The sequence below is a fragment of the Pseudoroseomonas sp. WGS1072 genome, assembly GCF_049340465.1.
Taxonomy (GTDB): domain Bacteria; phylum Pseudomonadota; class Alphaproteobacteria; order Acetobacterales; family Acetobacteraceae; genus Pseudoroseomonas.
In genome coordinates this window covers 112298-169133 of record NZ_JBMPSU010000002.1, presented here as the reverse complement: position 1 = coordinate 169133, position 56836 = coordinate 112298, and the positions used below count along the sequence as shown (strand labels likewise).

General features: G+C 70.4%; 49 protein-coding genes (2 of these 49 cut by a window edge). 19 read left to right on the top strand and 30 right to left on the bottom strand.

Going from position 1 to position 56836, the window contains the following annotated elements; all coding sequences use genetic code 11:
* Positions 1-556, top strand: the end of a protein-coding gene (zwf, locus tag ACF3NH_RS18925) for a glucose-6-phosphate dehydrogenase (protein WP_198366853.1). It extends 917 nt beyond the left edge of the window; 556 of the gene's 1473 nt are visible here — the last part of the coding sequence; the start codon falls outside the window, past its left edge; it ends in the stop codon at positions 554-556.
* Positions 557-559: 3 nt separating this feature from the next.
* Here the strand turns inward: zwf and ACF3NH_RS18920 are convergent, their stop codons facing one another.
* The 3 genes from ACF3NH_RS18920 to ACF3NH_RS18910 form a co-directional block, all read right to left on the bottom strand.
* Positions 560-1675, bottom strand: a complete 1116-nt coding sequence (locus ACF3NH_RS18920; protein ID WP_422925071.1) for a helix-turn-helix transcriptional regulator — start codon at positions 1673-1675, stop codon at positions 560-562.
* Between the two features lie 100 nt (positions 1676-1775).
* A complete protein-coding gene (locus ACF3NH_RS18915) occupies positions 1776-2621 on the bottom strand; it encodes a beta/alpha barrel domain-containing protein (protein WP_198366851.1) in 846 nt (281 codons plus the stop codon).
* Positions 2622-2849: 228 nt separating this feature from the next.
* On the bottom strand, positions 2850-3788 hold the full coding sequence (locus tag ACF3NH_RS18910; protein ID WP_198366850.1) for an NAD(P)H-dependent flavin oxidoreductase: 939 nt from the start codon (positions 3786-3788) through the stop codon (positions 2850-2852).
* A gap of 231 nt (positions 3789-4019) precedes the next feature.
* On the opposite strand from ACF3NH_RS18910, the gene cysE reads away from it, so the two are divergent.
* Positions 4020-4877, top strand: a complete 858-nt coding sequence (cysE, locus tag ACF3NH_RS18905) for a serine O-acetyltransferase (protein WP_198366849.1) — start codon at positions 4020-4022, stop codon at positions 4875-4877.
* A gap of 29 nt (positions 4878-4906) precedes the next feature.
* Here the strand turns inward: cysE and cysK are convergent, their stop codons facing one another.
* The 8 genes from cysK to ACF3NH_RS18865 all read right to left on the bottom strand — a co-directional run bounded on the left by cysK (position 4907) and on the right by ACF3NH_RS18865 (position 12436).
* Positions 4907-5821 carry a cysteine synthase A gene (gene cysK, locus ACF3NH_RS18900; protein ID WP_198366848.1) on the bottom strand — a complete coding sequence of 305 codons (915 nt, stop codon included), beginning with the start codon at positions 5819-5821 and terminating at the stop codon, positions 4907-4909.
* Between the two features lie 94 nt (positions 5822-5915).
* On the bottom strand, positions 5916-6839 hold the full coding sequence (locus tag ACF3NH_RS18895; RefSeq protein WP_198366847.1) for an allantoinase PuuE: 924 nt from the start codon (positions 6837-6839) through the stop codon (positions 5916-5918).
* 6 nt (positions 6840-6845) lie between these two features.
* Positions 6846-7319: an ureidoglycolate lyase gene (locus ACF3NH_RS18890; protein WP_198366846.1), complete on the bottom strand. Its 474-nt coding sequence runs from the start codon at positions 7317-7319 to the stop codon at positions 6846-6848.
* Positions 7316-8134, bottom strand: coding sequence for an ABC transporter permease (locus ACF3NH_RS18885; RefSeq protein WP_422925067.1), 819 nt, complete (start codon positions 8132-8134; stop codon positions 7316-7318). Before ACF3NH_RS18885 ends, ACF3NH_RS18890 begins: the two co-directional genes overlap by 4 nt.
* Complete coding sequence (locus ACF3NH_RS18880) at positions 8127-8957, bottom strand: ABC transporter permease (RefSeq protein WP_198366844.1); 831 nt, start codon at positions 8955-8957, stop codon at positions 8127-8129. The genes ACF3NH_RS18885 and ACF3NH_RS18880 overlap by 8 nt, the downstream gene beginning before the upstream one ends.
* Positions 8954-9982 carry an extracellular solute-binding protein gene (locus ACF3NH_RS18875; RefSeq protein WP_198366843.1) on the bottom strand — a complete coding sequence of 343 codons (1029 nt, stop codon included), beginning with the start codon at positions 9980-9982 and terminating at the stop codon, positions 8954-8956. The genes ACF3NH_RS18880 and ACF3NH_RS18875 overlap by 4 nt, the downstream gene beginning before the upstream one ends.
* Positions 9979-11091, bottom strand: a complete 1113-nt coding sequence (locus ACF3NH_RS18870; protein WP_422925064.1) for an ABC transporter ATP-binding protein — start codon at positions 11089-11091, stop codon at positions 9979-9981. The genes ACF3NH_RS18875 and ACF3NH_RS18870 overlap by 4 nt, the downstream gene beginning before the upstream one ends.
* 76 nt (positions 11092-11167) lie before the next feature.
* On the bottom strand, positions 11168-12436 hold the full coding sequence (locus tag ACF3NH_RS18865; RefSeq protein WP_422925062.1) for a hydantoinase/carbamoylase family amidase: 1269 nt from the start codon (positions 12434-12436) through the stop codon (positions 11168-11170).
* A gap of 60 nt (positions 12437-12496) precedes the next feature.
* On the opposite strand from ACF3NH_RS18865, the gene ACF3NH_RS18860 reads away from it, so the two are divergent.
* The gene (locus ACF3NH_RS18860) at positions 12497-13390 is read left to right on the top strand and encodes a polysaccharide deacetylase family protein (protein WP_422925060.1); all 894 of its coding nucleotides are present in this window, start codon (positions 12497-12499) and stop codon (positions 13388-13390) included.
* A gap of 164 nt (positions 13391-13554) precedes the next feature.
* Positions 13555-14742, top strand: a complete 1188-nt coding sequence (locus ACF3NH_RS18855) for a fatty acid desaturase (RefSeq protein ID WP_422925058.1) — start codon at positions 13555-13557, stop codon at positions 14740-14742.
* Between the two features lie 34 nt (positions 14743-14776).
* Here the strand turns inward: ACF3NH_RS18855 and ACF3NH_RS18850 are convergent, their stop codons facing one another.
* The 6 genes from ACF3NH_RS18850 to ACF3NH_RS18825 form a co-directional block, all read right to left on the bottom strand.
* Complete coding sequence (locus ACF3NH_RS18850; protein ID WP_198366839.1) at positions 14777-16138, bottom strand: sensor histidine kinase; 1362 nt, start codon at positions 16136-16138, stop codon at positions 14777-14779.
* Positions 16139-16143: 5 nt separating this feature from the next.
* Entirely contained in the window at positions 16144-17337 is a 1194-nt protein-coding gene (locus ACF3NH_RS18845; RefSeq protein WP_198366838.1) for an FIST signal transduction protein, read from the bottom strand.
* 177 nt (positions 17338-17514) lie between these two features.
* Positions 17515-18498, bottom strand: a complete 984-nt coding sequence (locus tag ACF3NH_RS18840; protein ID WP_198366837.1) for an ABC transporter permease — start codon at positions 18496-18498, stop codon at positions 17515-17517.
* Entirely contained in the window at positions 18495-20033 is a 1539-nt protein-coding gene (locus ACF3NH_RS18835) for a sugar ABC transporter ATP-binding protein (protein ID WP_422925054.1), read from the bottom strand. Before ACF3NH_RS18835 ends, ACF3NH_RS18840 begins: the two co-directional genes overlap by 4 nt.
* A 6-nt stretch (positions 20034-20039) precedes the next feature.
* Entirely contained in the window at positions 20040-20996 is a 957-nt protein-coding gene (locus ACF3NH_RS18830; RefSeq protein ID WP_422925052.1) for a sugar-binding protein, read from the bottom strand.
* 141 nt (positions 20997-21137) lie between these two features.
* Positions 21138-21908, bottom strand: coding sequence for an SDR family NAD(P)-dependent oxidoreductase (locus ACF3NH_RS18825; protein ID WP_422925050.1), 771 nt, complete (start codon positions 21906-21908; stop codon positions 21138-21140).
* Between the two features lie 154 nt (positions 21909-22062).
* On the opposite strand from ACF3NH_RS18825, the gene ACF3NH_RS18820 reads away from it, so the two are divergent.
* The 9 genes from ACF3NH_RS18820 (at position 22063) to ACF3NH_RS18780 (ending at position 32233) form a co-directional block, all read left to right on the top strand.
* Positions 22063-22977 (top strand): ABC transporter permease subunit, encoded by a 915-nt coding sequence (locus ACF3NH_RS18820; protein ID WP_422925048.1) that lies wholly within the window; start codon positions 22063-22065, stop codon positions 22975-22977.
* The gene (gene livM / locus ACF3NH_RS18815; protein WP_422925046.1) at positions 22974-24281 is read left to right on the top strand and encodes a high-affinity branched-chain amino acid ABC transporter permease LivM; all 1308 of its coding nucleotides are present in this window, start codon (positions 22974-22976) and stop codon (positions 24279-24281) included. The genes ACF3NH_RS18820 and livM overlap by 4 nt, the downstream gene beginning before the upstream one ends.
* Entirely contained in the window at positions 24281-25144 is an 864-nt protein-coding gene (locus ACF3NH_RS18810) for an ABC transporter ATP-binding protein (protein WP_459077148.1), read from the top strand. The genes livM and ACF3NH_RS18810 overlap by 1 nt, the downstream gene beginning before the upstream one ends.
* Positions 25141-25854 (top strand): ABC transporter ATP-binding protein, encoded by a 714-nt coding sequence (locus tag ACF3NH_RS18805; protein WP_457485704.1) that lies wholly within the window; start codon positions 25141-25143, stop codon positions 25852-25854. Before ACF3NH_RS18810 ends, ACF3NH_RS18805 begins: the two co-directional genes overlap by 4 nt.
* 128 nt (positions 25855-25982) lie before the next feature.
* Positions 25983-27107 carry a branched-chain amino acid ABC transporter substrate-binding protein gene (locus tag ACF3NH_RS18800; RefSeq protein WP_198366830.1) on the top strand — a complete coding sequence of 375 codons (1125 nt, stop codon included), beginning with the start codon at positions 25983-25985 and terminating at the stop codon, positions 27105-27107.
* Positions 27108-27248: 141 nt separating this feature from the next.
* Positions 27249-28109, top strand: a complete 861-nt coding sequence (gene ypfJ / locus ACF3NH_RS18795; protein WP_198366829.1) for a KPN_02809 family neutral zinc metallopeptidase — start codon at positions 27249-27251, stop codon at positions 28107-28109.
* Positions 28109-29155, top strand: a complete 1047-nt coding sequence (pdxA, locus tag ACF3NH_RS18790; protein WP_198366828.1) for a 4-hydroxythreonine-4-phosphate dehydrogenase PdxA — start codon at positions 28109-28111, stop codon at positions 29153-29155. Before ypfJ ends, pdxA begins: the two co-directional genes overlap by 1 nt.
* Positions 29152-29883 carry a pyridoxine 5'-phosphate synthase gene (locus ACF3NH_RS18785; protein ID WP_422925043.1) on the top strand — a complete coding sequence of 244 codons (732 nt, stop codon included), beginning with the start codon at positions 29152-29154 and terminating at the stop codon, positions 29881-29883. Before pdxA ends, ACF3NH_RS18785 begins: the two co-directional genes overlap by 4 nt.
* A 283-nt stretch (positions 29884-30166) precedes the next feature.
* Positions 30167-32233, top strand: a complete 2067-nt coding sequence (locus ACF3NH_RS18780; protein WP_422925041.1) for a sensor histidine kinase — start codon at positions 30167-30169, stop codon at positions 32231-32233.
* Between the two features lie 24 nt (positions 32234-32257).
* On the opposite strand, the gene ACF3NH_RS18775 is transcribed toward ACF3NH_RS18780, so the two are convergent.
* The 7 genes from ACF3NH_RS18775 to ACF3NH_RS18745 form a co-directional block, all read right to left on the bottom strand.
* Positions 32258-33211, bottom strand: coding sequence for a glycosyltransferase (locus ACF3NH_RS18775; protein ID WP_422925039.1), 954 nt, complete (start codon positions 33209-33211; stop codon positions 32258-32260).
* The gene (locus ACF3NH_RS18770; protein ID WP_422925037.1) at positions 33204-35057 is read right to left on the bottom strand and encodes a glycosyltransferase; all 1854 of its coding nucleotides are present in this window, start codon (positions 35055-35057) and stop codon (positions 33204-33206) included. Before ACF3NH_RS18770 ends, ACF3NH_RS18775 begins: the two co-directional genes overlap by 8 nt.
* A 129-nt stretch (positions 35058-35186) precedes the next feature.
* Complete coding sequence (locus ACF3NH_RS18765) at positions 35187-36260, bottom strand: ABC transporter ATP-binding protein (RefSeq protein ID WP_198366824.1); 1074 nt, start codon at positions 36258-36260, stop codon at positions 35187-35189.
* Positions 36261-36264: 4 nt separating this feature from the next.
* Complete coding sequence (locus ACF3NH_RS18760; RefSeq protein WP_422925034.1) at positions 36265-38013, bottom strand: ABC transporter permease; 1749 nt, start codon at positions 38011-38013, stop codon at positions 36265-36267.
* A gap of 45 nt (positions 38014-38058) precedes the next feature.
* Positions 38059-39111, bottom strand: coding sequence for an ABC transporter substrate-binding protein (locus tag ACF3NH_RS18755; RefSeq protein ID WP_198366822.1), 1053 nt, complete (start codon positions 39109-39111; stop codon positions 38059-38061).
* Between the two features lie 61 nt (positions 39112-39172).
* A complete protein-coding gene (locus tag ACF3NH_RS18750; RefSeq protein ID WP_422925032.1) occupies positions 39173-40231 on the bottom strand; it encodes an ABC transporter substrate-binding protein in 1059 nt (352 codons plus the stop codon).
* A gap of 64 nt (positions 40232-40295) precedes the next feature.
* Entirely contained in the window at positions 40296-41105 is an 810-nt protein-coding gene (locus tag ACF3NH_RS18745) for an enoyl-CoA hydratase (protein WP_422925030.1), read from the bottom strand.
* A gap of 203 nt (positions 41106-41308) precedes the next feature.
* Here ACF3NH_RS18745 and ACF3NH_RS18740 point away from each other — a divergent pair, with 203 nt between their 5' ends.
* Positions 41309-42142 (top strand): sugar phosphate isomerase/epimerase family protein, encoded by an 834-nt coding sequence (locus ACF3NH_RS18740; RefSeq protein WP_198366819.1) that lies wholly within the window; start codon positions 41309-41311, stop codon positions 42140-42142.
* 212 nt (positions 42143-42354) lie between these two features.
* The gene (locus ACF3NH_RS18735; RefSeq protein WP_422925027.1) at positions 42355-44556 is read left to right on the top strand and encodes an amylo-alpha-1,6-glucosidase; all 2202 of its coding nucleotides are present in this window, start codon (positions 42355-42357) and stop codon (positions 44554-44556) included.
* A 7-nt stretch (positions 44557-44563) separates the two neighbouring features.
* On the opposite strand, the gene ACF3NH_RS18730 is transcribed toward ACF3NH_RS18735, so the two are convergent.
* Together ACF3NH_RS18730 and ACF3NH_RS18725 are read right to left on the bottom strand one after the other, a co-directional pair.
* Complete coding sequence (locus ACF3NH_RS18730) at positions 44564-45502, bottom strand: 1-phosphofructokinase family hexose kinase (RefSeq protein ID WP_422925025.1); 939 nt, start codon at positions 45500-45502, stop codon at positions 44564-44566.
* 79 nt (positions 45503-45581) lie between these two features.
* A complete protein-coding gene (locus tag ACF3NH_RS18725; protein ID WP_422925023.1) occupies positions 45582-46088 on the bottom strand; it encodes a cupin domain-containing protein in 507 nt (168 codons plus the stop codon).
* Positions 46089-46263: 175 nt separating this feature from the next.
* On the opposite strand from ACF3NH_RS18725, the gene pehA reads away from it, so the two are divergent.
* Together pehA and ACF3NH_RS18715 are read left to right on the top strand one after the other, a co-directional pair.
* On the top strand, positions 46264-47799 hold the full coding sequence (pehA, locus tag ACF3NH_RS18720) for a phosphoric/sulfuric ester hydrolase PehA (RefSeq protein WP_422925021.1): 1536 nt from the start codon (positions 46264-46266) through the stop codon (positions 47797-47799).
* A gap of 424 nt (positions 47800-48223) precedes the next feature.
* Positions 48224-50656 carry a recombinase gene (locus tag ACF3NH_RS18715; protein WP_422925019.1) on the top strand — a complete coding sequence of 811 codons (2433 nt, stop codon included), beginning with the start codon at positions 48224-48226 and terminating at the stop codon, positions 50654-50656.
* 22 nt (positions 50657-50678) lie between these two features.
* Here ACF3NH_RS18715 and ACF3NH_RS18710 read toward each other — a convergent pair whose 3' ends face one another.
* Entirely contained in the window at positions 50679-51116 is a 438-nt protein-coding gene (locus tag ACF3NH_RS18710) for a hypothetical protein (protein WP_422925017.1), read from the bottom strand.
* Positions 51113-51835 (bottom strand): DUF2786 domain-containing protein, encoded by a 723-nt coding sequence (locus ACF3NH_RS18705; RefSeq protein WP_422925015.1) that lies wholly within the window; start codon positions 51833-51835, stop codon positions 51113-51115. The genes ACF3NH_RS18710 and ACF3NH_RS18705 overlap by 4 nt, the downstream gene beginning before the upstream one ends.
* Before the next feature lie 93 nt (positions 51836-51928).
* On the opposite strand from ACF3NH_RS18705, the gene ACF3NH_RS18700 reads away from it, so the two are divergent.
* Together ACF3NH_RS18700 and ACF3NH_RS18695 are read left to right on the top strand one after the other, a co-directional pair.
* Complete coding sequence (locus tag ACF3NH_RS18700) at positions 51929-53206, top strand: AAA family ATPase (protein WP_422925013.1); 1278 nt, start codon at positions 51929-51931, stop codon at positions 53204-53206.
* A complete protein-coding gene (locus tag ACF3NH_RS18695; RefSeq protein ID WP_422925011.1) occupies positions 53203-54303 on the top strand; it encodes a ParB/RepB/Spo0J family partition protein in 1101 nt (366 codons plus the stop codon). The genes ACF3NH_RS18700 and ACF3NH_RS18695 overlap by 4 nt, the downstream gene beginning before the upstream one ends.
* A 37-nt stretch (positions 54304-54340) precedes the next feature.
* On the opposite strand, the gene ACF3NH_RS18690 is transcribed toward ACF3NH_RS18695, so the two are convergent.
* Both ACF3NH_RS18690 and ACF3NH_RS18685 read right to left on the bottom strand, forming a co-directional pair.
* Complete coding sequence (locus tag ACF3NH_RS18690) at positions 54341-55411, bottom strand: replication protein RepA (protein ID WP_198366809.1); 1071 nt, start codon at positions 55409-55411, stop codon at positions 54341-54343.
* A gap of 413 nt (positions 55412-55824) precedes the next feature.
* Positions 55825-56836, bottom strand: partial view of an error-prone DNA polymerase gene (locus tag ACF3NH_RS18685; protein WP_422925009.1) — the 3' portion only. It continues 2210 nt past the right edge of the window; only the last 1012 of its 3222 coding nucleotides appear in the window; its start codon lies off the right edge, out of view — the gene reads right to left on this strand; it ends in the stop codon at positions 55825-55827.

Below are 56836 nucleotides of genomic sequence, written 5' to 3'. Positions count from 1 at the left end.
GGATCTGGGCGAGCCGACCAGCACGACGGAAAGCTTCGTCGCCATGAAGCTGCAGATCAACAACTGGCGCTGGGCCGGCGTGCCCTTCTACCTGCGCACCGGCAAGCGCCTGCCGTGCAAGGTCTCCGAGATCGTCGTGCAGTTCCGCACGCCGCCGTTCACGCTGTTCCCGGCGGAGGCCAGCATCACCGAGCCCAACCGCCTGCTGATCCGCCTGCAGCCGGCGGAGGGGATGCGGCTCGAGATGATGACCAAGGAGCCGGGGCCGGGCGGGCTGCATCTCCGCCCCACCGGGCTCGACATCTCCTTCGAGAAGACCTTCGGCCAGAGTTTCCCGGACGCCTATGAGCGGCTGCTGATGGATGTGGTGCGCGGCAATGCCACGCTGTTCATGCGCCGCGACGAGGTGGAGACGGCCTGGACCTGGGTCGAGCCGCTGCTGCGCGCCTGGGCCTCGACACCACAGCCGCCCCGCCCCTATCCGGCCGGCAGCTGGGGTCCGACCGCCGCCATCGCCCTGATCGAGCGCGATGGCCGCACCTGGTATCAGGAATAGGGCTCAGCTCAGCACGGGCAGCAGCGCGGCCTGCATCCGCGCCACGCAGGCGGCCTGATGGCGGGTCTCCGTCTTCTGGAAGATCCGCGCCTGATGCGTCCGCACGGTGGTGATGCGAAGACCCTGCATGGCGGCGATCTCGGCCGCCGTCAGGCCGGCGAGCATGCCCGACGCCACCCGGACCTCGGCCGGCGTCAGGCCGAACAGGGCCGGCAGTTGCGCCCCCAGCTCCTGCCGCGTCATCACCTCCTTGGCGACGACCAGCGCGCGGGGCGCCTGCCGCCCCTCGGCCGAGAGCGGGCTGACCTGGAGGCTGAGCGGCACGGCCGACCGGCCCGCGACGGTGGCCAGGAAGCCGCCCCGCCGCTCCAGCTCGGTGCCGAGGCAGGCCTGCTGCACATACTTGCGCAGCCGCGCCACCACCGCCCCGTTGCCAAGCCCGAGGGCGGCGATGCCGTGGTGCCGCGCCGCGCCGATGCGGGCCAGCAGCATCTCCCCCGCCCGGTTGGCGCGCAGCACCTGGCCATCGGCGCCAACCTCGTAGATGGCGATGTCCAGCAGATCGAGCCCGTCCACGATGCCTTCCCGCGGGAGGCGAAGCCCGCCGAACCGGTCGCGCTGCCCCAGGCCGGCGCGGATGAACGGCATCAGCTTCCGCATCAGCCGGTAGTCCTCGGCATCGAAGGCCGGGCGGGTGCGGCCCCGCTCGACATGGATCGCCCAGCCATCGCCCGGCCCGTCGATGCGGCAGCCGATCGAGGCATACATGTCCTGTGGCCGCATCCACTCGTTCCAGAACGCGCTGCCGTGCAGACCCGCGGGTCCGAGCAGCTTCTGGTCGCAGTAGATGGAGCCGGGGGCCAATGGCCTCGCCGCCTGCCAGACGAGATTGCCGCGCCAGTAGTGCTCGGCATAGCTGCGCAGATAGCCCTCGGTGTGACCGACGCCGAAGACGTCCTGCGCCTCCGGAGGGTGGCCGAGGCGGCCCAGGCACGCGGTGGTGCCGCCGAAGAGCTGGCGCAGTTCATGAAGCGCGGTGCCCAGCCTGCTCTCGTCGCAGGCCGCTTCCTGCCATAACCCGGCCACATCCAGCACGGCGTCCAGCGTCACCCGCTTCATGCCCGTGCCCCCTGTCGCAGCGACCCCGGAAGGTTCATTCCGGATTACATGAGAAAGGCGGAGGACAACGCAAGGCTTATGGTGCGCCGTCGCGGAGGCGTCAGAGGCGCTCCATCCTCGCCGTGATCTCCAGCGGCGGGGCGCTGTAGGGCGAGGCGGTGATCAGCAGGTCGGCGTCGGCGCGCGCATAGTCGGCGGCATTCCCCTCGGTCACGCCCCCCGCCGCGGCAATGACCGGGCGCCGGGGGTGATCGGCGAGGGCGCGTGTCACCTCCGCCAGCTGGGCCGGGCTCAGCCCGCCACATTGCACGATGTCGACGCCGGCATGGGCCAGCAGCACCGCCTCGTCCACCGTCCCGGCCTCCACGGCGATGCTGCGCTCCGGCTGCGCCGCGCGCAGGCGCGCCACCCAGCGATAGGCGGGCTCGCGGCCCAGGAAGGCGCGGTGCGGGGCGCCGACCAGGATGCTGTCCGACAGGCCGAGGCGGTGCGGCACGCAGCCGCCGGCGGCGATGGCGCGGAGCATCACGTCCCTGGCGCCGGGCAGATGCTCCCGCGGGCAGGCGACCGCGATGCCCGGCTTCTCCCGGCGCGCGACGGCGCGAATGCGGGCGGCCTGCGTGGCGATGCCGGAGGTGGTCGCCATCAGCGCCTGCGCCACCCTGGTGGCCTGATGCAGCGCGGCGGCCGGTCCGGTCGCGGTCAGGATCGGGCCGCCCTGATCCAGCAGGGCGCCGGAGGCGGCGACACGGTGCACGGCGCTGCAGCCCGCCAGCAGGAAGAGCCGTTCCGCCTCCTCCGAGCAGCACAGCGTCATGGTCCGGCCGGCGCAGAGCTGCACCTGCCCCACCGCGTCCCCGATGCCGAGGCCCAGGGTGGTGATGTCACCGTAGGGAGCCTCCTCCCGCAGCATCTCCTCCAGGCGAGCGGCGCGAAGCGGCAGCATCACCGGCAGCAGCCCCCCTGGCCGAGCTGCGCGGATCGGAAGGCGGAATGCGTCATGGACAGGTTTCCTCGGTGGCCGGCAGGGGCCGCCAGGCGCGAGGGCCAGGGCAGGAAGGCGGGCGCCGGCGGCGGGAACACTCTCCTGCCTGTGAGGCCCGCCCGCAAGGCGACCCCGCCGCATGGCAGGGCGGCCGGCGGTGCAGGAATTGCCCTGCCCCGCCGGCCCGGATCAGCCCTCGGCCTCGCGGGAGAGCGCGCGCAGGGCCTCGCGATATTCCTGCCCCAGCCGGCCGCAGAGCTCGGCCACGGTCGGCACGTCCTCGATGCTGCCGACGCCGTGCCCGGCCGACCAGATGTTCTTCCAGGGTCGGTGCTCGGCATCGGTGTGCTTCTCCGGCCGCGGCGGCAGGTTCTCCGGATCGAGCCCGGCGGCGACCAGGCTCTGGCGCAGGAAATTGGCGTTCACGCCGCTGATCGCCGGGGTGTAGATGACGTCCCGGGCCTTGGCCTCCAGCAGCATGGCCTTGTAGTCCGGCGGGCCCATGCTCTCCTGCGTGGCGATGAAGCGGGTGCCGAGATAGGCCAGGTCCGCCCCCATCAGCCGCGCGGCGGCGACATGCGCGCCCGTGCTCATGGCGCCCGAGAGCAACAGGGTTCCCTGGAAGATCTGCCGCAGCTCGGCCAGGAAGGCGAAGGGGCTGAGCTGGCCGGCATGGCCGCCGGCCCCGGCGCTGACGGCGATCAGCCCATCCACCCCGGCCTCCGCCGCCTTGGCGGCGTGGCGCAGGTTGACGACATCGTGGAAGACCAGCCCGCCATAGGCATGGACCGCATCCACCAGCTCCTTCACCGCACCGAGCGAGGTGATGACCAGGGGCACGCGGTGCTCCACCGTCCGCGCCAGATCGGCATCCAGCCGGGTGTTGGAACGGTTGACAATCAGGTTCACGCCGAAGGGCGCGGCGCCGGGCTGGCCCTCCAGCCGCCCGGCGATCTCGTCCAGCCAGTCGCCATAGGCCTCGCTGCTGCGCTGGTTCAGCGAGGGAAAGGTGCCCAGCACCCCGGCGCGGCAGGTCTCGACCACCAGATCCGGCCCGGAGACCAGGAACATCGGCGCGGCGACGATGGGGAGCGCGAGGCGGCCCTCGAGGGCGGGGGGCAATGGCATTCTCGTCATCTCCTCAGTGTTTGGCCTGGTGGTTTGACCCAGCTCGGCGCGGGGCCGGCCTTGTCCCGCCAACCTATCGGAGCGGGGCCGTGGCGGCCAAGCCCCCCGCCCCGCGACGGGCCCGCAGGGGACGGGCGGGGGATCGCGGGGCTGAAGATTTCGTGTCGCCCCTCCCGCCGCCCGCCGACCCACCGCATATCCGGTGGCCGAAGGCTCCGATGGAGAGATCCCTTGTCGCGATCCGCGCCGCATCACCTGTCCCTGGTCTCGACGCAGGCGGAGCTGACCGACGCGCTGTGGCACCAGCTGCGCCGCGAGGCAGAAGCCGCCCAGACCGCCTCGCCGACCCTGGCGCCGCTCTTCCTGGAATCGATCCTGAACCAGCCCGACTTCCCCACCGCGGCGTTCCACCGCATCGCCGCCCGGTTGCGCAACGACACCATCTCGCATTCCATCATCTTCCAGGCCTTCCAGCAGGCCAGCCGGGCCGATGCCGCGCTGGTGCTGGGGCTGAAGGCGGATATCGCCGCCGTCTTCGAGCGCGACCCGGCCTGCGAGCGGCTGATCGAGCCCTTCCTGTACTTCAAGGGATTTCACGCCATCCAGCTGCACCGGCTGAACCACTGGCTCTGGAAGCAGGGGGAGCGGGATCTTGCCCTCTACCTGCAAAGCCGCGCCTCGGAGGTGTTCCAGGCCGATATCCACCCGGCCGCCCGGATCGGCCGGGGCATCCTGCTCGACCACGCGACCGGGCTCGTGATCGGCGAGACGGCGGAGATCGGCGACGATGTCTCGCTGCTGCAGGGCGTGACGCTGGGCGGCACCGGCAAGGAGGCGGGGGACCGGCATCCCAAGATCCGGCGCGGCGTCATCATCGGCGCGGGGGCGAAGATCCTGGGCAATATCGAGGTCGGCGAGGATGCCCGCATCGCCGCCGGCTCGGTGGTGCTGGCGCCCGTGCCGCCGCGCACCACCGTGGCGGGCGTGCCGGCCCGGCCGGTCCGGATGGACCAGGGCGCCGCCTCGCCGCGCAGCGCCGACGAGATCCTGGCCGAGATGGCCTATACGGCCTTCGACTACACGATCTGAGAAGCCCCGCCGTCCCGCCCCGGCGGGCCTCAGCCCGGCAGGAAGTCCGGAACCGAGAGATAGCGCTCCCCGGTGTCATAGTTGAAGCCCAGCACCTTCGCGCCCTGCCCCAGCTCCGGCAGCTTGGCGGCGATGGCGGCCAGCGTCGCTCCGGAGGAGATGCCGACCAGCAGGCCCTCCTGCAGCGCCGAGCGGCGGGCATAGTCCTTGGCCGCATCGGCCGCGACCTTGATGACGCCATCCAGCAGGTCGGTGTGCAGGTTGGCCGGCACGAAGCCGGCACCGATGCCCTGGATCGGGTGCGGCGCGGGCGATCCGCCGGAGATCACGGGCGAGGCCTCGGGCTCCACGGCGAAGACCTTCAGCGCGGGCCAGGCCTGCTTCAGCACCTGGGCGCAACCGGTGAGGTGGCCGCCGGTGCCGACGCCGGTGATCAGCGCGTCCAGCCCCTCGGGGAAGTCACTCAGGATCTCGCGCGCGGTGGTCCGGACATGCACGTCGATATTGGCCGGATTTTCGAACTGCTGCGGCATCCAGGCGCCGGGCGTCTCGGCCACCAGCTCCTTGGCCCGCTCGATGGCGCCCTTCATGCCCTTCTCGCGCGGCGTCAGGTCGAAGGTGGCGCCATAGGCCTGCATCAGCCGGCGGCGCTCGATGGACATGGATTCCGGCATGACCAGAACCAGCCTGTAGCCCTTCACCGCCGCGACCATGGCCAGCCCGATGCCGGTATTGCCCGAGGTCGGCTCGATGATCGTGCCACCCGGCTTCAGCCGGCCCTCCGCCTCCGCCGCCTCGACCATCGACAGGGCGATGCGGTCCTTGATCGAGCCGCCGGGATTGGCGCGCTCGGACTTCACCCAGACCTCGGCGTCGGGGAAGAGGCGGCCCAGGCGGATGTGCGGCGTCTGGCCGATGGTCTCGAGAACGGAGGTGGCGCGCATCGGTGTCTCCCGGCTTGTGTTGCCGCTGACTTGGGGTGTCCGGCGCGCGGATGCTATGGGGGGAGCCGCCCCGCCGCCAAGCGGGGCCGTCACCCTATTCGTTCAGCCCGCGGCCGGGATAGGGATGCTGCCTCACCCAGTGCCGGGCGATGTCGATGCGCCGGGTGATCCAGACATCCTGATGCCTCTGGATATGGTCCAGCAGCCGCGCCAGGCCGGCCGCCCGGGCCGGATGGCCGATCAGCCGCATGTGCAGCCCGACCGACATCATCTTCGGCGTCCGCGCGCCCTCGGCGTAGAGCGTGTCGAAGGCGTCCCGCACGAAGCTGAACCACTGCTCCGAGGTCCCGACGGCGCCGGCGTACTTGCCGTCATTGTTGGTCAGCGAATAGGGCACGACCAGATGGCCCTTGCCCTCCACCGTGACCCACCAGGGCAGTTCGTCGGCATAGCTGTCGCTGTCGTAGAGGAAGCCGCCCTCCTCGACCACCAGGCGGCGCGTGTTCTCGCTGGGTCCGTAGCGGCAGTACCAGCCATCGGGGCGGTGCCCCACCGTCCGCTCCAGCGAGGCGACGGCGCGGCGGATGTGCTCGCGCTCCTCGGCCTCGGAGAGTTCGTAGTGCTTCACCCAGCGCCAGCCGTGGCAGCAGACATCGAAGCCGCTCTCTCGGATGGCCGCCGCCGCCTCGGGGTTGCGCTCCAGGGCCAGGGCGCAGCCGAAGACCGTCATCGGCAGGCCACGCTCCTGGAACAGCCGCATCAGCCGCCAGAAGCCGACCCGGCTGCCATACTCGAACATGCCTTCGGCAGCGAGGTCGCGACCCTTCGGGATATGCGCGATGCCAGGGGCCTCGGTCAGGCCGTGCTCGGAATAGCCCTCGCCATCCTGCACCGAGGGCTCGGAGCCCTCCTCGTAGTTCATGACGAAATTGACCGCGACGCGCGCGCCGCCAGGCCACCGCGGGTCCGGCGGGTTGGCGCCATAGCCGATGAAGTCGCGCTTCACCTGATAGGTCATCGGAGGTCAGTCCAGGTCCAGGGTGAAGGGTTCGACGGGGACGAATTCCTCATCCCCCGGCCCGCCATCGCGCCACATGAAGACGGCGAAGCGGGCCGGCGCGCCGAACACCGTCATGCCGTGATGCCAGACATTGATGCCATAGGTGACGGCCTGGCCCGGGCCGGGTAGGAAGGCGCGCGCCCTGGCCATGTCCGGTCCGCCATCCGCGCCATGCGGCGCCACCAGCACCAGCCAGGCGGCGGCGCCGAGCGGAACGAAGCTCTGCGACGAGAACTCGTGCCGCTCCATCGCCTCGACGCGCAGCCGCCGCGCGGGCTCGGGCTCCTTGCAGGACAGCGACAGGCTGGGCCAGGCGCCGGCCCGGCCATTGGCCAGCGCCGCCTCGTAGTAGAGGCGGCCGGCGGCCTCCGGCACCGTCAGCACCTCGCCGAAGGGCGCGAAGGCCTCGGCGGTCAGGGGTTCGGGCTTCAGCGTCATCCGGCCATCCTGCGGACCAGGCCCACGGCACGGTCCATCACCACGAGAAGAAGGAAGGCAACAGCCACCAGCACGCCGGAGGCCGCCGCGACGCGCACGTCGAGCGAGGTCTCCATCATGCCCCACATGCGGATCGGCAGCATGTCCGTCTCAGCCGAGGAGAGGAAGAGGGAGACCGGCACATTGTCGAGCGAGGAGACGAAGGCGAGGAAGGCCCCGGCGGCCACGCCCGGCATGATCAGGGGCAGCACGACGCGCCGGAAGGTGCGCCAGGGCGAGGCGCCGAGGATGGCGCTGCTCTCCAGCAGGGCGGGATCGAGCCCCGCCGCGCTGGCGCCGATGGTGCGCAGCGCGAAGGGCGTCGCGATCATCGCATGGCCGGCGACCAGCAGCCCGAAGGACGGCGGCTGCCGCAGCCAGGAGAAGAACATCAGCGTCGCCAGGCCATAGGCGATGCCGGGCAGCACCAGCGGCGCCATGAAGCCGCCTTCCGCCATGCGCGCCCAGGCGGCGCGGGAGCGGGAGATGGCCAGCGCCGCGCCGGTCGCCAGGGCGGTGGAGAGCGCGGCCGTGCAGGCGGCGACGGCCAGGGAATTGCCGGCGGCGACATGGATCTGCGCCGAGCGCGCGGGGTCGAAGAGGTCGGCGTACCAGCGCAGGGTCAGGCCCGGCGGCGGAAAGCGCAAGGCCTGCGAGGTGGTGAAGGAGGTGAGCAGCACGATCAGCACCGGCCCGATGAGGATCAGCAGCCCGATCGCGGCCAGGGCCAGGATCAGCAGGGCCAGCGGCTTGTCGCGGGCGGCGAATCTAGACATGCGCGGCCTTCCTTCCCACTGCCGAGAGCGCCGCCGCGACGGCCAGCACCGAGGCCATCAGCGTCAGCGCCAGGGCCGCCGCGAGGGGCCAGTTGAACACCACCATGGCCTGCTGCCAGACCAGCGACGGGAGATAGGCCAGCCGGCCGCCGCCGATCACCGACTGCGAGATGAAGGCGGTGGAGGCACTGGCGAAGACCAGCGTGGCACCGGCCAGCAGGCCGGGCAGCGCCATCGGCAGCACGACACGGCGCAGCGTGCGGAACAGCGAGGCGCCGAGCGAGGCCGAGGCGTCGAGCAGCGCCGGGTCGATGCGTCCGAGCGAGGCGATCAGCGGCAGCAGCATCAGCGGCATCTCGATCTGCGTCAGCGCCAGGATCAGCCCGGGTTCGGTCTGCAGCAGCGGGATGGGCGCGCTGGTCAGGCCCGTGGAAAGCAGCGTGCTGTTGATGACGCCCTCCCGCCCCAGGATGACGATCCACGCGAAGGTCCGCACCACCACCGAGGTCAGCAGCGGCAGCACGGCGGCGAGCAGGATGATCCGCTTGAGGGCCGGCCCCGCCACCATGTGCAGCAGCGCCAGGGGCACCGCGAAGAGCAGGGTGGCGAGCACGGTGAGGGCGCCGAGGCGCAGCGTGTTCAGAACCGCCTGGCGGTGGAAGGAATCGCCCAGCACGTCGCGCCAGGCCGCGAGGCTGGCAGTGTCGAGATTCTCGTCCGTCGCGAGGGAGGTCGCCGCCAGCAGCAGCAGCGGCGAGAGGAAGAACAGCAGCTGCGCCAGGGCGAGCGGCAGCGCGAGCCGCCACGCGCCCCGCTCGCTCACTTGGCCATCTCGCGGTTGAAGCGGTCGATCCAGCGCGGCCGCTGCGGGTTGATCTTGGTCCAGTCATGCGTGACGAAGGTCCTGAGGTCGTCGATCGACTTCATCGGCACGTCGGCGCCCGGCTTCACCTCGGTATTGACCGGCACGAAGAAGTACGGCGCCTGCGACAGCGCCGACTGCACCGGCGTGCTGATCATCGTGTCGATGTACTGGTAGGCGGCGTCGATGTTCTTGCTGCCCCTGGCGATGTGCATCGTGGTGCCGAAGGCGGCGGCGCCGCTCTCCGGCACCGCGAACTCGATGTCCACGCCACGCGACTTCAGCAGCGTCACCGTATAGGTGTTGGTGTACATCAGGCCGATCTGTCCCTGCTGGAACAGGCCCGGCATGGCGGCCGGCTGCGCCACGGCGGCGACATCGGGCAGGATCTTGCGCAGCGCCTCGAAGAGCGGTTCCATGTTCTCCTCGGAGCCGCCGACGGACTTGGCCATCTCGATCAGCGAGATGGTGCCGAAGGTGGTGCCGAAGCCGGTCAGGCCGAGCTGCTTCGCGTATTCGGGCCTGAACAGGTCCGCCCAGCCCTTCGGCTTCTCCATCTTCTTCGGATTGTAGGCGATGCCGACGACCTGCGCCGCGACCCCGGCGCCCACCGCGTCCGCGTAGCCGGCGGGCAGCTTGCCGCGGTTGCTCAGGCGGCTCGGATCGAAAGGCTCGAAGAGCTTCAGGTCCATGCCGCTGACGCGTGGGCCGGGATCGAGCACGAAGACATCGAAGGGCGCGACCCCGCGCGCCGCGCGCGCCTTGGCGATCTGGTCGACGGCGAAGAGCGGCTCGAAGGCCACGTCGACGCCGTGGTTCTGCTTCAGCGCCGGCGCCAGCACGGCCCGCAATGCCTCGTCCCAGCCGCCCGGATAGACCGCGGCGGTCATGCTGCCGGCGGCCCGCGCCGGCCCGGCCGGCAGGGCGGCGGCGCCCAGCAGCCCGAGGGTGGCGCTCAGGGCGTGGCGGCGGCTCATTTCGATCATGTCGCGTCTCCAACGGGGAAAAGGGCCGGACGGGCGCCGGGCGAGAGGCCGATGCGCACCGGTCCGGGCGAGGGCGGCGCGCCGTGTCGCGCCTGGTGCAGCTTGAGTTCGGTGTTGCCGGCCTCGACGTCGTGCACGAGGGCCGGGCCCAGCGGGAGTGAAAGGCGCAACCGCGCCGGCCAGCTCCCGGCTGTCTCCGGCGCGTCCGGATGCAGCATGAGATGCTCGGGCCGCGCGCTGAGCAGCACCCGTTCGCCCAGGGCGAAGCCGCGCGGGCTGGGCACCGTGACCGTGGCGCCGACATCGAGGCGGATGCGGTAATCCTCGCCCTGCCGCGCCTCGACCTTGCCATGCAGCCGGTTGCTGGTGCCGACGAAGCCGGCGACGAAGGGCGTGGCGGGAGTGTCGTAGACCTCCGCGGGCGCCGCCACCTGCTCCACCTGGCCGCGGTTCATCACCGCCATGCGGTCGGCCATGCTCATCGCCTCGTCCTGGTCGTGCGTGACCAGCACGGCGGTGACGCCGAAGCGGCGCTGGATGCGCTTGATCTCGAGCTGCAGGTCCAGCCGCAGGGCGCGATCGAGCGCGGCGAAGGGCTCGTCGAGCAGCAGGATGCGCGGTTCGGTGGCCAGTGCGCGGGCCAGCGCCACGCGCTGCTGCTGCCCACCCGAGAGCGCGCGCGGACGCCGCTCGCCGAACGCCTCCATGCGAACGGCGGAGAGCGCCGCCTCGACGCGGCGGACGATCTCCGCCTTCGGCCGGCCCCGGGCTTCCAGTCCGTAGGCGACATTCTGTGCCGCTGTCATGTGGGGGAAGAGGGCGTAGGACTGGAAGACGATGCCCACGCCACGGCCGCCGGGCGGCAGGTGATCGATCGGGCGGCCATCGACCAGCACGCGCCCGGCATCGGCGCGGATGAAGCCGGCGACGGTGCGCAGCAGCGTCGTCTTGCCGCAGCCGGAGGGGCCGAGCAGAGCCAGGATCTCGCCGGGCTCCACGGTGAGGGTCACGCCATCCACCGCGGTCGCGCTGCCATAGCGCACGCGGATGCCGTCCATGTCGAGACGATGGCCGGCGGTGGACGTTTCGATCGGAGAGGTCTTCAGCATCGCGCTCGTCGGCAGCAAGAGTTGTGCCAGCGACAGAAGTTCCGCCACGGGCAAGAATTCCGCCAGGGTGTCGCGATCAGGCGAGAAGCTCCTCCAGCGCGCCCGTCAGCACGGCGAGGCCGGCGGCGAGATCGGCCATGTCGAGCGTCTCGTCCGGATTGTGGCTGCCGTTCTCGTTGCGCAGGAACAGCATGGCGGAAGGAATGCCCAGCCCGGCGAAGGTGGCGCAGTCGTGCCCGGCGCCCGAGGCCATGCGCATCATGCCTGTCCCCGTCCGTTCGCCGGCGCGCCAGAGGATGTCCTGAATGCGCGCATCCATCCGGGCGGGCGCGGCATGGGTGCCGGGGCCGAGGTCGAAGCGCACGCCGCGCTCCGCCTCCAGCCGCGCCGTCTCCTCCCGCAGCCAGCGGTCGGTCTCCGCCAGCAGGGCGGCATCCTCGCTGCGGATATCGAGGCTGAAGCGCAGGAAGCCCGGCACCTTGGTCGGCGCCTGGTGGGCCGGATCGGTCGCCAGGATGCCCGCGGTGCAGACCAGGTCGGCCCCGGCCCGCTCCATCTCGATCCAGCGGCGCTCCAGCGCGGCGATCAGCGCGACGCCGGCCATCGCGGCGTCGCGCCGGAAGGCCCTCGGCACGGCGCCGGCATGGGTATGTTCCCCGCTGACGCTGGCGCGCGGATAGCGCAGGCTGCCGCGGATGCCGGTGACGATCCCCACCGGCAGCCCGGCCGCGACCAGGGCGGGCCCCTGCTCGATATGCGGCTCCAGGAAGCAGGCGATGCGCGCCGGGTCCATCAACGCCCGGCCCTCGCGGATCGGCGTCGGGTCGAGCCCCTCCTCGATCATGTGCTCGGCGAGGGTGCGGCCCGTGTCGGCGCGGCGCAGCTGGTCCGGCGTCTCGGGTGGCAACAGGCCGAACAGCGCGCGGCTGCCGAGATAATGCGCCGCGAACCAGCACATTTCCTCGGCACGGATACCCAGGATGATGAGATCGCGGGCAGTCCGCGCCCCCTTGCGCCGGAGCCGGGCGGCGGCGGCGAGGCCCATGACCACCCCGGCGGCGCCATCGTAATTGCCGCCATGCGGCACGCTGTCGAGATGCGAGCCGATCACCACCGCCGGCAGATCACGATCCTGACCCGGCAGGGTCATCCGCAAGGTGCCGATGGCATCGACGGCGACCTCCAGGCCAAGGGTGGCGGCGGCCTCGGCCATCAGGGCGTGGGCGACGCGCTCGCCGGGACCGAAGGAGGCGCGGGTCACGCCCGGCGCATCCAGGCTGGCGGCGCGCAGCCGTGCCAGGAGGGTTTCGGCGAGGGCGGATTCGGGCGCGATGTCGCTGGGCATGGCGCCGCGTCTTGCATCGCCCGTGCCAGGGCGGGGCCACCTCACGGAAGGAGATCCCGCATGACCCGCGACATGATCGGCTATGGCGGCCAGTGGCCTGACCTGCGCTGGCCCAACGGCGCCCGCCTCGCCGTCTCGGTGGTGGTGAACTTCGAGGAGGGCGCCGAGCAGCAGGTCGGCGACGGCGACGCGCAATGCGAGCGGATGGGCGAGGTGATCAGCGTCGTGCCGGCGGGCCGGCGGGACATCGGGCAGGAGCAGATCTTCGCCTACGGCACCCGCGCCGGCCTCTGGCGGATGCTCGATTCGCTGCGGCGCCACAAGGTTCCGGCCACCTTCCTGATGTGCGGGCGGGCCGTGGCCCGGGCACCGGCCCTGGCCCGCGCCGTGACCGAGGCGGGGCATGAGGCGGCGGCGCACGGCTGGCTGTGGCGACCGCATGCGGACTACACCTCGGCCGCCGAGGAGGCCGCGGACCTGTCGCGCACAGCGCGCGCCATCGAAGACGCTACCGGGACGCGTCCCGTCGGCTTCTTCTGCCGCGGATCCGAGAGTCCCTGGACTCGGGAGCTACTTCGGGACCAGGGATATCTCTATATTTCCAATGCCTTTGACGATGACTTGCCCTACCGCGACAGCAACCGGCCGGGCCTCATGGTTATTCCTTACGCACTCGATACAAACGACATGAAATTCTTCCACCCCAATGGATTTGTTCGATCTGTTGAGATGCTCGATTATATTTCGGACGCGCTGGAGGTGCTTCTGCGCGAGGGCGAGGAAGGGAAACCTCGGCTGTTGAATATCGGCTTCCACCTTCGGATCTGCGGCCGGCCGGGGCGCTTTCCCACCTTCGAGGGCACCCTTGCCAGGCTCGCGGCCCTGGGTGACAGGGTATGGCTGGCCCGGCGGGCGGAGATCGCAGCCCACTGCACTCTTACCCTGCCGGGTTGAAAACCGACAGATTGCACCATTTTTCGTCTCAAAGGCTTTGGTAAGTCTAAATGACTGCACAGTAATAAAATCAAGTCAGAATTCCTTGTTCGGGCGATAAAGACAGCGCACCCCGAAATACTCGGGCGCAGCGAACCAATCCGCCTCAGAAGAGGAAATTCGACATGAAGCTCAATCGAATCAACGTGCCGACCGGGGTCTCGCTGCAGTCCGTGCCAGGCCTGCGCGAGGATCCGCGCGCGGCCATGGCGCAGCGTCTGCCTGCTGCCCTGCAGCCCTTCCTGACCTGGCTGACTGCCAAGCCGGCCCCTGGCGAGGCCGCCCGGGAAATTCCGGCCCGGCGCTATGTCGCCGGCGGCCTGGCCTGGATGGCCGTGGGATGCGCCCTGAGCGCCACGGCGCTGCTCGCCGCGCTGCCCTGGCCCGTCGCCCTGCTGATGCTGGCCGCCGGCCTGACCGCCACCAGCTCCGGCCTTGGCCTCTACCAGGTCGTCATCTTCCATCACTGCTCGCACGGCACGGTGTTCCGGTCGCGTGAGCGGAACCGTCAGGTCGGGCGCCTGGTTTCGGCGCTGCTGCTGTTCACCCGCTTCGAGGACTATCAGCGGGACCACATGATGCATCACAGCGCCAACAAGCTGCTGACGGATGAGGACGAGTTCACCGGCTTCGTCTTCGGTGTCTGCGGCCTGGAGCCCGGCGTGCCGAAGCGCGAGTTGTGGCGCCGGGTGGTGATGAACCTGATCTCCCCCGCCTTCCACGCCCGCTTCCTGCTGCGCCGCGTCAAGGCCGCCATGTTCAGCGGCGATCGCCAGCATGACTGGATGGCCCGCGCCGGCTTGGCGCTGCCGTTGCTGGTCGCCGCGGCCACGGGCGCCTGGGGTGCCGTGCTGGTCGCCTGGTTCCTGCCGCTGACCATCCTGCTGCAGATCGCGACGGTCTTCCGCATCCTCTGCGAGCACCGCTTCCCCGATGTCGCGCTGATCGAGGCGCGCGGCAAGGCCTTCGTCTGCGCCTCCACCGTCGGCGTCTTCCCCGGCGCCCTGCCGCCCGAGGCGCTGGCGACGAGCCTGCGCGGCGCCCTGGCCTGGACCGGCTGGTGGGCGCGGATGCTGACCGCCGTCCTGTTCAGCCGTGTTTTCGTGCTGGTGGGCGACGCGCCCTGCCACGACTTCCATCACCGCCGTCCGGCGACCCGCAAGTGGACGGATTACGCCCGTGCCCGGCAGCAGGACGAGGATGCCGGCTCCCCGGGCTTCCCCATGAACTATAGCGAGAACTGGGGGCTGATCCATGCCGTCGACCGCAACCTGGCCACTCTCGCCGCGACGCCGCCCGGGGCCGTGGCCTGAGCCGGAAGGGGGCCCGGACGCCCGGCCCCTGCCCTCAGGGCTTGGCGGAGGGGGGCGCCGCGCCGCGGTGCAGCGCCTCCTCCGGCAGGCTGATCCAGACGCAGGTGCCGGCATCGCGCGCGCTCTCGATGGTCAGCTCCCCGCCATGGGCCCGGACCAGCCCCCGCGCGATCGGCAGGCCGAGGCCCGTGCCGGGCGAGGAGCGGCTGAATTTGTTGTCGAGCTGCTGGAAAGGCTCGAGGGCGCGCGGAATGTCCTCGGCGAGCATGCCGATGCCGGTGTCGCGCACGCAGAGCCGGATGCCCTCCGCCTCCGGCGCGACCTCGACCCGGACCTTGCCTCCGGCCGGGGTGAAGCGGATGGCGTTGCTCAGCAGGTTGTCGAGGATCTGGCGGAACCGCGTGCGGTCCACCTTCAGCCAGAGCGGCTCCTCGCCGAGCTGGCTGCCCAGGGAGATCCCGCGCTCGGCGGCGAAGGCCGTGGCGGCGCCCAGGCTCTCCTGCACCATGTCCTCCAGCCGCGCCCAGCGCAGCGACAGCGAGGTGCGGCCGCGCGCCAGGCTGGAATAGTCCAGGATCTCGTTGATCAGGGCCAGAAGGTGGTTGGCCGAGGTCAGGATGTGGGTGTTGTACTGGCCGATCTGCTCGGGCGTCGGATTGAAGGTCGAACCCGTGGCCATCATCTCCGAGAAGCCGATGATGGCGTTGAGCGGCGTGCGCAGCTCATGCGTCAGCGTCGCCAGGAAGCGCGAGCGGGTGGAGCTGGCCTCCTCCGCCATGCGCCGCGCCTCGCGCATCTCGACCTCGGCCCGCTTGCGCAGCAGGATGTCGATATAGACCGAGAGCGCCCCCTCGACGATCTCCTGATCCGCCTCCTCGAAAGGCCGGCTGACATTGCTCTCGCTCTGGTTGCCGAGAATGAGGGCGAGGCCCGAGGTCGCGTCATAGGCCCAGAGGATGTAGGGCAGCCGCAGGATGGCGGTGAGTTCATAGGCCGGCGGCTCGATCCGGCTGCGCGAGGTGGTGAAGAAGAAGCCGGGCGTGGCGGGCAGGCTGACCGGCGCCGGCAGCTCGCCGCCGAGGCCGAGCGCATGGGTCACGGTGAAATGCCCGCTTCCGGGCCTGTCCTCCCGCAGCAGCGCGGCACGGTCGCACATGGTGTTGTCGAGCAGGATGGCGAGCATCGGCCCGCCCAGCGCCTCGGGCGAGGTGCTGTGGTCGATCAGCCGATACGCCTCCCGGATCAGCTTGGCCACGGTGCGGCTGCGCCGCGCCTCGCGGAAGGCCTGGCTCTGCTCCTCCTGCAGGCTGAGGAGACGGGCGCCCAGCATGTTGCATTCGCGGCGGTAGTAGGCGAGTTCGCGCTCGAGCTGCCCGGCCTTGCCGCTCTGTGGCATGACGTTCATCGAGGGCGGCGGCGCAGGATGGCCAGCACGCCGGTCCAGTCCAGCGGGCGGGAATAGCCCTGGAACGGCGCGATCTCCACGCCGGAATAGAAGCCGGCGAAAGGCACCGGCAGGTCGAGCCCCTTGACGACCATCTCCGCCTCCTCCCGGAAGGCACCGCTGCGGGCGCTCGCCCGGCCGGCGCAGTCGATGTAGAGAGCCAACTGGTTGTCGTCCTCCCTCACGGCCTCGCGCAGGGAGGCCACGCCGTGCCGGACGGATTCCAGCATCAGGGAATTGTCCCGCGCCATGATCTGCACCTGCGCGCCGGTGAAGAAGTCGGGCTCGAACAGGGTCACGGACCCATTGGACGGGCTGGCGCGCAGGATCAGCCGGTTCACATAGGCGTTCTCGTCATAGGGGGCGAAGGGATCGCCCTGCTTCTGGCCGAGCGTGGCCAGCAGGGACAGCTCCTGGCCCTGGGACTCCCCAAGCTGCAGTCCCAGCATGCGCTCGATCACCACCAGGGCGGGCTCCCCGTCCAGCTCGTAGACATCCGCCCCGTCGATCCGGGTGATCTCCATGAAGGTGCTCACCGGCCGGCAGCCGTGCAGGATCTCGCACACCACCTCGATCTCGGGCGGGAAGACCAGGGCCACCGCCAGATGGTGGCGGACCCGATCGCCATCCAGCACCCAGCCATCGGAGAGATTCATGTCGGTCAGCAGGCCACCGCCGAAGAGGCGGACCTGGCGATCGCTCAGCCCGGCATGGAAACCGCTGACGATCTGGCTGGCCGGGTGCAGCCGCAGCGGCGGCCGGCTGGCGACGCTGTCGTACAGCAGCAGCACGGCTGCGTCCTCGGAGGCCAGATCGGCCACGCGCCGCCCCAGGCGCTCCCCCGCCGTCACCTCGTCCGGCGCCATCTCCTCGATGAGAATACGGGGCGTGACCCAGCCGGAGAAGGCGATCACCACGAGTTCCAGGCCGCTGTAGCCGATCCCCTGCCGCGTGATGCCCCCGGCGGAGGCGCCGCCCACCACGGGCACGTCGGAGAGGCTCTCCTTGAGCACGACCATCACCGTTTCCGGATCCAGTTTGCCGCCGCAGAAGACGAGCAGCAGATCGGGTTGCCGGGCCCGGAGGGCGTCGGCACAAAGGCGGGCAGCAATGCGGGGGTCACTGTGGCGAGAGTAGGTGACCTCTATCAAGGTACGCGCTCCTGGGGCAGGCCTTGCCTGTAAGCACAACTATACCGCAGGGGCGAGAAATCCTATGCTCTTTTGCCGGCCACTATCCTGAAATCACTTTTCCGTGACGGGCTTGGCTGACATAAACCTCCGGTCTCCATTAATACTGTTTCAGCATCCTATGGTTGTGTAGGTGGATCATTCCGCCGCCGCCGGCTGACTGCGCGTCATCTGGATGCGCTGCCGCCGCAGGCCCAGTTGCCGGTCGGCGATGACGCCCATCAGGATCACCGCCCCCATCACCGCGAAGTTGAGCGAGGAGGGAATGCCCAGGATGTTCACCAGGTTCTGCAGGATCTGCAGTAGGACGGTGCCGAGCACGATGCCGAGGATGCTTCCCTCGCCGCCCCGCAGCGAGCAGCCGCCGAGCACCGCGGCGGCGATGGCGTAAAGCTCGTAGAAGCTGCCGAAAGAGGAGGGGGAGACGGAGCTCGTGTAGAAGACCAGCAGCACGGTGGCCAGCCCCGCCAGGCCGCCGCCCAGCAGATAGGCCCCCATGATGACGCCGTCGGTGTTGATGCCAGAGTGGCGCGCCGCCTCCTCGTTGCGGCCCACCGCGTAGAGATGCCGCCCGAAGACCGTCCTGTGCAGCACCACCGCCATGACGCCGGCGACGAGCAGGAGGATCAGGAAGGGATTGGGGATGCCGAGGCTGCGGCCCGAGGCCAGCCAGGCGAGGGTGTCGAGCTCGGCCCCCGCATAGCCGAAGCCGATGGTGGAATCCTGCGTGTAGTAGCGGGCGATGCCGCGATAGATCAGCAGGCCGCAGAGCGTGACGACGAAGGGCTGCAGCTTCAGCCGCGTCACCAGGAGCCCGTGCAGCAGACCCAGCACCAGCCCCGCCCCCAGCACCGCCAGCACCGCCAGCGGCCAGGCCAGCTCGAAGTTCACCAGCAGATCGACCAGCACCACGCCGAGCAGCGCGAAGATCGAGCCGACCGAGAGGTCGATGCCGCCGGTGATGATGATCAGCCCCTGGCCGATGGCGAAGATGCCGAAGAGGCCGATCAGATTGGCCATGTTCAGCAGGTTCACCCCGGACAGGAAGAGCGGGTTGAGCGCCGCGGTGATGCCGCCGATCACGATCAGCAGCAGGGCGAGGCCGATTTCCTTCTTGCTCATGCCGGCAGGCTCTCCTGTTGTCCGGCGGCGTCCGGCGCCGGCACCTCCCCGATGGCCAGCCGCAGCACCGCCTGCTCGCTGAAGCCCTCCCGCTCCAGGCCGCCGCTGATGCGGCCCTCATGCATCACCAGGATGCGGTCGCTGACGCCCAGCACCTCCTCCATGTCGCTGGAGATCATCAGGATGGCGACGCCGCGATCGGCCAGGGCGCGCATCAGGGCATAGATCTCTCCCTTGGCGCCGACATCGATGCCGCGCGTCGGCTCGTCGAGCAGGATGACGCGCGGCGCCATGCTGAGCCACCTGGCCAGCACCACCTTCTGCTGATTGCCGCCGGAGAGGTCGCCGACCCGCGCCGCGGAGTCGGGCGCCCTGATGCGGAGGGCCGCCCGCTGCGCCTCGCTGGCCGCCCATTCCGCCGCGCGCCGGATCAGGCCGAAGCGCGCATAGGCCGGCGCGCTGGCCAGGGTGACATTCTCGACGATCGGCATGTCGAGCACCAGGCCATCCCGCTTGCGGTCCTCGGGCACCAGATAGATCCCGGCCTCCACCGCCTCCCGCGGGGAGGCCAGGCGCAGCGGCCGCCCGTCCAGAAGGACCGCCCCGCCCAGCGGCGGGTCCAGGCCGAAGAGGCTGCGCGCCAGGGAGGTCCGGCCGGCACCGACGAGTCCGGCCAGGCCGAGGATCTCGCCGGGCCTGACATGGAGGTCCACCGCCTGGCCGGGAAAGGCCGGCGTGACCAGGCCGCGCGCCTCCAGCCCGCCCGCCCCGGCCGCCCGGCCCGGCGGCGCGTAGAGCGCGCGCAAGTCGCGCCCGATCATCAGGCGGATCATCGCCGCATGGCCGATCTCCTCGCGCGGCAAGGCACCGGCCAGCCGCCCGTCGCGCAGGCAGACGACCCGGTCGGCGCAGTCGATGATCTCGCCCAGCCGGTGGGTGATGTAGATCAGGCCGGCGCCGCCCGCCCGCAGTTCCTTCACCACGGACAGCAGCCGCGCCGTTTCCGACAGGGTCAGGGAGGAGGTCGGCTCGTCCAGGATGATGATGCGCGCCTCGGCGGCCAGCGCGCGGGCGATCTCCACCAGCTGCCGCTGCGCGATGGACAGCTCCGCCACGGGCGTCTCCGGCGCGAAGTCGGCGCCGAGCCGCCGCAGCAGCGGCGCCACCCGCGCCGCGGCGGCACGGCGGTCGAGCAGGCGCAGCGGCCCGCCCCGCACCGGCTCCCGGCCGAACAGCACATTGCCGGCGACATCGAGATTGTCGAAGAGGTTGAGCTCCTGGTGCACGAAGGCGATGCCGGCGGCGCTCGCCTCGGCGACGCTGAGCGAGGCGCGGTCCCGGCCGGCGATCCGGATGCGGCCCTCGCTGGGCGGCACCACGCCGCCCAGGATCTTCATCAGCGTGGACTTGCCGGCGCCGTTCTCGCCGATCAGGCCCAGCACCTCGCCGGCTTCGAGGCACAGGTCGACGCCGTCCAGCGCGCGGACACCGGGATAGCTCTTCCCGATGCCCTTCAGTTCCAGCAGCGGCGCCACGGGCGCTCAGCGCCCGCGCAGCAGTTCGCGCATCTGGGCCTGGAACTCGGCGACGTTGGACTTGTCGATGATCCGCGTGGGAATGATGATCTGCTTGCTGGCGGGAATGAAGCCACGGTCGTTGTTCAGGTACCGCACCATCCCGACCATGCTCTGGTAGCCGAACTCGAAGGGCTGCTGCACGACGGTGGAGAGGATCGTGCCATCGGCGACCCCGCGCAGCGTCAGCGCATCCTCGTCGAAGCCCACGACCTGGACCTTGCCCTCCCGCCCGGCCGCCTTCACGGCCTGGTAGATCTGCGGCGTGTTGTAGGCCCAGAGGCCGACCAGCAGATCGATGTCGCTGTAGCGGGCGAGCGTATCCTCGACATTGCGCTTGGCGCGGGCGATGTCGGATTCATCGGTACGGATGTCGACGACCTGGATCTGGCTGCCCTGCAGGGCCTCGCGGATTCCCTGCACGCGCTCGCGCGCATTGTCGGCATCCATGGTGCCGACGAAGAGCATGGCCTTGCCGCCCTTCGGCAGGGCGCGCTTCATCTGGGCCCCGGCTTCGCGGCCGGCGGCGACGTTGTCGGTGCCGATATAGACGGCGCGGTTGCTGTTCGGCGCGTCGGAATCGCTGGTGAAGAGCACGGCCTGCGCCGCGGCGCGGTTCAGCATCTCGGTCGAGTTGGCCGGGTTGATGGGCGAGATGGCGATGCCGGCGACGCGGCGCGCCAGCAGCTCGTCGACGATGCGGCGCTGCTCGGCGGCGCTGGCCTGCCCGGGCACGATCATCTCCATGGCGAAATCGGGATGTTCGCGATTGGCCTTCTCGATGCCGCGCCGGCAGATGGTCCAGAAATCCGCGGAGACGTTGACGACGAAGGCGAGGCTGCGCTTCTCCTGCGCACCCACGCCGCGCGGCAGGCCGGCCAGGGCCAGCGCCGCCGGCGCCGCCAGAATTGAACGACGCTTCATATCCGCTCCTGTCGGTTCCTCCGGACTCCGTGCGGGGCACGCAGTCCTCAGCCTCGTTGGCCGGGCTGTTGCGCCGAGGCTAGCAGAGGCGCCGAGCCGGCGGGCAGGCGTCGCGCCCCGCCTACACGAAGCTGTGATGCCTCACGTCCATCCGCCATCCACCACGAATTCCTGCGCCGAGCACATCGCCGCCGCATCGGAGGCCAGGAACAGCGCCATCTCGGCGATATGCTCCGGCATCACCCGGCCGGCCAGCACCTGCCCCGCCTCGATCTCCTTCTCGGCGGCCGGCGTCACCCAGAGGCGAAGCTGCCGCTCCGTCATGACCCAGCCTGGCACCAGCGTGTTGACCCGGATGCCCTGCTTGCCGAAGTCCCGCGCCAGGCCGCGCGTCAGGCCGTGGATCGAGGCCTTGGCCATGGTGTAGGCCGGCATGCCGCCCTGCCGGAGCTTCCAGCTCACCGAGCCGAAGTTTACGATGGAGCCGCCGCCGGCGCGCTGCATCTGCGGCAGCACGGCCTGGGCGGCGAAGAAGACCGGGCGCTGGTTCACCGCCATGCGGTCGTCCCAGTACTCGGGCGTGACGCGGTCCACGGCGTGGCGCTCGTCATGCGCCGCGTTGTTGAGCAGCACCGTGATGTCGCCATGCCGCTCGCCGGCCCGCTCCACGGCGGCGCGCAGCGCCCCGATGTCACGCAGGTCGCAGGGAATGAAGAGCGGAGGGTGCTCGACCTCGTCCTCCCGGCAGGATTCGACGAGGGCCTCGCTCTCGTCGAGCGCGATGTCCACGAAGGCCACGCGGCTGCCCTGCAGGGCGAAGGCGCGGGTCAGGGCGGCGCCGATGCCGCTGCCGCCGCCGGTGATGAAAACGCTGCGCCCGGCGAGGTCCGGATAGACGGCCTTGGGTTGCATGTCGGTGATCCTTGCGCTTCCCCCGAGACTTCAGGGTGGGCCGGCGACACAGGCCGGCGCAAGCCCTCAGGCGGCCCCCGATCTTTGTCTTGGCTTCCCGGGCCGAGCGAAGATAGGCTCGGCGAGGGTGATGCGAATCACGAGGAGGAGCCGCTTGGCCTATGCGCTTCAGCAGCTGATCAACGGCATCTCCCTCGGGATGATCTATGGCCTGATCGCCGTCGGCTACACCATGGTCTACGGCATCATCGGCATGATCAACTTCGCCCATGGCGATATTTTCATGATCGGCGCCTTCCTCTCGCTGATCTTCCTGCTCCTCGTCACGGCCGGCGGCGGGCTCGACGGCGCCGCCGCCATCCTCCTGGTCCTGGTCCTCTCCATGGCCTTCACCGCGCTCTACGGCTGGACGGTCGAACGGATCGCCTACCGGCCGCTGCGCGGCTCCTTCCGCCTGGCGCCGCTGATCTCCGCCATCGGCATGTCGATCGTCCTGCAGAACTATGTCCAGGTCAGCCAGGGCGCCCGGGTGAAGCCGATGGAGCCGCTGGTGCGGGGCGGCATCACCGTCATGCGGGACGGCGACTTCGCCGTGCAGCTCTCCACCATGCAGATGCTGATCGTCGTGGTCACGCTGTCGGTTCTGGCGGTCTTCACCTGGCTGGTCACCCGCACGCCGCTCGGCCGCGCCATGCGCGCCTGCGAGCAGGATCGCCGGATGGCCAGCCTGCTCGGCATCGACACCGACCGTACCATCAGCATCACCTTCGTCATCGGCGCCGCGCTGGCCTCGGTGGCCGGCACCATGTACCTGCTGCGCTATGGCGTGATCGATTTCTACATCGGCTTCCTGGTCGGCGTGAAGGCCTTCACCGCGGCCGTGCTGGGCGGCATCGGTAGCCTGCCGGGCGCCGTCCTGGGCGGCCTTCTGATCGGCTTGATCGAGACCTTCTGGTCGGCCTACTTCAGCGTGCAGTACAAGGATGTCGCGGCCTTCTCGATCCTGATCCTGACGCTGTTGCTGATGCCCACCGGCCTGCTCGGGCGGGCGGAGGTCGAGAAGGTATGACGGCACCGGCGGCGCGGCCGGCCCTCGCGCCGGCGCTCAGGGATGCCGCCCTGGCCGCCCTCATCGCGCTCGGCCTCTTCCTGCCGCTGGTCGGTCTGCGCACCGATGTCGGTCCGGGCGGCGCCCTCTTCCTGCGGACCCGCTGGCCGGATGTCGCGCTGCTGGTCGGCGTCGTCTTCCTCGGCCGGCTCGCCGCGCGCCTCTGGCAGGACTGGCGCGCGGCGCGGCGCGGCGCATCACTGCCGAAGCGGCTGGCGGGCCCGCTGTCCCGCTCGGGGCGCCTGGTCGCGCCGCTCCTGCTGGCCTTCGCCCTGCTGCTGCCGGCCATTCCGGGCATCGGCCGCTACGAGCTCGATCTCGGCATCCTGGTGCTGACCTATGTGATGCTGGGCTGGGGGCTCAACATCGTCGTCGGCCTCGCCGGCCTGCTCGACCTCGGCTATGTCGCCTTCTACGCCGTCGGCGCCTATTCCTATGCGCTGCTGGCGCAGTCCTTCGGCCTTTCCTTCTGGATCTGCCTGCCGCTCGCCGGCCTCCTCGCGGCCTTCTGGGGCATCCTGCTCGGCTTCCCGGTGCTGCGGCTGCGCGGCGACTACCTGGCCATCGTCACCCTGGCCTTCGGCGAGATCATCCGGCTCGTGCTGCTGAACTGGGTCTCGCTGACCGGCGGCCCCAACGGCATCTCCGGCATCCCGCGCCCCAGCTTCTTCGGCCTTTCCTTCTCGGCGGGCGGCGGTCCGGGCAGCTTCGCCGACGCCTTCGGCCTGGAGCCGAGCCCGACGCACCGTGTCGTCTTCCTTTATTACCTGATCCTGGCCCTGGCCCTGCTCACCAACTGGGTGACGCTGCGCCTGCGCCGCCAGCCGCTCGGCCGTGCCTGGGAGGCGATGCGCGAGGACGAGGTCGCCTGCCGCAGCCTCGGCATCAACATCACCACGACGAAGCTCACGGCCTTCGCCCTCGGCGCCATGTTCGGGGGTTTCGCCGGCGCCTTCTTCGCCACGCGCCAGGCTTTCATCAGCCCGGAATCCTTCACCTTCATCGAGAGCGCCATCATCCTCGCCATCGTCGTTCTCGGCGGGCTGGGCAGCCAGCTCGGCGTGGCCATCGCAGCACTCGGGCTGATCGGCGGCTTCGAGGTGTTCCGCGACCTGCAGGAGTGGCGCATGCTGGTCTTCGGCGGCGCCATGGTGCTGATCATGATCTGGAAGCCGCGCGGCCTCGTCGGCAGCCGCACGCCCTCCGTCGCCCTGGGACAGCGCCGGACGATCAGCGCCAGCATGGTCGCGGAGGGCCGTGGCTGATGCGGCCGATCCTCTCGGTCGAGGCCCTCACGATGCGGTTCGGCGGCCTGACGGCGGTGCGGGAGGTGTCCTTCGCCGCCGCCACGGGGGCCATCACCGCCGTCATCGGTCCGAACGGCGCCGGCAAGACGACGATGTTCAACTGCATCACCGGCTTCTACCGGCCGAGCGAGGGCAGCATCACGCTGCACCGGCCGGAGCGGCCCGTCGCCCTGCACCGGCTGGCCGGGCACCGCATCGCCCGCGCCGGCGTGGCGCGGACCTTCCAGAATGTCCGCCTCTTCGGCGGCATGACGGTGCTGGAGAACCTTTTGGTGGCGCAGCACCGGCGGCTGATGGCGGCGACGGGCTTCGGCATCGGCGCGGTCCTCGGCCTCTCCGGCTACAGGGCGGCGGAGGCGGCGGCCATCGGCCGCGCCACGGCCTGGCTCGAGGCCTGCGGCCTGCTCGACCGCGCCGATGACCCCGCCGCCAGCCTGCCCTATGGCGCGCAGCGGCGGCTCGAGATCGCACGCGCCATGTGCACGGAGCCCGCGCTGCTCTGCCTCGACGAGCCCGCCGCCGGGCTCAATCCGCGTGAGTCCCTGGCGCTGGGCGCGCTGCTGCGCGCCATCCGTGACGGCCGCGCCGCGGAGGGCGCCTCGCCCTGCTCCATCCTGCTGATCGAGCACGACATGGGCGTGGTCATGGGAATCTCGGACCACATCGTCGTGCTGGACCATGGCAGCAAGATCGCCGATGGCCTTCCCGCCGCGATCCGGGCCGACCCACGCGTCATCGCCGCCTATCTCGGCGAGGGCGAGGACGAGGACGAGGAGGACGAGGCGGATGCGGGCGCCGCCGGGGACGGACCCGCCGCATGACGCAGCCCCTGCTCGAGATCCGCGAGGTCTCCACCTTCTATGGCGCGGTCGAGGCCCTGAAGGGCGTCTCGCTGCAGGTGGCCGCCGGCGAGATCGTCACGCTGATCGGCGCCAACGGCGCCGGCAAGTCCACCCTGCTGATGACCATCTGCGGCGATCCGCGCGCCCGCTCCGGTCGGATCGTTTTCGACGGGCGGGACATCACCCAGGAGCCGACCCACCGCATCATGCGGAGCGGCATCGCACAGTCGCCCGAGGGGCGGCGCGTCTTTCCGCGCATGAGCGTCCATGAGAACCTGCTGATGGGCGCGCAGAGCGCCGGTCACGACCCCGGTCCCGGCCTGGAACAGGCCTTCGGGCTTTTCCCCCGCCTCAAGGAACGCGAGGCGCAGCGCGCCGGCACGCTCTCGGGCGGCGAGCAGCAGATGCTGGCCATCGCCCGCGCCCTGATGTCGCGGCCGCGCCTGCTGCTGCTGGATGAGCCCTCGCTGGGCCTGGCGCCGCTCGTCTCGCGGCAGATCTTCACCGCCATCCGCCGGCTGAACGCCGAGACCGGGCTGACCGTGCTGCTGGTCGAGCAGAATGCCAATCAGGCGCTGCGCCTCGCGCACCGGGCCTATGTGCTGGTCACCGGCAAGGTCACGCTCTCGGGCACCGGCCGCGCATTGCTGGCGCGGCCGGAGATCCGCGACGCCTATCTGGGCGGTTGAGCTGGGCGGTTGACGATCGTTCCCTCCGAGGAACGTGCTGGCGAAGCGTGGCGAAGCCTCATAGGCTCGCCGGGGCGAGGCGGATCGCGGGGCGGCATGCGCCCGCGGCAGGCAAGCGGAGGCAGATCATGGTGCAGCGCAGACAGATTCTCGGCGGTGCGGCGGCTCTTACCGCCCTGGGCATGACCGGTCCGGTGCGCCGGGCCGCGGCGCAGTCGGGCGGTATCCGCATCGCCTCCGTCGGGCCGATGACCGGGCAATACGCCGCCTTCGGCGCGCAGCTCCGCGCCGGGGCCGAGCAGGCGGTGGCCGACCTGAACGCGGCCGGCGGCGTGCTCGGCCAGCAGCTCGCGCTCGAGATCGGCGATGATGCCTGCGATCCGCGCCAGGCGGTCTCGGTGGCCAACCAGATGGCGAGCCGGCAGGTGAAGCTGATCGCCGGGCATTTCTGCTCCGGCTCCTCCATCCCGGCCAGCAAGGTCTATCTGGAGGAGGGCGTGCTGCAGATCAGCCCGGCCTCGACCAATCCGAAGTTCACCGACGAGGGCGGCTGGAACACCTTCCGCACCTGCGGCCGCGACGACCAGCAGGGCATCGTCGCCGGCCAGTACATCGCCAGGACATATGGCGGGAAGAAGGTCGCCATCCTGCACGACAACTCGGCCTATGGGAAAGGACTGGCCGACGAGACGAAGAAGTCGCTGAACGCCGCCGGCATGACCGAGGCGCTCTATGCCGCCTATACTCCCGGCGAGCGCGACTATTCCGCCCTCGTCTCGCGGCTGAAATCCGCCGGCGTCGACGTCATCTATGTCGGTGGCTACCACACCGAGGCCGGTCTGATCCTGCGCCAGGCCAAGGAACAGGGCATGCCTGTGACGCTGATCGGCGGCGATGCGCTGGTGACCAACGAGTTCTGGCAGATCACCGGCGCGGCGGGCGAGGGCACGCTGATGACCTTCTCCTCCGATCCGCGGAAGCGCCCGAGCGCCGCCGAGGTGGTGGGCCGCTTCCGGGCGAGGAACGTCGATCCCGAGGGCTATGTCCTCTACACCTACGCCGCCGTCCAGATCTGGGCGGAGGCGGCGAAGAAGGCCAACAGCACCGATCCCCGCAAGGTGTCGGACGCGCTGAAGGCGGGCGGCCCCTGGACCTGCGTGCTCGGCTCCGTCAGCTTCGACCGCAAGGGCGATGTCACCGTGCCGGACTATGTCTTCTACGTCTGGAAGAATGGCGCCTATGCCGAGGTCTGACCTTCCCCTCGACCTCCCCCTCTGACCTCCCCCTCTGGCGCAGGGGCCGGCCCGGGGGCAATGTCGCAACCGGCCGGCTCGTGGCACGTTCGCCGCGGGTCGGCGCGGCCGATAGGACGCCAGCGGGAAGGATGACCAGAGATGCGGCTTGATGGGCCGGAGAGCCGGAATGTCGAGGACCGGCGCGGGGCCGGCGGCTTCCGCCGGGGCGGGATCGCCGTGGGGGGCGGGCTGGGCGGCGTCGCCCTGGTGCTGTTGCTGATGTTCCTGGGGGTTGATCCCTCGATCCTGCTGGATGACGGCTCGCTGAACCCGCAGCAGCAGCAGGCGGAGCAGCGGCAGGCCACCCCCTCGGCGGACGATCCCGGCCGCCGCTTCGTCGCCCAGGTGCTGGGCGATACGGAGATGGTCTGGAAGGACCAGTTCCAGAAGATCGGCCGCGCCTACCGCGACCCGGTGCTGGTGCTGTTCAGCGGCGCGACACAGTCCGCCTGTGGCGCGGCCCAGTCGCAGGTCGGGCCGTTCTATTGCCCGAACGACCAGCGCGTCTATATCGACCTCGACTTCATGGCGCAGTTGCAGCGGCAGCTCGGGGCGAATGGCGATTTCGCCGCCGCCTACATCATCGCGCACGAGGTCGGCCATCACGTGCAGAACCAGCTCGGCATCCTGGAGCTGACACGCGGCATGCAGCAGCAGGCGACCGACCGCGCCGAGGCCAATGCCATTCAGGTCCGTGTCGAGCTGCAGGCCGACTGCTTCGCGGGACTCTGGGCGAATCACGCGGAGCGCGCGCGCAGCATCCTCGAACAGGGCGATGTCGAGGAAGGGCTGAATGCCGCGGCCGCCGTCGGTGACGACCGCCTCCAGCGCCGCAGCCAGGGCCAGGTGCAGCCGGAGAGCTTCACCCATGGCTCGTCCGAGGAGCGGATGCGCTGGTTCCGCACCGGCCTGCAGCGCGGCGAGCTGGCGGCCTGCGACACCTTCGCCGGCCTGCGCTGATGCGGCGGCCAGGGGACACCGCACCGCTTCCCCCCACACCGCTTCCCTTGGCGCTCAGCATGGGCGAGCCGGCTGGCATCGGCGGCGAGATCGCGGCGGGAGCCTGGCGGGCCCTGCGGGACGGCGGCCCGGCCTTCTTCCTGGTGGGCGACGCGGCCGTCCTGCCGCCTTCCCTGCCCGTGCGGCGGATCGGCGCCGCGGCGGAGGCGGCGGCCTGCTTTCCGGAGGCCCTGCCGGTGCTGCACCGGCCGCTCGCCGTGCCGCCCGAGCCGGGCCGGCCGGACCCGCGCAACGCCCCGATGGTCATCGGCGCCATCGAGACGGCGGTGCGGCTGGTCCGGCAGGGCGCGGCCGCCGCGCTGGTGACCAATCCGATCCAGAAATCCGTCCTGACCGCCGCCGGCTTCCGCCATCCCGGGCACACCGAGTTCCTGGCCGAGCTGGCGCCGGGCGACGGGCCGCCGGTGATGCTGCTCGCCGCCGCCGGGCTGCGCACCGTGCCGGTCACCATCCATCAATCACTGCGCAGCGCCATCGACAGTCTGGAGCCGGCGCTGATCGAGCGCATCGGCCTCGCGACCGCCGCCGGGCTGCGGCGGTCCTTCGGCATCGCGGCGCCCCGCCTGGCCGTCGCCGGCCTCAACCCGCATGCCGGGGAGGACGGCACCATGGGGCATGAGGACCGCGAGATTGTCGCCCCCGCCATCGCGCGGCTGCGCGCGCGGGGGGTCGATGCCCGCGGCCCCTTCCCCGCCGATACCCTGTTCACGCCGCAGGCGCGGCGCGGCTACGACGTGGCGCTCTGCATGTATCACGACCAGGCGTTGATCCCGGTGAAGACGCTGGACATGGCGGGCGGGGTCAACGTCACCCTCGGCCTGTCCATCATCCGCACCAGCCCCGACCATGGCACGGCGCTGGATATCGCCGGCCAGGGCCGCGCCAGCCCCTCGAGCCTGATCGCCGCCCTGCGCCTGGCCGGGGAGATGGCCCGGCACGCCCACCTTACTTCATCCCTTGGCCCCTCCGAGGAGAGATCCGCGTGAATCCCCTGCGCCTGTCGGTCAATGTCGATCATGTCGCCACGCTCAGGAACGCCCGGGGCGGCCGCTTCCCCTGCCCGGTGGAGGCGGCGCGCTGCTGCATCGGCGCCGGTGCCGACGGCATCACGGTGCATCTGCGCGAGGACCGGCGGCATATCCGCGACGAGGATGTGCGGCGCATCCGGGCGGAGCCGGGCCTGCGGTTGAACTTCGAGATGGCGGCGACGCCCGAGATGGTGGGGATCGCGCTCGAATTGCGGCCGGCGGCCTGCTGCATCGTGCCGGAGAAGCGCGCCGAGCTGACCACCGAGGGCGGGCTCGACCTGCGCGCCGCCGGGGCGCCGCTGGCGGAGGCCATCGGAAGGCTGGCCGGCGCCGGAATCGAGGTCGCGGTCTTCGTCGAGCCGGACCCGGAGCAGATCGCCCTCGCCGCCGCCCTGGGCGCGCAGGCCGTGGAACTCCACACCGGCACCTATGCCGATGCGCCGGAGGCGGCGCGAGGGCCGCATCTGGCGCGGCTTCGCGCCGGCGCCGAGGCGGCATCGGCACAGGGCCTGCTGTGCCATGCCGGTCATGGCCTGGACGAGTGCAGCGTGGGAGGGATCGCGGCCCTGCCGCAGATCTCGGAAGTCAGCATCGGCCATTTCCTCATCGGCTCCGCCGTCTTCCATGGGCTGCCCGGCGCCATCGCGCGGATGCGGGCCGCGATGCAGGCGGCCCGAGCCGCCTGATTCCATTATGAAATGGAATCGTTCCTGGCTTGCATACACCCTTTGGTTAAGGGAATATCTGAGATCAGCTTGTAGTTGCATGGATCCATGGAACCGTTAGTTTTCGAACCGGTGCTGGCCGATGGCCACAATGGCCTCCCCGCGCCGGTGGCAGCCGGCCGGAGCTCCGGCGCGTCATTGTCCCGGTCCGGCCTGCTCCTGAGAGGGGCCGCCCGGCGACCGATCATGGATCCCGGCCTCCCTGCAGCGCGGTGATGGCGAGGATGGTCGTCGCAGGACGCGTATGAGGCCGCTTCTCTCGCCCGCGGGTCGCTGGCCGCCCCGTGGCCGCCTGTCCATCACCGTGAACCTGCTGCTGCTCTGCGGCAGCCTGCTGATCCCTATCCTCCTGGCCTGCGGCGTCCTGCTGCACGCCTATTTCAGCAGCGAGGAGCGCGGCCTGCGGACCACGGCCGCGGACCATGTGCAGAACATCCTCTCGGTGCTGGATTCCACATTGGGTGGCCATCTGCGCCTGCTGGAGGTCCTGGCCGGGCATCCCTCGCTGGATGATCTGGGTATGGGGGCCGACCTCGCCCCCTTCGCCCGGCAGGCGGCGACGGTCGCGACCCTGACCGGCCCCGCGCGGATCATCCTGCGCGATCCGGCCGGCGGGTTGATCTTCAACAGCTCCCCCTCCTCGCAGGCCCTGCCCGAGTTCCAGGAAAGCCGGGACAGCCCCTATGTGGGCGATCTGCTGGTGACGCGGGCGGGGGAATACGCCTTTCCCATCACCGTGCCGGTCATCCGGGACGGCCTGCCCAGAGCCTACCTGACCCTTCTCACCCCCATCGATGTGCTCTACCGCAGCCTGAGCAAGCTGGCGCTTCCAGGCCGCTGGGTGGCGACGATCTTCGATAAGCACAGCCACGTCATGGCGCGCAGCCAGCACCATGACGAGTTCCGCGGCTACCGTCTGTCCGAGGAGGTGCAATCCCTCTTCAGGAGTTCCGCCGGCACCGTCCCGGTGCCCTCGCTCACCGGCGAGGATTCCCTGGTGGCCTTCCGCCGCTCGCCGCTCACGGGCTGGCGGGTGCACATCACCCTGCCGTACCAGCCGACCGAATCTCCGCTCCTGGCGTCCATCCGCCTGCTCGGACCGGCGGTGGCCTGGATCGCCGGCCTGGCGATGCTGATGGCCTGGCTCTTCGCGCGCCGCATCGCCCGGCCGGTCGAGGGGCTGAGACAGATGGCCCGCGACATGGGGCGGGGGCGCCGCCTGAGGCCGCCGCCGATGTATGTGCGGGAGCTGGCCGAGGTGGCCTCGGCCATGGTCGCGGCCAGCATCAACCTGCACCGCCGGCAGAAGGCCCTGGCGGAGAGCGAGGGGCGGCTCAGCCGCGCGCTCTCCGCCGCCCGCATCGCGGCCTGGGAATGGGAGCTGGGCTCCGACAGCCTCACCGGCTCGCCGGGGCGCGAGGCGCTGTTCGGCCGGGTGCCCGGCGCCCTGGGCACGATGAGCCGGCTGCTGGAGACCGTCCATCCCGAGGATGTGGCGCAGCAGCGCGTGGCGCTGATGGAGGCCGCGGACCCCGCCGGCCCCGGAATGCACGAGATGCTCTATCGCGTCGTCTGGCCGGACGGCCGGACCCGCTGGCTGCACAGCCAGGGCGCGGTGGTGGACCGCGCCGCCAACGGCGCGGCCCTTCGCATGAGCGGCGTGGTCATGGACGTCACCGCCACGCAGGAAGCGGCCGAGCGGGAGAAGATGCTGAGCAGCGAGGTGGACCACCGCGCGCGCAATGTCCTGGCCGTCGTGCAGTCGGTGCTGCGCATGAGCCGGGCGGAGAGCAGCGGCGACTTCGCCGCGACCGTGCGGGGGCGGGTGTCCGTCCTGGCCAGGGTGCATACGCTCCTGGCGCGCGATCGCTGGCTCGGCAGCGATCTTCAGTCCGTGGCGCGGGAGACGCTGCTCGCCGAGCTCGATCCCGCCCAGTTGACGATCCAGGGCGAGGCGCACGCCATCGTGCCGATCGCGGTCCAGCCGCTGGCCATGGCTCTGCACGAGCTGGCCACCAACGCGCAGCGGCATGGCGCCCTCTCGACGCCGCAGGGCCGTGTCAGCCTCGGCTGGCGCATCGAGGACGCGCAGCTGGAGATGCTCTGGATCGAACGGAGCGGCCCGAAGTCACCGGCCGCCCCGCCCCGGCGCGGCTTCGGCCTGAAGATGGTCGAAGGCGCGATCACCCACCAGCTGGGCGGCAGGGTGGAGATGCGCTGGCAGGAGGAAGGACTGATCTGCACGATCCGCCTGGATGCCCCGCGCGTCCTGCTTCAGGCTCCGGAACCCGCGGTGCCGCAGGCGGTTTGAGCGGGTGCTCCCGCCGCCACGCCGTCAGCCGGAAGGCCGGCCCGGCGGCAGGGCGGCGGGAGCCTCGAGCAGGAACCAGAGGCGCAGCATCAGATCCTCCAGCCGCCCCTGCCGATAGAGGCCCGCCCGGCGCAGCCGGCGGCAGCGCGCCAGTGGAGACAGCTCCGGCAGGGGGCGCAGCAGATCCAGCAGAGCCCGCGAGTCCGGCGTCAACAGGGGCCGTGCCCGGTCGAGGGCCGCCAGATGCGCCTGGAACAGCGTCAGGAAGGCCCGGGCGCCCCGCTGCAGGGCGGCCACCGCGCGTCGCCCCGCCGAGGCCGGGCTGCCAACCGCATTGCCGCCATGCTGGCGGTAGAGCAGGGCTGGCTCCGGGTCGAAGATCACCGTGCCGCCCGCGCCCGTGACCATGAGATAGCTCCACCAGTCATGCAGGGAGCCGGGCGGCACGGCCGGGGCCGCCAGCATCAGGCGGCGCGCCGCGGGGTTCAGCACGGCGGTACAGCCCGTGACGATGTTCTGCACCAGGGCATTGCGGAATGCCGGCGGCTTGGGCGGAACCGGGGAGAGGCCGATCGGGCGCAGCGCCGCGTCCACCAGCCGCTGACGCGCGCAGTAGAGGGCCGGCTGGCCGGGCGGAACCTCCTCCAGCCGCCGCAGGGCGCGCGCGAGCTTGCCGGGCAGCCAGACATCGTCCTGATCGCAGAAGGCATAGGCTCCCGCCTCCGGCGCCGCCGCCAGCAACGCCATGAAGCTGCCCGCCGCCCCCGCCCTGCCCTGCGGCCCGGTGATCCGCGTCACGCGCCCGGCGCCCTCGCCTTCGGCGAAGGATCGCAGCAGCTCCGGCGTGGCGTCGCGCGAGGCATCGTCCCGCCAGAGCAGGCGCCAGTCCACCGGCTGCTGCGCGGCGATGCTGGCCAGTTGCGCCTCGAGGTGAGCAGCACCGTTGTAGGTGGCCAGAAGCACGGCCACGTCAGTCATGCGGGCCCTCCTCCCGCCAGGGCGGCGGCGCCCTGAGACGGTGGCCGTCCCGCAGGTCCAGCAAGGGGCTGTAGAAGGGATCCTGCTCCAGTGCGCGGCCCCAGCGGGCCCGCAGCATCGCCTCCGCGGCGGCGCGGAGCGCGGGGTCGGCGGCCGGCCCGCCCTGCGGATCCGGAGCGCCGATCAGGGTGGCATAGGGTGTCCAGAGGTTGCGCAGCCCCGCCTCGCGCAGGCGCAGGCCGAGGTCGAGATCGGCCCAGGGCGCCGGGCCGGCGTCGGCCTCGCCCCGCTCCAGGTAGAGCGCCCGGCGGATCGCCATCGCCTCCCCGCTCACGGCCACCACGTCCCGGACCAGGCGGAACTGCCCGGCGTAGCCGGGATTGCCCAGGCCGAGCCCGCGTATCAACGGATTCTCCCCGACCAGCGCGCCGCCGGCGCCCAGCACGTAGCCGGCATGGCGCAGCCGGCCATCCGGGCCGGCCAGGGCGGCGCCGGCCGCCCCGACACCGGGCCGCAGGGCCAGGGAGACCAGTTCCCGCAGCCAGTCCGGTTCCGCCGGCATGAGCCCCGGCGCCAGCAGCAGCAGAACCTCTCCCGATGCCGCCTCGGCCGCGCGCCGCAGCGCACCGACCCCTGCCCCGGCCCCGCCGGCCGGCGGGGACGCGGAAGCCGCGCCGGTGGGCAGGACTTCCACATCCGGATAGTCGGTGCCGGCCAGCAACGCCTCCAACCGGGCGGGATCGGGCTCCCCCGCCAGGATCAGACTGACGCGCGGCACCGGCTGCGGCAGGGGATGGAGGATCCTCGACCAGCCGGGCAGATCGGCATGCGGCACAACCTGGGCGCCGGCCTCGCGACGATGGCCGAGATGCGCCTGCACGGCCTGCCGGCCCCGGCTGGCGCAGCGCTCCAGGGCGCCCTCGGAGAAGGATTCCGTGCCCGCCCCCTGGCGCCAGTGGTAGAGGGGGCGAGGGATATGGCGGATCTGCCCCGGCCCGGCGAGCGCGGCGCTCCGCAGGGCCAGATCCCAGTCCTGGCTGCCCTCGAAGCCCTCGCGCAGCCCGCCGAGCCTCTCCAGCAGATCGCGCCGGTAGACGCCCAGATGGCTGACCAGATTCTGTTGCAGCAGGAGTTCGGGGCTCCAGCCCGGCTTGGCATAGAGATCGTAGCGACGCCCCTGACCGTCGATCTTGTCCTCATCCGTGAAAATCAGGGTGACGTCAGGATGGCGCCGGATCTCGAGCGCCACGTGGAACAGGGCGTCAGGCGCCAGGAGATCGTCATGATCCATCAGCGCGACATGCGAGCCCCCGGCCAGGGCCAGGGCCGAGTTCGTGGCCGCGCTGATATGGCCGTTGCGCGGGCGCCGCACGACCTGGATGCGGCGATCCCGCGCCGCCGCCGCCTGCAGCACGGCCTGCACATGCGGCGCTGTCGAGGCATCGTCGGCGATGCAGAGCTGCCAATGCGGATAAAGCTGGGTCTCGACCGATTCCAGCGCGGCACGGAGGAAGGCCTCCGGTGCGTTGTAGACCGGCATGACGACGGAGATGCAGGGCGGGTCGCTCAGGCCGGCGACGGCCTGGAGCATGGCCGCCCTCTCGCTGGCGGACAGCGTGCCATGCCGCCGCAGCCAGCGCTGATACTCCGCCAGATCCGGCCCCGGCTGCTGCAGGCCGGCCAGCATGAGAAGCCGGCTGGTGCCCGGCAAGGTCTGTTGGGCGTTGCGCGCCATCCGGCGAAGCAGCCGCGCCAGGCGGGGGCTACGGCGCAGCCAGTGGCGCAGCCGCTGGGCCACAGGCAGGCCGGAGGCCGCCGGCGGTACCGGAGGGTGCTGGGAAACCATCGTGATTCTATCAGGTCCTGTCGCCGGGCAGAGCGCTCATCGCAGCGCTTATGACAAGGCCCCGAAAGGGTGGCAAATCCACGGCACCCGGCATCACCGTCGCGTGATGCCGGGTGCCGCCGGCGTGCCTCAGTTCACCACGGCGATCTGCTGCGGATCGAACTCGAGCCAGACCGTTTCGCCGATCTCGTGCACCTGCAACGGCGGAGCCGTGACCCTCAGGCTAAGCCCGCTCTCCCGCGGCCGCACCACATAGTCCCACGACTCGCCGAGATAGGTGCGCTGGGCCACGGTGGCCGCCAGGACGGGCCGGCCGTCCTGCGGGACCGGCTCCCTGCGGTGCAGGGCCATGCTCTGCGGCCGGACCGAGAGCAGGATCGGCCGTCCGGCATCAGAGGGCGAGCCGTTGAGCTGCGCCGCCTTCAGGGCGAAGCCGTCGAGCCCGATCTCGCCATTCGCCATCCGCCCTTCCAGCAGATTGGTCCGGCCGATGAAGGCGGCGACGAACCGCGTGCGGGGCCGGGTGTAGATGACATGCGGCGCATCCACCTGTTCGATCCGGCCGCTGTTCATCACCGCGATGCGGTCGGCAGTCGCCATGGCCTCCGACTGGTCGTGCGTGACATAGACGGTGGTGATGCGGAACTCGTCATGCAGGCGGCGGATCTCGAAGCGCATCTCCTCGCGCAGATTGGCGTCCAGATTGGAGAGCGGCTCGTCCAGCAGCAGAACGGAGGGCTGCACGACGATGGCGCGGGCCAGCGCCACGCGCTGCTGCTGCCCGCCCGAGAGCTCGGCCGGATAGCGGTCGGCGAGATGCGACATCTGCACCACTTCCAGGATGCGGCCGATCCGCGCCTTGATCTCGGCCGCCGGCAGCTTCTGCAGCTTCAGGCCGAAGCCGACATTCTCCGCGACCGTCATGTTCGGCCAGATGGCGTAGCTCTGGAAGATCATCGACATGCGGCGCCGCTCCGGCGGCAACACCGCGCCGGGCGCCGAGAGGATCTCGCCGTTCATGCTGATGCTGCCGGCGGTGGGCTCGACGAAGCCGGCGATCATGCGCAGCGTCGTGGTCTTGCCGCAGCCGGAGGGCCCCAGGAGGGAGACGAACTCCCCCTCCTCCAGCGCCAGGTTCACATCGTCCACGACCTTGAGCTGGCCATAAGCCTTGCCGAGGCCCTTGAGCGTGAGGCGGGGCATGATCTCAGTTCCTCCGAAGCATGAAGTCGCGGCCCACCAGCTTCATGCCGATGGCGACCAGCACCAGGGTAATGGCGAGCAGGATGCCGCCGAAGGCCGCGAGCACCTCGAAATTCCCCGCCTCGCTCAGATCGTACAGCAGCACGGCCATGGTGCGGGTGCGCGGCCCGACCAGGAAGACAGCGGCGGACAGCTCGCGCGAGGCGACGATGAAGACGATCAGCCAGCCGCCGATCAGGCTGCGGCTGATCAAAGGCGCGGTGATCTTGCGGATGGTCAGCATCCGGCCGCCACCCAGGATGCGCGAGGCCTCCTCCATCTCCGGATGCACCGAGCGCACCGCGGCCGAGGAATTGGCGAAGGCGATCGGCAGGAAGCGCGAGGTGAAGGCCAGGATGATGATCAGCGCCGTGCCGTAGAGCGCGACCGGCGGCGCGGCATAGGCGGCGTAGAAGCCGATCGCCATGACGATGCCCGGGATGACGAAGGGGGCCATGGCCAGGAAGCTGAGCGCGCCGCCGAAGGGCACCAGCCGCCGGGCGACGATATAGGCGATCAGCACCGCGATCAGCACGGCGAAGCTGGCGGCCGAGGCGGAATAGAGCAGCGTGTTCCAGATCGAGGTCAGCGCCATCTCGTGCCGGAACAGGAGATAGGTGTAGTTGTCCAGCGTGAAGTTGCCCCAGGCGAGGCCGCGACCCCAGGCCTTGGCGAAGGAGGCCTGCAGCAGCACGCCGAGCGGCATCAGCACGGCGAGCGCGCCGATGAAGGCGCAGTAGCCGAACATCGCCCAGCGCCAGCGCCCGAGCTTGATCGGCCGCCGCTCGCCGCCCTTGCCGGTCTGTGAGACGAAGCCCTTGCGCGCCAGCAGCAGCTTCTGCACCACGATCATGCCGATGGTGATGAGCAGCAGCGGCATGGCATAGGCCGCCGCCACCTCGACGCGGACGGGATATTCGAAGAACTGCCAGAGCTGCGTGGTGACGACGTTGATGCGCGCCGGGATGCCGATGATGGCCGGCGTGCCGAAGAGCGCGATGGTCTCCAGGAAGACGATGATGATGCCGCCCAGGATCGCGGGCCAGACCAGCGGCAGCGTCACCTTGCGCGTCGCCGCCCAGGTGCCCGCGCCGAGGATGTTGGCGGCGTCCTCCATCTCGGACGAGATCAGATCCAGCGCCGATTTCACGAAGATGAAGATCAGCGGGAAGGAATGCAGGGCGATGACCACGGCGAGGCCGGGGAAGCTGTAGACGTTCACCAGCGTGGAGCCGGAGCCCGTCACCCATTGCCAGGCCTGGTTGATGAATCCGGAATTGGGCCCGGCGAGCAGGATCCAGCCGACCGCGCCCAGATAGGGCGGCAGGATGAAGGCGCCCATCACGATGGCCCAGGTGAACCCCTTGCCCGGCATGTCGGTGCGCGACACCGCCCAGGCGAGCGGCACGGCGAAGATCACGGACAGGAAGGCGGAGGAGGCGCCCAGGATGAGCGAGTTCACCAGCGCCTCGAGATACCGCGCGCGCCCATAGGCCTGGGCGTAGTTGGCGAAGGTGAACTCGCCCGTGGTGCGCGCCTCGAAGCTGACCACGAGCAGCTTGCCGATCGGCACCGCCACGAGGAAGAGCAGGGCGGCGACCAGCAGGATCCAGATCAGGTTCGAGGGCTCAAGGTAGCGGAGCCGGCGCAGCAGTCCCGGCCTTGGCTCCGTGACCCCGGCCGGCTTGGCCAGGATGGCGGCGGATTCAGTCATGCGGCAGAGGCTTTCCCATTTCGGCGCGCCCGGTTCGACACGGCGTCAGATCCCGAAGGTATCGCGCCATTGCTCCTTGACCTCCGGCACACCGGTCTCGATCTCCTGCGGTTCGGGGATCAGCAGCTTCACCTGGTCGAGCGGTGTGGCGCCGTCGGGCGGCGGCACGTCGGCACGAAGCGATTCGTTGTAGAATTCCCGCGTCACGCGGAAGTAGTCCGGCCCTGTGCAGTACTCCATGAAGAGCTTGGCGGCGTTCGGGTGCGGCGCGTTCTTCTGGATCGAGCTGGGTGAAGGCACCACCACCGTCCCGTCCTCCGGGTAGATCAGCTTCAGCGGATTTCCCCGCGCCATGCTCAGCAGCGTGCTGGCGGAGGGGATGGCCACGCCGATGCTGCGCTCGCCGGCGTTCAGCGCGGTCACCGGATCGATGCTGGAGCGGCCGATCTGCGGGCGATTGCGCTCGAGCTTGGTGAAGTAGTCCCAGCCGTAGAGCTTGCGCATCATCACCGTCCAGGCGCCGATGGCACCGCTATAGCCCGGATGCCCGACGGCCAGCTTGTCGCGCCACTTCGCGTCCAGCAGGTCCTGCCACCGGCGCGGCGCCTCGGACTCGCTCACCTGCCCTTCCCGGCGGGCGATGAGATGCACGCCGATGTAGAAGACGTGGAAGTGGTCCTCCGCATCACCGGCCTTGCGGACGAAGTCCAGCAGCCTTTCCGCGTTGCGCGGCCGATAGGCCAGCAGCCGCCCCTCCCGCTTCAGGAAGGTCGAGTGGCTGTAATCGGTCGAACTGAAGACATCGCATTGCGCGACGCCGGCCCGCATGTCCTGCGACAGGCGCTGGAAGGCGACCTGCGAGGCGCTGCGGACGACATTCACGCGGATGCCCGGATAGCGCTCGGTGAAGGCGCGCCCGACCGCTTCCGAGGGTTCGGCGCTCAACTGGCCGGAATACCAGGTGATCTCGCCCTCTCGCCGGGCTGCCTCGTAGAGCGCCTTCTCCTCGGGCGACATCGGCGTCGATGCGGCCTGGGCCGGGCTGCCGGCCAGGATGGCGGCAGCGGCCAGCACGCCGCGGCGGCTGATCTCCGTCATGATCCTCTCCTGTCGTTTCCTGCTTTGCCCCGGCGTCTCCGCACCGGGTTGTCCAGCCTGCTCAGACGCCGAAGGTGTCGCGCCAGAGTTCCTTGACCTCCTGGCCACCGCTTTCCACCTCCTCGGGCGTCGGCGTGATCATCAGGATCTTGTCGAGAGGTTGCGCGCCCGGCGGCGGCGGCACCTCGGGGCGGAGCGACTCCCCGAAGAATTCCCGCGTCGCCTGATGGTAGGCCGGGCTGGTGACGAATTCCATGAACAGCTTCGCCGCGTTCGGATGCGGTGCCTTGGCGAGCGCCCCGGTCGGGGAGGGCACCATCAGCGTGCCATCCGTCGGGTAGATCAGCGTGATCGGGTTGCCGCGGGAGATGCTCAGCAGCGTCGTGGCCGAGGGAATGGCCGCGCCGATGCTGCGCTCGCCGGCGTTCAGCGCCGTCACCGGGTCGCCGCTGGAGCGGCCGATCAGCGGATTGTTGCGCTCCAGCTGCTTGAAGTAATCCCAGCCGTACATCTTCTGCATCATCAGGCACCAGGAGGTGATGGCGCCGCTGTAGCCCGGATGGCCGACGGCGATCTTGCCCCGCCATTTCGGGTCGAGCAGGTCCTTCCAGCCCTTCGGCGCGTCGGCCTCGGTGACGGCGTTGTTATTCCGCGCCATGAGGTAGAGGCCCAGATAGGTGATCTGGAACAGCCCGTCGGGATCGGCGGCCTCGCGCGCCACGGGGATGAGCTTCGCGGCATTCTGCGGCCGGTACTGCATCAACCGGCCCTCCCGCTTCAGATAGGAAGCGTGGCTGTAATCGGTGGAGCTGAAGACATCGCATTGCGAGACGCCGGCCCGCATGTCCTGCGCCAGGCGCTGGAAGGTCACCTGGGAGCTGCTGCGGACCACATTGACCTTCACGCCGGGATAGCGGGCCGCGAAGGCACGGCCCACCGCCTCGGAGGGCTCGGCCTGCATCTGGCCGGTGTACCAGGTGATCTCGCCCTCGCGCTTCGCCGCCTCGTGAAGCTCCTTCTCGTGCGGCAGCAGATCCTCGGCTTCCGCCCGCCGCCCGAAGCCGGCCATCGCCCCGCCGGCCGCCAGCCCGAACAGGATCCTCCTGCTGATCCTCACCATCTTGCTCTCCTCCGCTCTCTCCGCCGCGGCCGGTCTCTGCCCGCCTTGACGCTCGCCGGGACGCTCACCGGCCGCTGAACCGGGGCGCGCGCTTCTCCTGGAAGGCGCGCCGCCCCTCCGCATAATCCTGGCTGTCGAAGCAGGCGCGGTTCAGCGCCTCGATCCGGCCAGGGTCGCGCCGCGCCGGATCGCCGGCGATCTGCTCGATGGCCTCGCGCGAGGCCCGGATGGACAGTGGCGCGTTGCGCGCGATCTGGCCGGCCAGCTCGCTGACCGTCGCCTCCAGCTGCGCGACCGGCACCACGCGGTTGACCAGCCCGAAGCCCAGCGCCTCCGCGGCGTCGAGCTGGCGGCCGGTGAACAAGATCTCCTTCGCCACGGCCGGCCCCGCCAGAGCGACCAGCCGCTCCAGGCTTTCATATCCGTAGGCGATGCCGAGCCGGGCGGCGGGAATGCCGAACCGGCTGTCCTCGGAGGCGATGCGGATATCCGCCATCAGCGCCGTGGCATAGCCGCCGCCGATGCAGAAGCCCTGGATCATGGCGATGAGAGGCTTGCCCAGCCCCTCCAGCTTCCGCCGCGCGTCACCGCTGCGCCGGCCGTAGGCCTCCTGGGCGGCGGCGTCGGCGCGGATGCGGTCGAACTCGCTGATATCGGCGCCCGAGGCGAAGGCCTTGCCGCCGGCGCCATGCATGACCACCACCCGCACGGCCGGGTCGGCGGCGAAGTCCTCGGCCACCGCGCCGATCGCGTCCCACATGGCGAGCGAGATGGCGTTGCGCTTCTCCGGCTGATTGATGGTCAGCCAGCCGATCCCCGCCTCCTTCCGGCTCAGGATCCTGCCTTCGGCCAGTTGCTGGATTGGCATGTCCATGCGCGTCGTTCGCCTTCCCTGCTCCATGCTCGGAACAGGCGCCGCCGGCCGCGCGCCGGGCGACATGGCCCCGTCGCGGCATGGTCGGCCTTTCCGGCACATCCTCTCCCGTCGGGAAGCTTGTCACCGGCAATGCAGGCTGTAAACAATAAACACCAACGCCGGGGGATGCCCCCGACGAGAAACACAGGGAAGGAAACGACGTGACGCTTCTCGACAGGATCGGCGTGGATATCGGCCGCCGCTTGCCGCTGGAGGACGCCATCGAATGGGCGGCCCGCAACCAGGTCCGCTACATCGACATCCAGCTCGACACCGGCGCCAATCGTGTGGACCGCTTCGACGACGCCCGTGCCGCCGCCATCCGTGAACAGGCCGCCGCCCGCGGCGTCACGCTTGGCCTGCACACCCTCTCGGCCGTGAACGTGGCCGAATACTCCCCCTTCCTCTCGGAGGCGGTGGACGACTACATGCGGGCCTATATCGACCTGGCACCCAAGCTCGGCGCCGCCTGGATCGTCGTGCATGCCGGCTATCACTTCACCGCGGACGTGAAGCTCCGCATGGAGGCGGGGCTGGAGCGGCTGCAGCGCATGGTCGAGCATGCCGAGAAGCGCGGCGCCCTGCTGCTGCTCGAGAACCTCAACAAGGAACCGCAGGATGCCGAGGTGCATTACCTCGCGCACAGCATCGAGGAATGGCGCTACTACTACGAGCGGATCCACTCTCCCGCTTTCGCGCTCTCCTTCACCGCCAATCACGCGCACCTCATGCCGGAGGGTGTGGAAGGCTTCGTCTCCGCCATTCCGCTGGAGCGCGTGGCGGAGGTGCGGCTGGCCGACTGCTTCCGCAACGGGCATGAGCAGCACCTGCTGCCGGGAGAGGGCAATTTCGACTTCGGCGCCATGTTCGCCCTGCTGGAGGGCCGGGGGTTCCAGGGCCACTACATGAACGCCTTCGGAACCCTGGAGGACATGCAGAAGGCCCGCCACGACATGGCCGGCATGGCGCGCGAGGCCGGCCTCATGCCCGGCTGAGGCCAAGCCGGCCCTCGGGTGGGCCGCCGGCGGCAGGGCGCAGATCCGGACCGCCGGCCGGTGACTTTGCCGGCGCGTCTGCTTTATCCCTTGACGGAAGGCTCAGTTCTTCCGACGGATAGAGCGCAGCGCGCCGGAGGTTCACCACCCATGATTGCGACCCTCTCCCGATTTCGCTGCCCGACCCCCCTCCTGACACCGGCGGTGTCCTGATGGACGGGCATGCGACGGAGGCCGGCCCCCCGGACCTCTCGGCCTTCCCGGTCAGCGCCACGGTCTCGCTGCAGGAAGGCCATCTGATCACCCTGAAGCATGGCGACAGCTTCGCGCTCTTCGACCATGCCGGTGATCTCGGACCCGGTGCCCAGGGCTTCTACCACGGCGATACGCGCTACCTGTCCCTCTACACCCTCCTGCTGAACGGGGCGCGGCCGATGCTGCTCAGCGCCGCCCTGCAGGACGACAATGCCGCACTGGCCTGCGATCTCACCAACCCCGACCTGCCGGCGGCATCCGGCGAGGCGGCGGGTCTTCCCAATGACCGCATCCACCTGCGGCGCAGCCGCTTCCTCTGGGACAGCACCTGCCACGAACGCATCTCGGTGCGGAACTTCGACGACCGCCGGCGCCACGTCACCATCGAGCTCTACTTCGATTCCGACTTCGCCGATCTCTTCGAGGCCCGTGGCGCCGAGCGCCTCCGCCACGGCACGCGGCACGCGGCCGAGACCGGGCCGGCGGAGGTCAGGCTGGCCTATACCGGTCTCGATTCCGTGCGGCGCGAGACGCGACTGCGCTTCGACCCCACGCCGGAACACCTCGAATCGCATCGCGCGGTCTTCCGGTTCGACCTCCTGCCGGGCGAGCGGCGGGCCTTCTTCGTCGAGATCGGCTGTGACCGGCCCACCGCCGCCTGCCCGCCGCAGACGGCCTTCGGCCAGGCGCTGCGGCACTCCCGCCGCGCGCTCCGCATGGTGCAGGCCCGCCGAACCCGCGTGGAGACCAGCAACGACATCTTCAACGAGACGCTGCACCGCGCCGGGGCCGATCTCAGCATGCTGACCACCGACAAGCCGGAAGGTCCGTACCCCTACGCCGGCATCCCCTGGTACAGCACCGCCTTCGGCCGCGACGCGCTGATCGCCGCCTGGCACACGCTCTGGTACGATCCCGCCCTGGCGCGCGGCGTCCTCGGCTATCTGGCGGCCCACCAGGCGACGGAAACCGATCCGCTGACCGATGCGGAGCCGGGCAAGATCCTGCACGAGACGCGCCAGGGCGAGATGGCCATGCTCGGCGAGGTGCCCTTCCGCCGCTACTATGGCAGCGTCGATTCCACCCCCCTCTTCATCATGCTGGCCGGCGCCTATCTCGACCGCACCGGCGACATCGCGCATCTGCGGCGGCTCTGGCCGAACATCGAGGCGGCGCTCGGCTGGATCGAGGAGAGCGGCGACCCCGATGGCGACGGCTTCGTCGAGTACCAGCGCAAGCGGCCGGACGGGCTGCTGAACCAGGGCTGGAAGGACAGCCACGATTCCATCTTCCACGCCAGCGGCGAGATGGCGGAAGGCCCGATCGCCCTCGTCGAGATGCAGGCCTATGTCTATGCCGCCTGGCGCGCCGCGGCCGGCATCGCGCGGCAGCTCGGCCAGGCGACCCGCGCCGCCGCGCTGGAGGAACGCGCCGCACGCCTGCAGCGTGATTTCGACACCGCCTTCTGGGACGAGGCGCTGGGCACCTATGTGCTGGCGCTCGATGGCCGCAAGCGGCCCTGCCGGGTCCGCGCCTCCAATGCCGGGCACGCGCTTTTCGCCGGCATCGCCCTGCCGCACCGCGCCGAGCGCGTGGCGCAGGCCATGATGGAGCCCGCCTTCTTCTCCGGCTGGGGCATCAGGACCCTGGCCGCCGGCCAGCCCCGCTACAATCCGATGAGCTATCACAACGGCTCGGTCTGGCCGCATGACAACGCGCTGATCGCGGAGGGCTTCGTTCGCTATGGTCAGACCGCCGCGGCCATCCGCATCTTCGAGGGCCTCTTCGCGGCCGCGACCTATGTGGACCTGCGCCGGCTGCCGGAACTGTTCTGCGGCTTTCCACGCCGGCGTGGCCAGGGACCGACGCTCTATCCGGTGGCCTGCTCGCCGCAGGCCTGGGCGGCGACCACGCCGCTCGCCCTGCTCGGCACCTGCCTGGGTCTCAGCTTCGATCCTGTCGCCGGCTGCATCCGCTTCGAGAAGCCCGCCCTGCCGCGCTTCCTGGACGGGCTGACGCTCCGCAACCTGCGCCTCGGCAAGGGCCATCTCGACATCGGCTTCGGACGGGCCGGCGGCACCTTCGCCCATCCCGCCGGCGAGGTGGCCATCCAGGTCCTGAGCCGGAGCAACGGGCTGCGCGCCGAGCTCCGGGCCTGATCCCGGATCAGCCGGGCAGCGGAAGGCCCGGCACCATCGCCCGCAGGCGCCGCACATCCGCCTCGGTCGGATGCGCGGTGCCGGCATTGGATACGGCGGCGGCACCCGCCGCGACGCCCCAGGCGAAGGCATCCTCATCCCCCGCGCCGCGCGCCAGGGCCAGGGTCATGGCGGCGACGAAGCTGTCCCCCGCGCCGACCGCGCCGCGTACCGTCACCGGCAGCGCGTCCAGGCGGCGCAGCCCACCCTCCCAGGCTAGCAGCGCGCCATCCTTGCCGAGCGTGACGGCGATGCGCCGCGCAATCCCACGGCCCAGCATCTCCCGCGCCGCCGCTTCCAGATCTCCCTCGCCCCGCAATTCGCGCCCGACCAGGGATTCGAATTCGCCGAGGCTCGGCTTGATGAGCTCGATCTCCGGCCCCACCCCGGCGCGCAGCGCGGCGCCGGAGGTGTCGAGCACCATGCGCAGCCCGCGCCGCCGGGCGATGGCACCGGCCCGGGCATAGAAATCCTCCGGCACGCCGCGCGGCAGGCTGCCGCTGGCCACCAGCCACTCGCCCTCCGGCAGCTCCTCCAGCGCGGCCAGCGCGGCCTGCCATTCCGCCTCGGCGACCTCGGGCCCCTCGGGGACGAAGCGGAACTCCTCGCCCAGGCTGCGGTCCAGCACCGTCTGGCTGATCCGGGTGCGGCCGGCGATCGGGATGCTGCGGTGCGGCACGCCGATCTCCTCGAGCAGCTCCTCCAGGAAGTGCCCGGTGACACCGCCGACCAGAACCATGGCCAGGGTCTCGCCGCCGAGCTCGCGCACCACGCGGGCGACGTTGACGCCGCCGCCGCCCGGGTCCTGCCGCTCGTCGAAGGTGCGGACCTTGCGCACGGGGCGGACCTTCTCCGCCTCGCAGGCCAGGTCGATGGTGGGGTTCAGGGTGAGAGTGCTGATTCGCATGGACATCCCCCCATAGTTCGGAGCCTGGCGCGGGAGCGCAACCCGAAGATGCCGTGCCCCCTGCCCCGTGCCTTCCGGTTCAGCCCGGCGCCTTGTGGATCGGGTCGACCCAGGGGACGTTCTCCGGCTTCTCCACCGGCTCGATGTCCAGGTTCACCACCACCGCCTCGTTGTCGCTGCGCACCAGCACGCATTCCAGCGTCTCGTCGGTGGAGGCGTTGATTTCCTGGTGCGGCACATAGGGCGGGACGTAGATGAAGTCGCCCGGACCACCTTCTGCGACGAATTCGAGCCGCTCGCCCCACCGCATGCGGGCGCGGCCCTTCACGATATAGATCACGCTTTCCAGCGGCCCGTGGTGATGCGCGCCGGTCTTGGCATTGGCGTGGATGTGAACTGTGCCAGCCCAGATCTTCTGCGCGCCGACCCGCGCGGCATTGATGGCCGCGGCGCGGTTCATGCCGGGCGTGCTGGCGGTGTTCGGGTCCAGGCTGTCGCCAGGGATCACGCGAACGCCGCTGTGCTTCCAGCCATCCTCCGGGATGCCCGGCGGAAGGTCGTGGTGGTCGTGTCCGTCATGCGGCATGAAGCTATCCTCCCGCCCCTCATCGTGGAATATCGAGATGTGTCCAGAATAATCGTGCTTCCGTCAAGCCGGCACGGGTCGTCTCCCTTTGTCACGGCAACGACATCGGGGCGTCATTCCATCGTCGTCATCCACGCGTAACCGGTCGCGCCCATTGTCGCAGATGGGGATGGGAATGGCGCGCCGGAAGAATGTCCTGCTGATTGTCGTCGACCAGTGGCGCGCGGATTTCGTGCCGGTCCTGGGCGCGAAGTTCCTGCGCACGCCGAACCTCGACCGCCTCTGCCGGGAAGGCGTGACCTTCCGCAACCACGTGACCAATGCCGTGCCCTGCGGCCCGGCGCGGGCCAGCCTGCTGACCGGGCTCTATCTGATGAACCACCGGGCGGTGCAGAACACGGTGCCGCTGGACGCGCGGCACATGAACCTCGGCAAGGCCTTGCGCGGCATCGGCTACGATCCCGCGCTGATCGGCTACACCACCTCCACGCCCGATCCGCGCTCCACCACGTCAGAGGATTTCCGCTTCACTCTCCTGGGCGACCTGATGGAGGGCTTCCGCAGCGTCGGCGCCTTCGAGCCCAGCATGGATGGCTATTTCGGCTGGCTGGCGCAGAAGGGCTACCCGCTGCCGGCCAACCGCGAGGACATCTGGTTGCCCGAGGGGGAGGATGCCGCCCCCGGCGCGACCGACCGCCCCTGCCGCATCCCGGCCGCGCTGTCCGACACCGCCTACTTCACCGAGCGCGCCCTGACCTACCTGAAGGGCAAGGGCGACAGGCCCTGGTTCCTGCATCTCGGCTACTGGCGTCCGCATCCGCCCTTCATCGCCCCTGCCCCCTACAACCGGATGTACGCGCCGGCGGAGATGCCGGCGATCCGCCGCCGGTCCGACTGGCGGGAGGAGGCGGCGCAGCATCCGCTGCTCGGCTTCTACCTGAGCGGCATCGGCCAGGGCTCCTTCTTCCAGGGCGCCGGCGGCGCCGCCGCCGAACTGTCCGAGGCCGCCATCCGGCAGATGCGCGCGACCTATGCCGGGCTGATCACGGAGGTGGATGACGCGCTCGGCGCGGTCTTCGCCCATCTGGACGAGACGGGGCAGTGGGACGACACGATGATCGTCTTCACCTCCGACCATGGCGAGCAGCTTGGCGACCACTTCCTCCTGGGCAAGGTCGGCTATCACGATGAGAGCTTCCGCGTCCCGCTCGTGGTGAAGGACCCGCTGGCGCCCCAGGGCGCCGGCCGCATCGAGGATGCCTTCACCGAGAGCGTCGACGTGCTGCCGACCATCCTGGAATGGCTGGGCGGCCAGCCGCCCCGCGCCTGTGACGGCCATTCCCTGCTGCCTCTGCTGCGCGGCGAGCGGCCCGCAGGATGGCGCGACCACCTCTTTTACGAATACGACTTCCGCGATGTGTACTATTCCAGGCCGGAGGCGGCGCTCGGCCTGCCGATGGACGCCTGTTCGCTCTGCGTCGTGCAGGATGCGCGGTGGAAGTATGTCCATTTCACCGCTCTGCCGCCGCTGCTCTTCGACCTCGAGCGCGACCCCCATCAGATGACCGATCTGGCCGGGGATCCAGGGCATTGCGACGTCGTCGCCCGTTATGCCCGGAAGGCGCTGTCGCACCGCATGTTGCACGCCGAGCGCACGCTGACCCATTTCCGCGCCATGCCGGGCGGCCTGGAGAGGCGCGGCGAGGTGTGAACCTTGCCCGCCGGCCCTGCGTCGGGAGGCTCGGAGGAAGGATGGCCTCGATCGCGCGGCGCGCTGTTCCTGGCGCCGTCCTCCCGTCTCCGGTCTCCCTTATGGCTGGCAAGGTTCACAGAGGCGCCCTGAGGCACGGACACCGCGTTTCCAGGCGTTAGCGAGCCTTCCTTGCCCCATCTGATGAGCGGGCCGGCGGCCTCCCTCCCCTGCCCGACCCGCGGTCCCACCCTGTTCCGGCAGGCGCGCCGGGGGGTTCCGGGCACCGCGTTCCGCGGCTGTCTCCTGCGGCGAGCAGGGATGTGAACTTCCCCAGCCGAACGCTTCATATGGTGTTTTGAAGCCTGTTCCTCTACCATATCTAGCATAAGGCCTGCGATCGATTCGCAACTTCCCAGGGCCTTGCAGACCGGAGCCAGTCGATATGGATGGTTACAGCCAGCCGCTTCACGCCCTTGCCCTGCCGGGGCGTGGCCCCGCCACGATCCCGGGTCGGAGCTTTGGCGAGAAACCGCTGGCGGCCCGCCGGCTGGACAGCGGCATGGGGCTCGCCATCGGGCGGCGCACGGTCTTCCGCCCCGAGGATGGGGAGGATTTCGGCCGGGTGGCGGATCGTGTCGCGGCGGGGAATATGAGCCTGCTGCCGGGCGGCAACAGGGCAGGCGAGCAGGCGAGGCTGCGCAACGCCATCGCGACCGGCGCGCTGCTGACCTCGGGGCGCCACCTGCAGCATGGCGATGCCGGACAGGCCGGGCGCAATATGGAGGTCTTCACCAACTGCGCCACGGCCATCACCGCCTTCGCGGAGTTCTACCTGCTGCTGAACGGCTCCGGCGTGGGGCGCGCCTATGACGATGCGCTGATCGCCATCGACTGGGCCAAGGCGCCCGAGCTGCGCCTGCATCTCGCCGCCGACCATGCCGACTATCCCGCCGATCGCGCCGCGCGGCTGCGCTTCGGCCTGGAGATGGGCCTGCTGCCCTGGGGCACGGGCGAGGCGGAGTTCGACGCCGCGGCCGAGGCGCAGGTGCTGGACTTCCTGGCCCGTGAGATGATCCCCGGCCTCGCCCCCCTGCCCGCGAATGCCGTGCTGCACCGCGTGGAAGACAGCCGGGAAGGCTGGGCGAAGGCCATCGAGATCCTCGAGGCCATGGCGTTCCGCCAGGAGCGCGACCGGGTGCTGGTGCTCGACCTGTCCGCCATCCGGCCTGCCGGCAGCCCGATCCGCGGCATGCAGGGCCGCCCCTCCTCGGGCCCGATCTCCCTGCTGCGCGGCCTGATCCATATCCGCCGCCACGTCATCGAGCCCGCCCGGACGCGCGACCCGGCCTCGGAGGTCCTGCAGCCCTGGGAGCAGGCCCTGCTGGTCGATCATCATCTCTCGGTGGAGGTGCAGGTCGGCGGAGCCCGACGCGCGGCCCGCATGGCCACCAAGTCCTGGCGCGATCCCGGCATCCGCCGCTTCATCCGCGCCAAGTCCGAGGGTGGGCTCTGGACCGCCAACCACTCGGTCATGGTGGACCGGGATTTCTGGCAGCGCCTGCGCGGCGGGGATCCGGCGGACGCCCTCACCCGCCAGGCCCGGATGGTCTTCGAGGAGGTCACCGCCTGCGCCTATATCAATGGCGAGCCCGGCTTCATCAACGGCGACCTGCTGGAGGACCACCGGACCGGCAGCGCCTGGAACAAGCCGGTGCATGAGGATGGCCGCGACTTCCACAGCGCCCGCTATCAGGTGGACGCCGCCGCCGGCCTGCTGGCCGAGGTGGCCCGCCGCGCGGCGACGGCGCGGTTTCCCGTCACCACCAATCCCTGCGGCGAGATCACGCTGCATGTCACCGGCGGCTACTGCGTCATCGCCGATTTCGCGCCCCTGCTGGCCTGCCCGTTGGACCTGGCCAGCATCACCCCCGACGCGGTGCCCGATGATATCGCTGCGCACTGGGACGCGCGGGTCGAGGACGCGGTGCGTCTCGGCGTCCGCTTCCTCATCCGCGCCAATCGGATGGACGCCCTCTACGGCGAGGAAGTGGCCCGGACGAACCGGATCGGCATCGGCCCGACGGGCCTCCATGAATGGGCCTGGATGCGCTTCGGCCTCGGCTTCGCCGACCTGCTGGACGAGGCTCGCGCCGCCCCCTTCTGGTCCATGCTCGACCGTCTTTCCGAAAGCGCCAAGCAGGAGGCGGACGACTACGCCGACGAGCTCGGCATGGCGCGCCCCGTGACGGTGACGACGGTGAAGCCGGCCGGCACCACCAGCAAGCTCTTCGGCCTGACCGAGGGCGCCCATCTGCCGGCGCGGCGCCAGTATCTGCGCTGGGTGCAGTTCAAGGGCACGCGGGACGAGACCGGCGCGTGGCGGCCGGGCTCCGATCCCCTGCTGGCGGATTACGCGGCGCGCGGCTATCCCCTGCGCGAGCTGCGCAGCTTCCCGGGCATGACCATCGTCGGCTTTCCCACGGTGCCGCTGGCGCAGCGGCTCGGCATGGAAAGCGGCCTGGTGACGGCGCCAGAGGCCACGCCGGACGAGCAGTATCGCTGGCTGCGGCTGCTCGAGCGGCACTGGATCGGCGCGGAGCGGGGCAACCAGGTCAGCTACACGCTGAAGATCTATACCGACCGGCATGATCTCGAGGCGTTCCGCGCCATCGTGCTGCGGGAGCAGCCGCGCATCCGCTGCTGCTCCGTCCTGCCGAGCCGGCCGGACTCCGAGCTGGGCTACGAGTATCTGCCGGAGGAAGAGGTGTCGGCCGGGCGTTTCGCTGCCCTGGTCGAAGGCATCGACGACAGCGCCGTGCGGGAGGCCGTGGACTGGGCGCACCTGCAATGCGCCAGCGGGGTCTGCCCCATCTGAGCACGACTTGCCCGGCCGACCTTCAGGGATCCAGGAAGGCCGGCCGCGCGTCGCGCGCCACGCGGATGCCGCGCGCGGACAGGCTGGCCAGCAGCCGGTCCTCCGGCAGGCGCAGATAGCGGATCAGCAGGCCCAGGTAGAGCCCCATGAAACGGGGACCGTGCCCATCCGAACGACCATCGAAAGTGGCGCTCAGGGCATGGGCCAGTTCGTGCAGCAGAAGCCAGGCCGGGAATTCCGGCGGCAGGCGGATGCGGAGACGATCGGCATCCGCCTGCCGCCGGCGCGCCTGGACCGGCAGGCGCTCGACACGAGGCGGGTGACGCAGCCCCTGCTCGGCCCAGAGCGCATCGACCATGGGCTGCGCCGCCTCGAAGCGAAGCGTCCCCGGCGCAAGCTCCGCCATGATGGCGTCCTCCCACGCATAGACCCGCCCGCGCTGGACATCGCGCGCCGTCACGGCAGCCGCTCCCTCCCCTGCCCCCGCAGCGGCCGGTTGAGATTGATCCGGCCTCCGGCGTCGTAGCCCTGTCGATAGGCGGCATCCAGCCGGACGGCGCTGGGCCGGGTTCGGGTCAGGCGGATGCGGGTTTCACAGAAGGCCTCTTCCACCGTCGCCTGCTTGACCACCATGAGCGCGGCGCCCGCCGGCGCCTCCCTGTGCCGCTGCCGGCCACGCTCGCGGTGCATGGCCTCCAGGCGCTCGCCGACGCGGACGGCCATGCCCTGCTGGTGGCGCCGGGACGCCACGCGCAGATCCGGGCCGCGAAGCTGCGAACGGAGGGCGCGGAAGGCTTCGAGCTCATGCCGCATGCCTCTCTCGACGACGGCAAGCAGATAGATGGCCAGGCTGACATCTTCCTCGAAACCAAAGAATACGTACTTCGCCTGTTCGCCCTCCCGCGCCAGCCAGACCTTGCAGTCACAGAAGCGCGCCACGGCCGGTACGCAGGCATCGATGGGCCGTCGCTGCCGTCCCATCAGAGGGACGCTGCGTTGGACGCAGACCGACTGCCGGACCTCGATCTCGCTCATGCTCAGCGCGTAGCGGTCGAGCAGGCGGCCCACCATCTCCGCGGCTTGCAGGGCCTCGGCCTCCGTGCAGCCGTTGGAGACCGTCCTCTCCGTCAGCAGGCGGATACGCTCCTTGACCTTCGCAAGTTCATCGGATTGGCTCACGAAAAGGCCTCTTCCTCTGCCTGCCCTCCCGCACTTGGATGCATCCAACCCTGGGTGCGGTGCCCATGGAGGGCGTCGATTGGATGCATCCAAGTGCGGGAGGGGCTTCCCATTCTGAAGCCGACTGCTTATGCGGAGAGCAACCGTTCGGGAAGCCGCGATCGCATGAGTCAGTCCGAAGCCTTCCGGCATGTCGCCCAGGTGCTGCGCGAGGCGCAGCGCAGCGCCATCGAGATCGAGAACGCGCCGGAGCGGCGCAAGCGACTGCGGGATTTCTCGGTCGCGGAAATCGCCAGTCTGTGGGGAGTGGCGCCGCGCCTGTTGCGTCAGGCCCTTCCGCGCCAGGAAGTCCGGGGGATCGCACCGCGCGCCCGTCTCACCTTCGGTGAGTTGCAACAGGCTCGGCGCCAGCTTGAGGCTCAAGGGAAGCTCATCTCCACGCGTCGCGACCCGGCTTCCGGCGAAGCCCTGGCCACTGTCGTCTTCACCAACTTCAAGGGCGGTTCCGCGAAGACGACCAGCAGCGTTCACTTCGCCCAGTATATGGCGCTCGCCGGCTATAGGGTGCTGATGGTCGATCTCGACAGCCAGGGCAGTGCCTCGGCGCAGTTCGGCTTCCAGCCCGGCCTCGACGTCGGAGCCGAAGGTTGCTTCACAGCCTGGCTGAACCGTCCTGTCGGCAGCGCGGCCGGTTCGGCCGCGAGGCTCTGTCGCCCGACCTACTGGCCGGCCATCGATCTCGTCCCTGCCAGCCCAGCTTTAGGAGAAGGCGAGGAGATTCTCGCGCGCCGTGCCGGGCAGGGGGTCGAGGAGGGAATCCTTTACTTCGACGAGTTGAAGGCTTTCCTGAGCATGGTTCAGGACCGCTACGACATCGCGGTGGTCGACACCCGCCCGGACGTCAACATGCTGATGTCCACGGCCCTGCACGCCGCCACAGGCATCATCGTGCCCAGCCGCGCCACCATGACCGACCTGGCCTCGACCGGCGAGTTCTTCGCCCATCTGTCCGATTACACCGCCGAGTTCCAGGCCGCCTTCGGCCACGGCCTGGACTTCGCCTTCAGCCATATCCTGCTCACCGCCTTCGATCCCACCGACCGCAGTCAGGATGCCCTGGCGCAGCTGATCCGCGAGCGCTTCGGGTCTCTTGTCCTGCGGGAGGCCTTCCTGCATTCCCGGATCGTCGGCACGGCGGGCTTCGGCAAGGAAACCCTCTACGAGTACGAGCCCAGCACCGACCGGGCCGCCTACAACCGGGCCATCGCCAGCGCCAACGCCGTCAACCGCGCCATCGAGGCCGCCATCCTGCGCCACTGGGGGCGGGCGAGCGGCGAGGGGCGGCCGGGTCGCAAGGAGCAACAGGCATGAAGCCTCCCGCATCCCGCTTCCAGAACCTGGCCCAGGCCTTGCGCGACCGGACCGCAACGGTGGCCGGTGAGCCCGCGGCCCTCGGCTCGCCTGGGGCGACGCACCGCCCCGCGGCGGCCCTGGGCGCCATGGCGGAAGGCCTGCGCGAGCGCATCGGCCGGCTGGAGGCCGAACTGGCCCGCGCCAGCACCACCAATGCCGCCCTGGAGGAGCAACTGGCCCGGACCCGCGGGCTGGCCGAGCGGGCGGGGGCCTCGGAGGAGGAGTTTCTCTTCCTGGACCCTGGCCTGATCCGCGACCCCTTGCCGCATGACCGCCTGCCGGGCGCCTTCGAGGGGCCGGAATTCGAGGCCCTGCTGGCCGATATCCGGGCCAACGGGCAGAACGATGCCATCACGGTCCGGGTGGCGGGGGAGGGGGGGTTCGAGATCGCGGCCGGGCGGCGGCGCCTCGAGGCCTGCCGTCAGCTGGGCCTCCAGGTCCTGTCCCGCGTCCGCCCGCTGGATGACGCGGCCATGCTGCGGGTCCAGTTCTCGGAGAACGAGCGGCGGGAGGATATCTCCGCCCTGGAGCGGGCGCGTTGGTTCGCACAGGTGCGGGCGCGCCTCGATCTCCAGTCGCGCGAGATCGCCGCGCAGTTCGGTCTCGATCCCTCAACCCTCAGCCTCTATCTGCGGCTGTCGCGCTTCCCCGAGGAGATCATCCGCCGGCTCAAGGAGCCACGACGCCTGGCCATGCTGCGGGCGCGGCGAGTGATGGAGGCCGTGGAGGCCGATGAGGCGGTGCTGCCCCGCATTCTCTCCGCGCTCGATGCCCAGATGCAGGATGCGGGCGGTGACCGCGGCCTGATCGATGGCGAGGAGCAGATCGCCCTCCTGATGCGGGCCGCCGAGGGGCGCGGTCCCGCCGCCTCCGGCCGGGCCGCCCTGCCGGAGCGGCGGCATATCGTTCATAAGGGTCAGAGGCTGGGAACCTTGACCCGCAATGGCGGCCAATGGGTGTTCCGCTTCGCGACGGCGCTGCCGGACGAGACGGTTCAGTCGTTGATCGACCGGCTGCCGGAGCTGATGGCGCGGGAGCCTTCCTCGAAGTCGTGACCCCGGGCGCTGCCGGGGTGTGAACCTTGCAAGCCGGCTAGGGGCGGATGGGAGGCGGGGAGGGCTCCAGCAGCAGTCCGCGGTCGGTGACGCGGACCTTGGCGTTCTTGTAGGAGGACAGCGCCAGGTGAAGCGGCCCCTCGAACTGGGTCTTGAAGTTCTTCAGCGCGCCGACCTTGGAGCCGAACTGCCGCCAGAGCCTTTCCCAGCCGATCGGCGTCTCCTTCTGCAGGGAGTGCAGCCGGTAGGCGAGCCAGAGGTAAATGTCGATGGCGAGAGGGGAGGTGGTCATGTCCCGCAGCGCCGCGCGGTCCACCAGCACCGGATGGCGCCGCAGCTCGTCGAAGAAGGCCTGCGACAGCATCACCCGTTCGACCAGCCGCGCCGTCTTCTTGGAGCGCGGGTCGGGCTCGCCGACATAGCTGAAGGCATCGACCAGCCGCTGGTTGACGATGACGCCTTTCTTGTCGTTGCCGAAGCTGAAGTCGACCGTGCAGGTGGCCAGCCGCTCCAGCTGGTCGGCCACCTTGCCGTTGCTCGGCCCGCCGCGGTTGATGCCGAGCCGGGTGACGACCGCGCTGGCGGAGCGGCCCATGTGGATCTCGCGGCTGCCGCGCTCCAGCGCCTCGGTCTGCCAGTCGATCAGCAGCAGCCGGGCATAGCTGCCGAAGGGCGTGCCGATATACTCCTGGCTGTTGTCGTCCCGCAGCCGCACGCCCGGCCGGACCAGCAGCCGGGCGAAGTCGGTCTCGATCAACCAGTTCTGGTCCTTGGGCTGGTCCCGGTGCGGCAGGCCGGCCAGGCACCAGGCGGAATAGCTGTAGCCGATCTCGCTGGTGCCCTCGAATTCGCGCACGATGGCCGAGGAGGCGTTGTCGGCGATCTGGCGCCCCATCCGGCCGGCCAGGGCCTTGGACAGGCTGTTCGGCCTGGGCTCCAGAATGGCGAGTTGGGCGGCCTCGACCGCACCCTTGACACCTTTGGTCGCGACCACCCGATGCACGTCCGTGCCGGTCTGGAACAGGTCGCCCTGGTTCCTGCGAGCCGTGCCTCGTTCAGCGGTGCGGCCAATGGGGTGGTCAGGGGGAATCGTCTTCGGCTCGACCATGGGGCGAAAACTGCAACGGCTTCCCGGCCGCCGTCGATGCGAACCTTGCCAGCCGTTCCCTCCCAGGCCTGTGATCCTTGCCAGCCCAGGGCAATCCTTCGGGATTCAGGAGGATTGTTATTGAAGAAGGGCTGGCAGGGTTCGCGTGGATAACCCGCTAGGCATTTGATTCTAGAGGCTTAATGCCGGATCGGCCGGGCTGGCAGGGATCACAGCGGACGCGGCGCGGGTGGCTGGCAAGGTTCACAGGGACGGCTTCGCCCAGGCTGGCAAGGTTCGCATCAGCTGGCAAGGTTCACAGCACGAGGGGCGATTCGCGGGATGCCGAGTCCCGCCTGCGGCCCACCCGCCGGCCTGGAGGGCGGCGGGAAGGCGGCACGGGCGGTCCTGGCTGGCAAGGTTCACAGGCCGCCTCAGCGGAAGTCGCGGCTGGGCTGCAGGCGGGGCGAGCGGGAGGCGGAGGTCTCCGCCTCCAGCCCGTCCAGCAGCGCCGTCCGATCGATCAGGCGGCTGGCGATCAGATGCAGGATGGGCACGGCGTGGTCGCCCTGGCCGCGCTCGACATGGCCTTCCACGATCAGCAGGCGGGCGCCGATCAGGGCACGGCGGTCGCGCCGCGCCAGGCTGGCATAGACCACGATGTTGGCGCTGCCATGCTCGTCCTCGGTGGTGAGGAAGACCACGCCCTTGGAGGTGCCGGGGCGCTGACGCATCAGCACCAGGCCGGCCAGGCGAAGGCGCGCGCCGCTCGCCGCCGCCGCCAGGCGCCGGCTGTCGTCGCAGCCGAGCGCGTCGAGGGTCGGGCGCAGCAGCGCCAGGGGATGCCGGCCGAGGGTCAGGCCGGTCGCACGGTAGTCGGCGACCAGGGCCGCGCCCTCGCCGAGGGCGGGAAGGCGGGGCTGCGGCTCCGGCAGCAGCGGCAGGCTGTCCTGGGTGGCGAAGAGGGGCGGCGGGGCGCGCTCGGTTCCATGGACGGCCCAGGCGGCCCGCCGGCGGTCCATCCCGCAATCCCGGAAGGCGTCCGCCGCCGCGAGGGCCTCCAGGGCGGCGCGCGACAGGCCGGCGCGGCGCAGGGCTTCCTCCGGCCCCGTGAAGGGCGCGCCGTTGCCGGCCTGGCGCGCCTGCACCAGGGCCTGCCCCTCCACCGCCGCCAGGCCCCGCACCATGCGCAGGCCGAGGCGCAGGGCGAGGCCGCCGGATCCTGCCGCCGCCGCCTCCAGCGTGCAGTCCCAGGCGCTGACGTTCACCGCGACCGGCCGCACCGTCACGCCATGGGCCACGGCGTCGCGGACGATCTGCGCCGGGGCGTAGAAGCCGAGCGGCTGGCTGTTCAGCAGAGCGCAGGCGAAGACCTCCGGATGGTGGCACTTGATCCAGGCCGAGGCCCAGACGAGATGCGCGAAGCTCGCGGCATGGCTCTCCGGG

Coding starts and splice junctions, on each gene's coding strand:
- ACF3NH_RS18745 (WP_422925030.1), bottom strand. CDS start 41,105: ATGGACATGCCAATCCAGCAACTGGCCGAAGGCAGGATCCTGAGCCGG.
- ACF3NH_RS18910 (WP_198366850.1), bottom strand. CDS start 3,788: ATGCCATTGCCCCCCGCCCTCGAGGGCCGCCTCGCGCTCCCCATCGTC.
- ACF3NH_RS18920 (WP_422925071.1), bottom strand. CDS start 1,675: ATGAAGCGGGTGACGCTGGACGCCGTGCTGGATGTGGCCGGGTTATGG.
- ACF3NH_RS18725 (WP_422925023.1), bottom strand. CDS start 46,088: ATGCCGCATGACGGACACGACCACCACGACCTTCCGCCGGGCATCCCG.
- ACF3NH_RS18890 (WP_198366846.1), bottom strand. CDS start 7,319: ATGACGCTGAAGCCCGAACCCCTGACCGCCGAGGCCTTCGCGCCCTTC.
- ACF3NH_RS18775 (WP_422925039.1), bottom strand. CDS start 33,211: ATGACTGACGTGGCCGTGCTTCTGGCCACCTACAACGGTGCTGCTCAC.
- pdxA (WP_198366828.1), top strand. CDS start 28,109: ATGCGGCGGCCAGGGGACACCGCACCGCTTCCCCCCACACCGCTTCCC.
- ACF3NH_RS18750 (WP_422925032.1), bottom strand. CDS start 40,231: ATGGTGAGGATCAGCAGGAGGATCCTGTTCGGGCTGGCGGCCGGCGGG.
- ypfJ (WP_198366829.1), top strand. CDS start 27,249: ATGCGGCTTGATGGGCCGGAGAGCCGGAATGTCGAGGACCGGCGCGGG.
- ACF3NH_RS18755 (WP_198366822.1), bottom strand. CDS start 39,111: ATGACGGAGATCAGCCGCCGCGGCGTGCTGGCCGCTGCCGCCATCCTG.
- ACF3NH_RS18915 (WP_198366851.1), bottom strand. CDS start 2,621: ATGCTGCCGCTTCGCGCCGCTCGCCTGGAGGAGATGCTGCGGGAGGAG.
- ACF3NH_RS18735 (WP_422925027.1), top strand. CDS start 42,355: ATGGACGGGCATGCGACGGAGGCCGGCCCCCCGGACCTCTCGGCCTTC.
- ACF3NH_RS18780 (WP_422925041.1), top strand. CDS start 30,167: ATGAGGCCGCTTCTCTCGCCCGCGGGTCGCTGGCCGCCCCGTGGCCGC.
- ACF3NH_RS18875 (WP_198366843.1), bottom strand. CDS start 9,982: ATGATCGAAATGAGCCGCCGCCACGCCCTGAGCGCCACCCTCGGGCTG.
- ACF3NH_RS18765 (WP_198366824.1), bottom strand. CDS start 36,260: ATGCCCCGCCTCACGCTCAAGGGCCTCGGCAAGGCTTATGGCCAGCTC.
- ACF3NH_RS18895 (WP_198366847.1), bottom strand. CDS start 6,839: ATGACCTATCAGGTGAAGCGCGACTTCATCGGCTATGGCGCCAACCCG.
- ACF3NH_RS18825 (WP_422925050.1), bottom strand. CDS start 21,908: ATGCAACCCAAGGCCGTCTATCCGGACCTCGCCGGGCGCAGCGTTTTC.
- ACF3NH_RS18770 (WP_422925037.1), bottom strand. CDS start 35,057: ATGGTTTCCCAGCACCCTCCGGTACCGCCGGCGGCCTCCGGCCTGCCT.
- ACF3NH_RS18885 (WP_422925067.1), bottom strand. CDS start 8,134: ATGTCTAGATTCGCCGCCCGCGACAAGCCGCTGGCCCTGCTGATCCTG.
- ACF3NH_RS18695 (WP_422925011.1), top strand. CDS start 53,203: ATGAAGCCTCCCGCATCCCGCTTCCAGAACCTGGCCCAGGCCTTGCGC.
- ACF3NH_RS18800 (WP_198366830.1), top strand. CDS start 25,983: ATGGTGCAGCGCAGACAGATTCTCGGCGGTGCGGCGGCTCTTACCGCC.
- livM (WP_422925046.1), top strand. CDS start 22,974: ATGACGGCACCGGCGGCGCGGCCGGCCCTCGCGCCGGCGCTCAGGGAT.
- ACF3NH_RS18865 (WP_422925062.1), bottom strand. CDS start 12,436: ATGCCCAGCGACATCGCGCCCGAATCCGCCCTCGCCGAAACCCTCCTG.
- ACF3NH_RS18840 (WP_198366837.1), bottom strand. CDS start 18,498: ATGAGCAAGAAGGAAATCGGCCTCGCCCTGCTGCTGATCGTGATCGGC.
- ACF3NH_RS18855 (WP_422925058.1), top strand. CDS start 13,555: ATGAAGCTCAATCGAATCAACGTGCCGACCGGGGTCTCGCTGCAGTCC.
- ACF3NH_RS18870 (WP_422925064.1), bottom strand. CDS start 11,091: ATGCTGAAGACCTCTCCGATCGAAACGTCCACCGCCGGCCATCGTCTC.
- pehA (WP_422925021.1), top strand. CDS start 46,264: ATGGCGCGCCGGAAGAATGTCCTGCTGATTGTCGTCGACCAGTGGCGC.
- ACF3NH_RS18730 (WP_422925025.1), bottom strand. CDS start 45,502: ATGCGAATCAGCACTCTCACCCTGAACCCCACCATCGACCTGGCCTGC.
- ACF3NH_RS18690 (WP_198366809.1), bottom strand. CDS start 55,411: ATGGTCGAGCCGAAGACGATTCCCCCTGACCACCCCATTGGCCGCACC.
- ACF3NH_RS18860 (WP_422925060.1), top strand. CDS start 12,497: ATGACCCGCGACATGATCGGCTATGGCGGCCAGTGGCCTGACCTGCGC.
- ACF3NH_RS18810 (WP_459077148.1), top strand. CDS start 24,281: ATGCGGCCGATCCTCTCGGTCGAGGCCCTCACGATGCGGTTCGGCGGC.
- ACF3NH_RS18830 (WP_422925052.1), bottom strand. CDS start 20,996: ATGAAGCGTCGTTCAATTCTGGCGGCGCCGGCGGCGCTGGCCCTGGCC.
- ACF3NH_RS18715 (WP_422925019.1), top strand. CDS start 48,224: ATGGATGGTTACAGCCAGCCGCTTCACGCCCTTGCCCTGCCGGGGCGT.
- ACF3NH_RS18850 (WP_198366839.1), bottom strand. CDS start 16,138: ATGCCACAGAGCGGCAAGGCCGGGCAGCTCGAGCGCGAACTCGCCTAC.
- cysK (WP_198366848.1), bottom strand. CDS start 5,821: ATGCGCGCCACCTCCGTTCTCGAGACCATCGGCCAGACGCCGCACATC.
- ACF3NH_RS18805 (WP_457485704.1), top strand. CDS start 25,141: ATGACGCAGCCCCTGCTCGAGATCCGCGAGGTCTCCACCTTCTATGGC.
- ACF3NH_RS18760 (WP_422925034.1), bottom strand. CDS start 38,013: ATGACTGAATCCGCCGCCATCCTGGCCAAGCCGGCCGGGGTCACGGAG.